Annotated in this window: 54 protein-coding genes, 1 pseudogene and 1 riboswitch (1 of these 56 running past the window's edge); of the genes and pseudogenes, 34 read left to right on the forward strand and 21 right to left on the reverse strand. The window is 66.8% G+C overall.

From position 1 onward, the window contains the following. Window positions 1-182: 182 nt before the first annotated feature. The 10 genes and pseudogenes from QJR12_RS14205 to QJR12_RS14250 form a co-directional block, all read left to right on the forward strand. A pseudogene (locus QJR12_RS14205) lies at window positions 183-319 on the forward strand (hypothetical protein); the annotation flags it as partial. A 188-nt stretch (window positions 320-507) separates the two neighbouring features. Further along, entirely contained in the window at window positions 508-1653 is a 1146-nt protein-coding gene (locus tag QJR12_RS14210) for a thiolase family protein (protein WP_300583494.1), read from the forward strand. Between the two features lie 378 nt (window positions 1654-2031). Next, window positions 2032-2841: an ABC transporter permease gene (locus QJR12_RS14215; RefSeq protein WP_300583497.1), complete on the forward strand. Its 810-nt coding sequence runs from the start codon at window positions 2032-2034 to the stop codon at window positions 2839-2841. 4 nt (window positions 2842-2845) lie between these two features. Further along, entirely contained in the window at window positions 2846-3703 is an 858-nt protein-coding gene (locus tag QJR12_RS14220; protein ID WP_300583500.1) for an ABC transporter permease, read from the forward strand. A gap of 107 nt (window positions 3704-3810) precedes the next feature. Beyond that, complete coding sequence (locus QJR12_RS14225; protein ID WP_300583752.1) at window positions 3811-5010, forward strand: MCE family protein; 1200 nt, start codon at window positions 3811-3813, stop codon at window positions 5008-5010. Between the two features lie 8 nt (window positions 5011-5018). Next, window positions 5019-6035, forward strand: coding sequence for an MCE family protein (locus tag QJR12_RS14230; RefSeq protein ID WP_300583503.1), 1017 nt, complete (start codon window positions 5019-5021; stop codon window positions 6033-6035). After that, window positions 6035-7153, forward strand: a complete 1119-nt coding sequence (locus tag QJR12_RS14235; protein ID WP_300583755.1) for an MCE family protein — start codon at window positions 6035-6037, stop codon at window positions 7151-7153. The genes QJR12_RS14230 and QJR12_RS14235 overlap by 1 nt, the downstream gene beginning before the upstream one ends. Beyond that, the gene (locus QJR12_RS14240; RefSeq protein WP_300583506.1) at window positions 7150-8556 is read left to right on the forward strand and encodes an MCE family protein; all 1407 of its coding nucleotides are present in this window, start codon (window positions 7150-7152) and stop codon (window positions 8554-8556) included. Before QJR12_RS14235 ends, QJR12_RS14240 begins: the two co-directional genes overlap by 4 nt. Next, a complete protein-coding gene (locus tag QJR12_RS14245) occupies window positions 8556-9788 on the forward strand; it encodes an MCE family protein (protein WP_300583758.1) in 1233 nt (410 codons plus the stop codon). The genes QJR12_RS14240 and QJR12_RS14245 overlap by 1 nt, the downstream gene beginning before the upstream one ends. Next, window positions 9789-11504: an MlaD family protein gene (locus tag QJR12_RS14250; RefSeq protein ID WP_300583509.1), complete on the forward strand. Its 1716-nt coding sequence runs from the start codon at window positions 9789-9791 to the stop codon at window positions 11502-11504. A 51-nt stretch (window positions 11505-11555) separates the two neighbouring features. On the opposite strand, the gene QJR12_RS14255 is transcribed toward QJR12_RS14250, so the two are convergent. From QJR12_RS14255 to QJR12_RS14265, 3 genes are all read right to left on the reverse strand, one after another. Further along, window positions 11556-12044: a hypothetical protein gene (locus tag QJR12_RS14255; RefSeq protein ID WP_300583761.1), complete on the reverse strand. Its 489-nt coding sequence runs from the start codon at window positions 12042-12044 to the stop codon at window positions 11556-11558. 164 nt (window positions 12045-12208) lie between these two features. Then, a complete protein-coding gene (locus tag QJR12_RS14260) occupies window positions 12209-12733 on the reverse strand; it encodes a twin-arginine translocation pathway signal (RefSeq protein ID WP_300583764.1) in 525 nt (174 codons plus the stop codon). 59 nt (window positions 12734-12792) lie between these two features. Then, window positions 12793-13587, reverse strand: a complete 795-nt coding sequence (locus QJR12_RS14265) for a hypothetical protein (protein ID WP_300583512.1) — start codon at window positions 13585-13587, stop codon at window positions 12793-12795. A 258-nt stretch (window positions 13588-13845) separates the two neighbouring features. Here QJR12_RS14265 and QJR12_RS14270 point away from each other — a divergent pair, with 258 nt between their 5' ends. Next, on the forward strand, window positions 13846-14214 hold the full coding sequence (locus QJR12_RS14270) for a hypothetical protein (RefSeq protein ID WP_300583515.1): 369 nt from the start codon (window positions 13846-13848) through the stop codon (window positions 14212-14214). Window positions 14215-14326: 112 nt separating this feature from the next. On the opposite strand, the gene QJR12_RS14275 is transcribed toward QJR12_RS14270, so the two are convergent. Further along, entirely contained in the window at window positions 14327-14680 is a 354-nt protein-coding gene (locus QJR12_RS14275; protein WP_300583767.1) for a hypothetical protein, read from the reverse strand. Between the two features lie 274 nt (window positions 14681-14954). Between QJR12_RS14275 and QJR12_RS14280 the strand changes: the two genes are divergently transcribed. Then, window positions 14955-15581, forward strand: coding sequence for a fatty-acid--CoA ligase (locus QJR12_RS14280; RefSeq protein ID WP_300583770.1), 627 nt, complete (start codon window positions 14955-14957; stop codon window positions 15579-15581). 84 nt (window positions 15582-15665) lie between these two features. On the opposite strand, the gene QJR12_RS14285 is transcribed toward QJR12_RS14280, so the two are convergent. Beyond that, complete coding sequence (locus QJR12_RS14285) at window positions 15666-17348, reverse strand: alpha-keto acid decarboxylase family protein (protein ID WP_300583518.1); 1683 nt, start codon at window positions 17346-17348, stop codon at window positions 15666-15668. A gap of 67 nt (window positions 17349-17415) precedes the next feature. On the opposite strand from QJR12_RS14285, the gene QJR12_RS14290 reads away from it, so the two are divergent. Beyond that, the gene (locus tag QJR12_RS14290) at window positions 17416-17859 is read left to right on the forward strand and encodes an SRPBCC family protein (protein ID WP_300583521.1); all 444 of its coding nucleotides are present in this window, start codon (window positions 17416-17418) and stop codon (window positions 17857-17859) included. Window positions 17860-17928: 69 nt separating this feature from the next. Here QJR12_RS14290 and QJR12_RS14295 read toward each other — a convergent pair whose 3' ends face one another. Then, a complete protein-coding gene (locus QJR12_RS14295; RefSeq protein WP_300583524.1) occupies window positions 17929-19404 on the reverse strand; it encodes a HAMP domain-containing sensor histidine kinase in 1476 nt (491 codons plus the stop codon). Beyond that, window positions 19401-20219, reverse strand: coding sequence for a response regulator transcription factor (locus QJR12_RS14300; protein ID WP_300583526.1), 819 nt, complete (start codon window positions 20217-20219; stop codon window positions 19401-19403). The genes QJR12_RS14295 and QJR12_RS14300 overlap by 4 nt, the downstream gene beginning before the upstream one ends. A gap of 52 nt (window positions 20220-20271) precedes the next feature. Between QJR12_RS14300 and QJR12_RS14305 the strand changes: the two genes are divergently transcribed. From QJR12_RS14305 to QJR12_RS14320, 4 genes are all read left to right on the forward strand, one after another. Next, window positions 20272-20571, forward strand: coding sequence for a PE family protein (locus QJR12_RS14305; protein WP_300583529.1), 300 nt, complete (start codon window positions 20272-20274; stop codon window positions 20569-20571). A gap of 20 nt (window positions 20572-20591) precedes the next feature. Beyond that, window positions 20592-21911 (forward strand): PPE family protein, encoded by a 1320-nt coding sequence (locus QJR12_RS14310; RefSeq protein WP_300583531.1) that lies wholly within the window; start codon window positions 20592-20594, stop codon window positions 21909-21911. A 132-nt stretch (window positions 21912-22043) separates the two neighbouring features. After that, the gene (locus QJR12_RS14315; RefSeq protein ID WP_300582516.1) at window positions 22044-22340 is read left to right on the forward strand and encodes a WXG100 family type VII secretion target; all 297 of its coding nucleotides are present in this window, start codon (window positions 22044-22046) and stop codon (window positions 22338-22340) included. Window positions 22341-22390: 50 nt separating this feature from the next. Then, entirely contained in the window at window positions 22391-22675 is a 285-nt protein-coding gene (locus QJR12_RS14320) for a WXG100 family type VII secretion target (protein WP_300582395.1), read from the forward strand. 18 nt (window positions 22676-22693) lie between these two features. On the opposite strand, the gene QJR12_RS14325 is transcribed toward QJR12_RS14320, so the two are convergent. Then, window positions 22694-23893, reverse strand: coding sequence for a pyridoxal phosphate-dependent aminotransferase (locus tag QJR12_RS14325; protein WP_300583534.1), 1200 nt, complete (start codon window positions 23891-23893; stop codon window positions 22694-22696). Window positions 23894-24066: 173 nt separating this feature from the next. Between QJR12_RS14325 and QJR12_RS14330 the strand changes: the two genes are divergently transcribed. Together QJR12_RS14330 and QJR12_RS14335 are read left to right on the forward strand one after the other, a co-directional pair. Next, window positions 24067-25278: an acetyl-CoA C-acetyltransferase gene (locus QJR12_RS14330; protein ID WP_300583537.1), complete on the forward strand. Its 1212-nt coding sequence runs from the start codon at window positions 24067-24069 to the stop codon at window positions 25276-25278. A gap of 116 nt (window positions 25279-25394) precedes the next feature. Next, entirely contained in the window at window positions 25395-27530 is a 2136-nt protein-coding gene (locus QJR12_RS14335; RefSeq protein WP_300583539.1) for a 3-hydroxyacyl-CoA dehydrogenase NAD-binding domain-containing protein, read from the forward strand. 64 nt (window positions 27531-27594) lie between these two features. Here QJR12_RS14335 and QJR12_RS14340 read toward each other — a convergent pair whose 3' ends face one another. Then, on the reverse strand, window positions 27595-28215 hold the full coding sequence (locus QJR12_RS14340) for a class I SAM-dependent methyltransferase (protein ID WP_300583541.1): 621 nt from the start codon (window positions 28213-28215) through the stop codon (window positions 27595-27597). Between the two features lie 334 nt (window positions 28216-28549). Here QJR12_RS14340 and QJR12_RS14345 point away from each other — a divergent pair, with 334 nt between their 5' ends. Continuing rightward, the gene (locus QJR12_RS14345) at window positions 28550-29536 is read left to right on the forward strand and encodes an LLM class F420-dependent oxidoreductase (RefSeq protein WP_300583543.1); all 987 of its coding nucleotides are present in this window, start codon (window positions 28550-28552) and stop codon (window positions 29534-29536) included. Between the two features lie 104 nt (window positions 29537-29640). On the opposite strand, the gene QJR12_RS14350 is transcribed toward QJR12_RS14345, so the two are convergent. Together QJR12_RS14350 and QJR12_RS14355 are read right to left on the reverse strand one after the other, a co-directional pair. Beyond that, the gene (locus tag QJR12_RS14350) at window positions 29641-31293 is read right to left on the reverse strand and encodes a DNA repair helicase XPB (RefSeq protein ID WP_300583545.1); all 1653 of its coding nucleotides are present in this window, start codon (window positions 31291-31293) and stop codon (window positions 29641-29643) included. After that, a complete protein-coding gene (locus QJR12_RS14355; RefSeq protein WP_300583547.1) occupies window positions 31290-33584 on the reverse strand; it encodes a helicase C-terminal domain-containing protein in 2295 nt (764 codons plus the stop codon). The genes QJR12_RS14350 and QJR12_RS14355 overlap by 4 nt, the downstream gene beginning before the upstream one ends. A 119-nt stretch (window positions 33585-33703) precedes the next feature. Here QJR12_RS14355 and QJR12_RS14360 point away from each other — a divergent pair, with 119 nt between their 5' ends. Genes QJR12_RS14360 through QJR12_RS14375 form a run of 4 tightly spaced genes read left to right on the forward strand, consistent with a single transcriptional unit; the run spans window position 33704 to window position 35319 of the window. Beyond that, on the forward strand, window positions 33704-33904 hold the full coding sequence (locus QJR12_RS14360) for a hypothetical protein (protein ID WP_300583549.1): 201 nt from the start codon (window positions 33704-33706) through the stop codon (window positions 33902-33904). A 10-nt stretch (window positions 33905-33914) separates the two neighbouring features. Further along, window positions 33915-34418, forward strand: coding sequence for a cyclic pyranopterin monophosphate synthase MoaC (gene moaC, locus QJR12_RS14365; RefSeq protein WP_300583552.1), 504 nt, complete (start codon window positions 33915-33917; stop codon window positions 34416-34418). After that, window positions 34415-34897: a MogA/MoaB family molybdenum cofactor biosynthesis protein gene (locus QJR12_RS14370; protein ID WP_300583555.1), complete on the forward strand. Its 483-nt coding sequence runs from the start codon at window positions 34415-34417 to the stop codon at window positions 34895-34897. The genes moaC and QJR12_RS14370 overlap by 4 nt, the downstream gene beginning before the upstream one ends. Further along, window positions 34894-35319: a molybdenum cofactor biosynthesis protein MoaE gene (locus QJR12_RS14375; RefSeq protein ID WP_300583557.1), complete on the forward strand. Its 426-nt coding sequence runs from the start codon at window positions 34894-34896 to the stop codon at window positions 35317-35319. The genes QJR12_RS14370 and QJR12_RS14375 overlap by 4 nt, the downstream gene beginning before the upstream one ends. Window positions 35320-35362: 43 nt before the next feature. On the opposite strand, the gene QJR12_RS14380 is transcribed toward QJR12_RS14375, so the two are convergent. The 3 genes from QJR12_RS14380 to moaA all read right to left on the reverse strand — a co-directional run bounded on the left by QJR12_RS14380 (window position 35363) and on the right by moaA (window position 37810). Next, complete coding sequence (locus QJR12_RS14380; protein WP_300583560.1) at window positions 35363-36205, reverse strand: transglycosylase family protein; 843 nt, start codon at window positions 36203-36205, stop codon at window positions 35363-35365. 272 nt (window positions 36206-36477) lie between these two features. Next, window positions 36478-36738 carry a MoaD/ThiS family protein gene (locus QJR12_RS14385; RefSeq protein ID WP_300583563.1) on the reverse strand — a complete coding sequence of 87 codons (261 nt, stop codon included), beginning with the start codon at window positions 36736-36738 and terminating at the stop codon, window positions 36478-36480. Window position 36739: 1 nt separating this feature from the next. Next, on the reverse strand, window positions 36740-37810 hold the full coding sequence (gene moaA, locus QJR12_RS14390; RefSeq protein WP_300583566.1) for a GTP 3',8-cyclase MoaA: 1071 nt from the start codon (window positions 37808-37810) through the stop codon (window positions 36740-36742). Window positions 37811-38193: 383 nt separating this feature from the next. Between moaA and QJR12_RS14395 the strand changes: the two genes are divergently transcribed. From QJR12_RS14395 to QJR12_RS14405, 3 genes are all read left to right on the forward strand, one after another. Then, window positions 38194-38601 (forward strand): cold-shock protein, encoded by a 408-nt coding sequence (locus QJR12_RS14395; RefSeq protein WP_300583569.1) that lies wholly within the window; start codon window positions 38194-38196, stop codon window positions 38599-38601. Window positions 38602-38734: 133 nt separating this feature from the next. Then, the gene (locus QJR12_RS14400; protein WP_300583572.1) at window positions 38735-40678 is read left to right on the forward strand and encodes an acyl-CoA dehydrogenase family protein; all 1944 of its coding nucleotides are present in this window, start codon (window positions 38735-38737) and stop codon (window positions 40676-40678) included. Window positions 40679-40793: 115 nt separating this feature from the next. Then, entirely contained in the window at window positions 40794-41816 is a 1023-nt protein-coding gene (locus tag QJR12_RS14405) for a glutathione S-transferase C-terminal domain-containing protein (RefSeq protein WP_300583575.1), read from the forward strand. Between the two features lie 9 nt (window positions 41817-41825). Here QJR12_RS14405 and QJR12_RS14410 read toward each other — a convergent pair whose 3' ends face one another. Then, the gene (locus QJR12_RS14410) at window positions 41826-42956 is read right to left on the reverse strand and encodes a HoxN/HupN/NixA family nickel/cobalt transporter (RefSeq protein WP_300583577.1); all 1131 of its coding nucleotides are present in this window, start codon (window positions 42954-42956) and stop codon (window positions 41826-41828) included. A 54-nt stretch (window positions 42957-43010) separates the two neighbouring features. Then, a riboswitch (cobalamin riboswitch) is annotated at window positions 43011-43092 on the reverse strand. A 173-nt stretch (window positions 43093-43265) separates the two neighbouring features. Between QJR12_RS14410 and QJR12_RS14415 the strand changes: the two genes are divergently transcribed. Continuing rightward, a complete protein-coding gene (locus QJR12_RS14415; RefSeq protein ID WP_300583580.1) occupies window positions 43266-44507 on the forward strand; it encodes a transposase family protein in 1242 nt (413 codons plus the stop codon). 37 nt (window positions 44508-44544) lie between these two features. Here the strand turns inward: QJR12_RS14415 and QJR12_RS14420 are convergent, their stop codons facing one another. Together QJR12_RS14420 and QJR12_RS14425 are read right to left on the reverse strand one after the other, a co-directional pair. Continuing rightward, on the reverse strand, window positions 44545-47112 hold the full coding sequence (locus QJR12_RS14420; RefSeq protein ID WP_300583583.1) for an SEC-C domain-containing protein: 2568 nt from the start codon (window positions 47110-47112) through the stop codon (window positions 44545-44547). Window positions 47113-47169: 57 nt separating this feature from the next. Then, a complete protein-coding gene (locus tag QJR12_RS14425) occupies window positions 47170-48771 on the reverse strand; it encodes an MFS transporter (protein ID WP_300583772.1) in 1602 nt (533 codons plus the stop codon). 198 nt (window positions 48772-48969) lie between these two features. Between QJR12_RS14425 and QJR12_RS14430 the strand changes: the two genes are divergently transcribed. Then, a complete protein-coding gene (locus QJR12_RS14430; RefSeq protein ID WP_300583587.1) occupies window positions 48970-49746 on the forward strand; it encodes a DUF3027 domain-containing protein in 777 nt (258 codons plus the stop codon). A gap of 144 nt (window positions 49747-49890) precedes the next feature. Here the strand turns inward: QJR12_RS14430 and QJR12_RS14435 are convergent, their stop codons facing one another. Next, window positions 49891-50190 carry a DUF2530 domain-containing protein gene (locus tag QJR12_RS14435; RefSeq protein ID WP_300583775.1) on the reverse strand — a complete coding sequence of 100 codons (300 nt, stop codon included), beginning with the start codon at window positions 50188-50190 and terminating at the stop codon, window positions 49891-49893. 39 nt (window positions 50191-50229) lie between these two features. Here QJR12_RS14435 and QJR12_RS14440 point away from each other — a divergent pair, with 39 nt between their 5' ends. The 3 genes from QJR12_RS14440 to QJR12_RS14450 are packed head-to-tail and all read left to right on the forward strand — an operon-like array spanning window position 50230 to window position 51848. Continuing rightward, window positions 50230-50661: a MarR family transcriptional regulator gene (locus tag QJR12_RS14440; RefSeq protein WP_300583590.1), complete on the forward strand. Its 432-nt coding sequence runs from the start codon at window positions 50230-50232 to the stop codon at window positions 50659-50661. A gap of 32 nt (window positions 50662-50693) precedes the next feature. Then, window positions 50694-51545: an RNA methyltransferase gene (locus QJR12_RS14445; RefSeq protein WP_300583593.1), complete on the forward strand. Its 852-nt coding sequence runs from the start codon at window positions 50694-50696 to the stop codon at window positions 51543-51545. A gap of 9 nt (window positions 51546-51554) precedes the next feature. Beyond that, complete coding sequence (locus QJR12_RS14450) at window positions 51555-51848, forward strand: DUF2537 domain-containing protein (RefSeq protein WP_300583596.1); 294 nt, start codon at window positions 51555-51557, stop codon at window positions 51846-51848. A 12-nt stretch (window positions 51849-51860) separates the two neighbouring features. Here the strand turns inward: QJR12_RS14450 and sepH are convergent, their stop codons facing one another. Both sepH and serC read right to left on the reverse strand, forming a co-directional pair. Further along, complete coding sequence (sepH, locus tag QJR12_RS14455) at window positions 51861-52673, reverse strand: septation protein SepH (protein ID WP_300583599.1); 813 nt, start codon at window positions 52671-52673, stop codon at window positions 51861-51863. Between the two features lie 106 nt (window positions 52674-52779). After that, window positions 52780-53910, reverse strand: a complete 1131-nt coding sequence (gene serC / locus QJR12_RS14460; protein WP_300583602.1) for a phosphoserine transaminase — start codon at window positions 53908-53910, stop codon at window positions 52780-52782. A 222-nt stretch (window positions 53911-54132) separates the two neighbouring features. Between serC and QJR12_RS14465 the strand changes: the two genes are divergently transcribed. Together QJR12_RS14465 and QJR12_RS14470 are read left to right on the forward strand one after the other, a co-directional pair. After that, complete coding sequence (locus tag QJR12_RS14465) at window positions 54133-55167, forward strand: diiron oxygenase (RefSeq protein WP_300583605.1); 1035 nt, start codon at window positions 54133-54135, stop codon at window positions 55165-55167. A gap of 16 nt (window positions 55168-55183) precedes the next feature. Continuing rightward, a complete protein-coding gene (locus QJR12_RS14470) occupies window positions 55184-56872 on the forward strand; it encodes an FAD-dependent oxidoreductase (protein ID WP_300583607.1) in 1689 nt (562 codons plus the stop codon). Window positions 56873-57112: 240 nt separating this feature from the next. Here the strand turns inward: QJR12_RS14470 and QJR12_RS14475 are convergent, their stop codons facing one another. Continuing rightward, window positions 57113-57185, reverse strand: the final stretch of a protein-coding gene (locus QJR12_RS14475; protein WP_300583610.1) for a citrate synthase 2. Its footprint extends 1046 nt past the window's final position; only the last 73 of its 1119 coding nucleotides appear in the window; its start codon lies off the right edge, out of view — the gene reads right to left on this strand; it ends in the stop codon at window positions 57113-57115.

The following is a 57185-nucleotide window of genomic DNA, read 5'->3' on the forward strand; positions in this document are numbered from 1 at the left end:
ACGCCACCGACACCGGCCCCGCCGGTGCCTGGGCCGGTTACCCGGCCCCGGGGGCACCCGAGACGCGTGGCGCCCGTCCCACATGAATGTGGATGCTTATCGGTGCCACCGTCCCGGTGATCCTCGCCGTCATCGGGGCAACCGGCTACCTGGTTACCCACCGCCCGGGCGTAACGACGCCGGCGTCCGGGCAAACCGTGGTGTCGTTCAGCGGATCGACTTCCGCCTGTCCCCGGGCGGGGTGGCGCTAGACGGCGCCGGCAACGTCTATGTCGCCAGCGAGACCATGTACGACCGAGTGGTCAAACTGGCGACGGGCTAACCATGGTCGCCGCTGCGACGGCGGTGCTGCAGACAAGCGGATTAAGGCGTGCGACGGTGGAATGGTTCCCGAACGGGCGAGGCCGGCTTATGACGGCGACACGGAAGCGTTTCCCGGCCATTCGGTGTCCTGCCGGCGAGCGGCTGCCCTGGCCGATGGGCGCTAACTGAGATCGGAGCGGACAGATGCGTGAAACGGTCATCGTGGAGGCGCTGCGCACCCCGATCGGCAGGCGTAACGGGGCGCTCGCGGCCGTTCACCCCGCCGACCTGTCGGCGGTCGTCCTGAACGAGTTGGTGGAACGCACCGGTATCGACCCGAAAATCATCGACGACGTGATTTGGGGCTGTGTGTCCCAGGTCGGTGACCAATCGGGCAACATCGGCCGCTTCTCGGTGCTCGCCGCCGGATGGCCCGAGACCGTTCCCGGCACCACGGTCAACCGGGCGGGCGGCTCGGGTCAACAGGCCGTCGATTTCGCGGTGCACGCGGTGATGTCGGGTCAGCAGGATGTCGTCGTCGCCGGGGGAGTCGAGGTGATGAGCCGGGTCCCGCTCGGCGCAGCCCGAACCACCGGAATGCCCTATGGCCCGAAAGTCCTTGCCCGCTATGGCGATTTCTCCTTCAATCAAGGAGTCTCCGCTGAACTGGTCGCCAAGAAGTGGGGATTCTCACGCACCCGGCTCGACGAATACGCGGTGCTATCGCACGAACGCGCCGCCGCCGCGCAGGACAGCGGGGCCTTCGAGGCCCAGATCGTGCCGGTGTGGGTTGCCGATCGGTGTGTCACCGCCGACGAGGGCGTGCGACGCGGAATCACCGTCGAGAAGCTCTCCGCACTCCAGCCCGCGTTCGTCGACAACGGCGTAATCCACGCCGGTAATTCCGCCCAGATCTCCGACGGCGCCGCGGCCGTGCTGGTGACGACCACCGCCATGGCGATCGAGCTGGGGTTGACACCGATTGTGCGCTACCGCGCCGGTGTGGTCACCGGTGCAGACCCGGTGCTCATGCTCACCGGGCCGATCCCGGCCACCGCGAAGGTGCTCGCTAAGACCGGGGTCTCGTTGTCGGAGGTCGGTGTCATCGAGGTGAACGAGGCCTTCGCGCCGGTACCGCTGGCGTGGTTGGCTGAAACCGGCGCTGACCCCCAGCTACTCAACCCGCTGGGCGGGGCGATCGCACTCGGCCATCCCCTGGGCGCGTCGGGGGCGGTGATGATGACCCGTATGGTGCATCACATGCGCGACAACGGAATTCGTTATGGCCTGCAGGTCATGTGCGAGGACGGCGGCACTGCCAATGCCACCCTGGTCGAGCTGGTCGGCTAGCAAAACTGCGATCACATTCCGCATTGTTGATTCCGTTGCGCCGTGTCGTCAGCCACCGATCTTGCGGCGGGACCAGCACCGCGATCATCCGCGGCAGCCCCGGTGTGGCCCGCGGCACTGCAGCGGCTTCGGCTGAACATGGACGGAACGCCCGGACCGGCTCGTGGTCGGCGGATCGACGATACAACGGTAGAGTGCAGAACTGCCGCATGACCGGCGACGACGTGCCGCCTAATTCGAGACTTGGTGTCTCATAAGGGGCATTGGATTCCGTTGTCGTAGTCGATGCGGTTAAGCTGCGCGAAGCGAGATTGAAAAATCTGCTGCGGGGTTGGGAGGCGACGGCCGTCGTCAGGAATCTGGGGAGGCGTGATAGCGATGGCGAGCAGAGGGGCCGACCGCTGGTCTGCGGGCATCACGCTCGGGCGAGATTTCGTCGGCTCGATGCAGGCTGTCGGGGGGCTATTCGCTATGTCATTTGACGCGATACGCTTCGTATTTCGCCGGCCGTTTTATTGGCGAGAGTTGCTCGAGCAAGCCTGGTTTGTCGCTCGTGTCTCGCTGGTGCCGACCTTGCTCGTGGCGATTCCGTTTACCGTGTTGGTCAGCTTTACGCTCAACATTTTGTTGCGTGAGCTGGGCGCCGCTGACTTGTCGGGTGCCGGAGCCGCATTCGGTGCGGTCACCCAGGTCGGCCCGTTGGTGACCGTGTTGATTGTGGCGGGTGCCGGGGCGACCGCGATGTGCGCGGATTTGGGTGCGCGCGCGATCCGTGAAGAAATCGACGCCATGGAGGTGTTGGGCATCAACCCGGTGCAACGGCTGGTGACACCGCGAATGCTGGCCTCCGCCCTGGTGGCCCTGCTGCTGAACAGCTTGGTGGTCATCGTCGGGATCGTGGGTGGTTATGCCTTTTCGGTGTTCATCCAGGATGTCAACCCGGGTGCGTTCGCAGCGAGCACCACCCTGCTGACCGGCGTGCCCGAGGTGATTATTTCATGCGTTAAGGCGGCACTTTTCGGGATGATCGCCGGATTGGTGGCCTGTTATCGCGGCCTGATAATTAGCGGCGGGGGCGCTAAAGCCGTCGGCAATGCGGTGAACGAAACGGTGGTATATGCATTCATGTCGCTGTTCGTGGTCAACGTGGTGGTAACCGCTATCGGGATTCAGTTGACGGCGAAATAGTGCTATGACGTTGCGAGCTACTTCTCTACGACTATCGTCCGAACTTGAGAAACCGGTCAGCGCCATAGTGATCGCGCTGAGCCGACTAGGCGATCGTACGCTGTTTTATGGCAAGGCGCTTGCTTTGACGCCCTTCGCGACCACTCACTACCGGCATGAGGTCGTGCGCCTGATTGCTGAAATTAGCATGGGTGCAGGCACTTTGGCAATGATCGGTGGTACGGTGGTGATCATCGGATTTCTCACGTTCGCTGCCGGCGGCACGCTTGCGGTGCAGGGATACAGTTCATTGGGCAACATCGGAATTGAGGCGTTGACCGGTTTTTTGGCAGCTTTCATCAACGTGCGTATCTCGGCTCCGGTGGTAGCCGGGATCGGGCTGGCCGCTACCTTCGGCGCAGGCGTCACCGCACAGCTGGGTGCGATGCGGATCAATGAGGAGATCGACGCGCTGGAATCCATGGCGATCCGGCCAATTTCGTATCTGGTGTCAACCCGGTTGGTTGCCGGGATGGTCGCGATCACCCCGCTGTACTCGATCGCGGTGATTTTGTCGTTCATCGCCAGCCGAGGCGTCACGGTGTTCCTGTTCGGGCAGTCAAGCGGGCTTTACGATCACTACTTCACCACGTTTTTAAACCCAATCGACCTGCTGTGGTCATTCCTGCAAGCCGTTCTGATGGCGCTGACGATTCTGTTGATCCACACCTATTACGGCTATTTCGCCTCCGGCGGGCCGTCCGGTGTGGGCGTGGCCGTCGGTAACGCGGTACGCACGTCGCTGGTGGTGGTGGTGTCGGTGACGCTGCTCGTGTCGCTGTCCATCTACGGTTCCAACGGCAACTTCAACCTGTCCGGATGAGGGAGGGCTGGGTGACCGGGAATATCGGGCCGTACCCGGGCCCAGCCGGTGGACCGCTGCGGGGCGGATTCCCCGGTGTGGGAGGCCAACACCACCGCCGTCGGGCGGTGGGCCGGCGCCGGGAGCACCAATATGCGCGTCCTTTGGCGGGCCTGGTGACGGTTGCGGTGATCGCCGGGGCATTCGTGTTGGCGGCCCTGCTGTATCAGGGCGATTTCACCCAGACCGTTCCGGTGACCGTGGTATCGCCGCGCGCGGGCCTGGTGATGAACCCGGAGGCCAAGGTGAAGATGCGTGGCGTGCAGGTGGGTAAAGTCGCCTCGATCGAATCCCTCCCCAACGGCCAGGCGGCTCTCCGGCTGGCGATGTATCCGTCACAGCTGCACTTCATTCCGGCCAACGTGCTCGTTGAGATCACTTCATCGACGGTGTTCGGCGCCAAGTTCGTCGAGTTGGTGCCACCAGCGGAGCCCTCCCCGCGACACCTGCGTGCCGGAGAGGTGCTTGATGCCGAACATGTCGTGGTCGAAATAAACACGGTATTCCAACAACTGACCGCGGTGCTGTCGAAGATCAATCCAGCCAAGCTGAATGAGACGTTGGGCGCCTTGGCACGGGCGCTCAGCGGCCGCGGGGCCAAGCTCGGCCAGGCGCTTGCCGATTTGGATGCTTTTTTGGCGAAAGTGGATCCGAGCCTTGCCGCATTCAGCCACGACGTCCAGGCCGGGCCCGAAGTGTTTAATGCCTACGCCGACGCGGCGCCGGGCTTGGTCAGAACCGCAGATAATGCGGCCAAGATCAGCCAGACAATCATCGACGAGCAACGGAACTTGGATGCCCTGTTGGTCAGCGCGATCGGCCTGGCCGACATCGGTAGCGACGTCCTGAGCACTAACCGTAAAACTCTCGCCGATGTCGTGCACCTACTGCTGCCCACAACCGATCTGACCAATCAATACCATAAGGCTCTCAACTGCGGTTTGGGTGGACTCGTCCCGATCGCCCATTTTCCGCCGTTGCCGGAACCGGGAGTCTTCTTATCTGCCAGCCTGACGTGGGGTGTCGAGCGTTATCGGTATCCGACACATCTGCCCAAGGTTGCCGCGACGGGTGGACCGCAGTGCCTGGATCTTCCGAACGTTCCCTTCAACACCAATGAGCCGTTCCTTGTCACCGATATCGGTGCCAACCCCTGGGAGTACGGAAACCAACAACTGCTGATCAACTCCGATCTGCTCAAGCAACTGTTATACGGGCCGATCGCCGGTCCACCCCGTAACTCCGCTCAGATCGGACAACCCGGGTGAGGGATGAAATGCGTTCGACGCTCATCAAATTCGGTATCTTCGCCATGGTGATGACGGTGTTGACCGCATTTTTGTTCGTTATCTTCGGGCAGTATCGCACCGGCGCGACGACCAGGTATTCCGCGGTATTTGCCGACGCATCACGGCTTAAAGCGGGACAATCGGTGCGGGTCGCCGGCATTCGCGTGGGAACGGTCAGCAGTGTGTCCTTGCGTGCCGACAAAAAGGTTGTGGTGAAATTCGACGCCGATCGCGACATCGTGCTCACCGAGGGCACCAGAGCGGCCGTTCGCTACCTCAACCTGGTCGGTGATCGCTACCTTGAGCTCTCGGCAGGACCGGGTTCGACCAAACGGCTGCCGCCCGGTGCGCAGATTCCGGTCGACCACACCTCGCCGGCACTTGATCTCGATCTGCTCCTTGGTGGGCTGAAACCCGTTATCCGGGGCCTGAACGCTCATGATGTCAACGCGCTGTCGTCGGCGTTGCTGCAGGTTTTCCAAGGCCAGGGCGGCACCCTCGGGTCGCTTCTCTCCAAGGCGACGTCGTTCGCCAATGCCTTGGCCGACAACGATCAAACGATTCAGCAACTGATCGACAATCTGAATGTCGTGGTGGCCTCCCTGGCCAAAGACGGTGATAAATTCTCCGCCGCCATCGACCGCCTCGAGCAACTCGTCAGTGGGCTTTCGGACGATCGCAACACTATCGGCGCCGCCATCGACTCGCTGACCACGGGAACCGCGTCACTGGCGGACCTGCTGACCCGGGCGAGGCCACCGTTGGCAGGGACGGTCGAACAACTGAATCGGTTGGCACCATTGCTCGATCAGGATAAAGACCGTCTGGACGTAGCGATCCAGAAGGCGCCGAAGAACTACCGCAAACTCGCCCGCCTCGGAACCATGGGCAGCACCATTCCGTTCTATGTCTGCGGCTTGTGGATCCGTGGCACCGACCTTCAGGGCCATACGGTGGTTGCGCCGTGGTTCAGATCGGACGCCGGGAGGTGCACAGAACCCTGATGCTCAAGTATCGTGGAGCGGGCCTCGTCCGGTTCGGATTCATCGGCTCCGCCTTGGTGGTGCTGGTTATCCTGGTTGGATTATCGCCGCAGCAACTGATTTCGCTAGCGACCGAAGTTCGTTACCGGGCGCTGTTCTCGGAGGCCGGCGGAATCGCGGCCGGCAATGACGTGACGGTCTCCGGAATCAAAGTCGGCACCGTGTCGGAGGTATCGCTGCACGACGGTGATGCCCTGGTGACATTCACCATGAAAGGCGGGGTTCGGCTGGGGTTGGAGACCACGGCGCACATTCGGACCGGAACGCTACTGGGCGAGCGGGTGCTGACCGTGGAGTCGGCCGGCGGCGGGGTGATGCATCCGATGGACGTCATACCGGTGTCGCGCACCTCCTCTCCCTACTCGTTGACTGATGCAGTCAGCGACTTCACGTCCAACGCCGCCGCAACCAACACCGAGACGCTGAACCAATCACTGGATGCGCTGTCGGCGACGTTGAACCAGATTGCGCCGCAATTGGGCCCGTCTTTCGATGCGCTGACCCGGTTGTCGCGAACCCTTAACGGCCGCAACAAAGCCCTGAGCGATCTGTTCAAGAGCGCCGCCGAGCTCACCACGGTGCTCTCAGAGCGCAGTCAACAGGTCGATAAACTCATCCTCAATGCCGATGATCTGCTCCAAGTCGTGGTTGCTCGAAGACAGGAGATCGTCGATCTGCTTGCGAGCACGTCAGCGGTGGCCAAGCAGCTGTCGGGATTGGTGCACGACAACGAAAAAACGTTGGCTCCGGCATTAGACAAACTGAACTCGGTGGTCGCGATGCTGGAGAAAAACCGCGATAACATCAGCGAAGCGCTGCCTCGGCTCGCGAAATATGAAATTACCCTGGGTGAGGCTGTTTCCAGCATGTTTGCTTACTCGGCATTCGTGCCGAACATCTTTCTGGGACAGTTCTTCCAGCCGTTCCTCGACTATCTGTGGGGGTTTCGCACCTTTGACACGGCTCACGGTCCGGGATTGCCTTCAACGGTACCGCGGTCGCTGGTTCCCTGGCCCTACAACGGCATTCCACCGTGCCCCGGCTGTACTTTGGGAGCACGGATCGGAGGATCCCAATGATCCCGCGCTCGAGGCTGGTGGCCGTGACGGCAGTCGTTTTGACCGGGCTCGTCGTTGCGGGTGCAACATTGATCGTGCGGGACACGTTTTTCCGGCCAAAGACCATAACCGCCTACTTCACCGCCGCCACCGCGATCTACCCGGGCGACGAGGTACGGGTGTCCGGAGTCAAGGTCGGCAAGATCACCTCGATTCAACCTGAAGGCACTCGGGCCAAGATCACCATGAATGTCGATCGCCGCGTGCGCATTCCCGCTGAGGCAAAGGCTGTTATCGTGGCCCGGAATCTGGTTGCCGCCCGCTACGTTCAGCTCACCCCCGCCTACCGGGCCAGCGGTCCGGTGATGCCCGACGGTGCGGTGATACCGGAAGAACGCACCGCCGTACCCGTGGAGTGGGATGAGGTCAAGGCGCAATTGATGCGACTGGCAACGGATTTGGGCCCCAATGGGCGGGTAGCCATGCCGTCGGCAGCGCGGTTCATCGACAGCGCCGCCGACGCGCTGGAGGGCAACGGTGAGAAGCTGCGCCAGGCGCTGACCGAGCTGTCCGGGGCGGGACGCATCCTTGCCAACGGCAGCGGGAATATCGTCGACATCATCAAAAATCTGCAAACCTTCGTTACCGCGCTGCGGGACAGCAACGTTCAGATCGTGCAGTTCAACAATCGCCTGGCGACACTGACCGGCGTGGTCAACGACAGCAGGTCCGAACTGGACGCGGCGCTGACCGACCTGTCGTCGGCGGTCGGGGAGGTGCAGCGATTCATCGCAGGCACGCGTGATCGGGCGAGCGAGCAGATTCACCGGCTGGCCGATCTCACCCAGATTCTCGTCGACAAGCGGATGGCGCTGGAAAACGTGCTCCATGTCGCGCCGAACGCGCTCGGTAACTTCTTCAACAACTACAACCCCGATACCGGAACCATTGTCGGCGGGTTCGGGCTGATAAACGAAGCGAACCCGGTGTTTTCGGGCAGTATCTTTCCTCCCGTGCCGGGCTGCACGATAACCGGCAGCATCGAGAACGTCACCGCCGTCGAATCGGCCAAGTTGTGCTCGTTATTCATCGGCCCCGGGTTGCGGCTGCTCAACTACAACAACCTTCCGGTTCCCATCAACCCGTTTTTGCAGCCGTCCGCGCGCCCGGAAAACATCATCTACAGCGAGCAGCGACTGGCTCCCGGCGGCGAGGGCCCCAAGCCCGGTCCGCCCGAAATCCCGCCCGCGGTGTCCGCCTACACCGGCTTGCCGGGTGATCCCGTGGGTCCGCCGGGGGCGGTGCCGCCGGCACGGATACCGGGGGCGGCAATGCCGCTGCCACCGGCGCCGACCACCCCCGCGGCCCCACCGCCACCGGGGTTGCCCGGCATGCTGCTGCCCGAGCCAGGACCGCAACCGTGATGGCTTCGCTGCGCAGGGTGCTCGTGATCGGCTTCTGCATCATGTTGACGGTGACCGGGTGCAGCTTCCATGGCTTGAACTCGTTACCGTTGCCCGGGGCGGTCGGGCGTGGACCGGGAGGCGACATCTACCATGTCGAGATCCCGAATGTCGGTACGATGGAGGCGAATTCGCCGGTAATGATCGACGACGTCGTGGTCGGCAGCATCCGCGCTATGCGGGTGAAAGGCTGGCACGCCGACGTCGAGATCTCGGTAAAGCGCGATGTCGTCATCCCGGCCAACGTGGTCGCCAGCGTCGGTCAGACCAGCCTGTTGGGATCCATGCACCTGGAGCTCAATCCGCCGCCCGGCCGGCCGGGTACCGGGCGGCTGCAACCTGGGGCCACTATCCCGCTGAACCGATCCTCGACCTACCCGTCGACAGAGGAGACGCTGTCGTCGCTGGCGGCGATCGTCAACGGCGGGGGGCTGGGGCAGATCGCTGAGATCGTCCACAATTTGACCGCAGCCCTCTCCGGGCGCGAGGACGCTGTGCGCGATCTGCTGACCCGTCTGGATACGTTCGTGGGCACGCTGGACCGGCAGCGGGGCAATATCATCGCGTCCATCCAGGCGCTGAACCGGCTGTCGGCGACATTCGCCGGACAGCGCGACGTCATCTCCCGGGCGTTGCGCACGCTACCACCGGCGTTGCAAGTGCTGATCCAAGAACGTCCGCGTCTGATGACGGCCCTGGACAAACTGCGCACCTTCAGCGACGTCGCCACCACGCTGGTCAACGACACCCAGGCGGATCTGGTCACGAACCTGCGGAACCTGGAGCCGACGATCCGGGCGCTCGCCGACGTGGGACCCGATATCGACACCGCGCTCGCAATGGCCCTGACTTTCCCGTTCCCGCAGAATCTGATCGACCGGGGTGTTCGTGGGGACTACTTCAATCTGTGGGCCCATTTGGATCTGACGGTTCCGCGGCTCAAGCGGGGACTGCTGCTGGGGACTCACTGGGGACAAATCCACGCCGAGGAACCACCCGCACCCGGGGACCCGTATTACCTGAATTACACGCTCGACCCGCTTGGCGCCGGGGTGGCGCCGGGGCCACCCGGTCCGCCGCCGACCGGGGCAGTGCCGCCGCCCGGCGGGGACCCCGCCGGGGTGGCCGTGCCGGCGACGGATCCCGGCTCGTCACCCACTGCGCCGGCGACCCCGCCGAAGGAAGGCGAATAGATGTTGTCGCGGTTCGTCCGCATCCAGCTGGCGATTTTCGCGGTTGCCGGGATCGTCGGTGTGATCGCGATGATCCTGTTTTACCTCCAAGTGCCGACCCTGTTGGGAATCGGGCGGATCACGGTCACGCTGGAGCTGCCGGCCACCGGTGGTCTGTACCGGTTTTCCAACGTGACCTACCGCGGTGTGCAAGTCGGCAAGGTCACCTCGGTAGGGTTGACGCCCACCGGCGTGACAGCGACGCTGTCGCTAAATACCTCGCCGAAAATCCCGGCGGACCTGAAAGCGGAGGTGCGCAGCATCTCCGCGGTCGGGGAACAATATGTGGACCTGCGGCCCCGAACCGACTCACCGCCCTACTTACACAACGGCTCGGTGATCGCCATGCGAGACACCACCATCCCGCAGGCGGTCGGCCCGATGCTCGATCAGGTCAGCGCGTTGATCAACAGCATTCCCAAAAACAAACTCGGCCAATTGCTCGACGAGTCTTTTCAGGGATTCAACGGATCCGGCTACGATCTGGGATCGTTGCTCGACTCGTCAGCGCAGCTGTCCCACGACGCGAACGGTGTTGCTGAGCGGACCCGCGCCCTCACCGAAGATGTTGGGCCGCTCTTGGATTCACAAGCGCACACGGCCGATGCGATCAGAACGTGGGCGCGCAGCCTCGCCGGGATCTCCGATACGTTGGTAGCCGACGATGCCCGGGTGCGGACCCTGCTGCACCATGGGCCTGAAGCCGCCAACGAGGCGTCTCGCCTGCTCACCCAGATCAAACCGACGCTGCCGGTATTGCTGGCCAACCTCAGTACCGTCGGCCAGGTCGCGATCACCTACCACCCCTCGCTGGAGCAACTGCTGGTGCTGTTGCCGCCGGCGGTTGCGATCATTCAAACATCTGGAAACACAAATCATCCCGATGGTTTGCCCGTCGGCGACTTTTCAATCACCATCGATGATCCGCCTATTTGCACGGTCGGTTTCATCCCCCCCAGCCAATGGCGTTCCCCGGACGACACCACTGACATCGACGCCCCGGACGGGGTGTACTGCAAACTGCCACAGGATTCACCGCTTGCGGTTCGCGGCGCCCGTAACTATCCCTGCATGGGACACCCCGGAAAGCGCGCGCCGACGGTCGAAATCTGCAACAGCGACAAACCTTACGAGCCGCTGGCAATGCGTCAACATGTTCTCGGCCCCTACCCGCTGGATCCGAACCTGCTGTCCCAGGGCATCCCGCCCGATGATCGGGTCACCTTTAACGACAGGATCTATGCCCCGATCCAGGGCACGCCGCTGCCGCCCGGTGCGGTTCCGCGGGGAACACCCCCCGGCCCGCGGGGCGAGCCCGCACCACCGGGCACGCTTGGAGCGGCCGTGCCGCCGGTACCGTCCACGGCGATCACCCACTCGCCCACCGCCGATCTTGCCCCGATAGCGCCGCTTGACGTTCCCGCGCCGGGCGAGATCCCTGCACCGCCGCCGGTGTCCCCGCCACCCGCCGCACCTTCATCAGGCGCAGCTCGCGACGCACGACCACGGGGCGCTGCAAGCTCGTTTGGGGCCAAGACATCTCGATCACCGGTTGCGATCGCCCGATACGATCCACGTACCGGGCGGTATGTCGGCCCGGACGGTCGGCTCTATCAACAGTCCGACCTGGTCAATCCGACCACGCCCAAGAAATGGCAGGACTTGCTTCCCACCTGAAGCCGGGCGGCGCCGCCCCAGCCGAGCCGGTCGTCACGCGCGATCGGCTCATCAGCCTATCTTGTCCAGCCGGAACGGCATCTCGACGGCAAGGGCGGTGTTTTGCCCGCAGGCGCCGCTCGGACCGACGGTACGGTCCTTGCCGGCCAGTGTCGGTGATCCGATCTGCTCTAGACCATCGGAGTTCACCGGATAGAAATAAAATGTCTGCCGGCCCGGGTAACTGGTGCCGTCGGGGCATGTTTCCCAATTGGGCACATCGCGTTTGACGTACCATATCGCCCCGTCGTGCATGAAGAGCGGCGCACTCCACCCCTGATCGCTGATGACCGTGCCAGTGCAGTCCTGGGAGGTGGCACAGCTGGAGTTGATCGTCCATATGCTGGTGACCGTCGCCTCGTCGTGATATTGCTCATTTGTCTTGGCCCAGTCGCCGATCGAGGTGGCCCGGTATGTGCCGTTGATGGCGACGTCCTCCTTGGATGCGCGGGCCGGCGCCACACCCCCCAACAGGGCGGATAGGGCGGCAGCCACCAACATTGCGATGTTCGTCGCTCCGCGGGAGCGAATCGGGTTCTCCGTGGGGCGCATCCGGTTCAGGATACCGATAACGCCGGTCGGCGTCGGTGGCGATATTCTCCGGTGCGCAGAACAGCGCCGGCTACGGGGGTCGGGCGCCGGTTGGCACCCGAGATTCGGGGTGCTCATCCGACCGGGTCGAACCGCGAGATCAGCCATAAACCCCTGACCTTCGTCAGCGCTACCCGCACGCTGCTCGCCGTGACAACCGGTGTGGGGTTTTCCTTGCTGGTGGTGGTCTGGTCGACAAACACCAGCACGACAGCTGAATCCGGGTGCAACTCCGACACGGCGGCCCGCACCACCCTGGCGGTGGTAGCGATGCGTTTTTCCCGTGCCGCCGGCGCGACGACTTGTTCGCTGAATTTGTTGTAGTAGGCCAGAAATCCGCCGGTGAGGTGCGATTTCGCCGCGGCGAAATCACGCTCCAGATTCTCGGGGGAGTAGGACAGCAGCGCCACAGCGCCGTCCGACGCCGCTTTGATCGCCCGGCGGCCGGCCGCGTCGCCGAGCTGCTGATCCGGACGAAACTGAAAGAAAAACAAGCCGACGGTAACTGCCATGGCGCCAACCGTCAGCGCCGCCACCAGGATTACCCGCCACCCCGCCAGGCACCGACGGCACCAGCGTCGCGGTCCGGTGCCGCGCACTGATCTCGCGCCGCCGGACGGCGGTTGTGCGCCGTTGCGTGGCGACTGCTGTCCGATTGTCACGGCACGAACTCGACTTTCGACATCTTGAGCCGACCGCCGTCGCGAGTGACACTGATGCTGAGCCGCCACAAAGCCGGTGGCCGTTTGGTGTTATCGGGATTGGTGGTGTCGGATTTCGCGGCGATCAGCACAACCGCCGAGTCATCGGTCATCGATTCGACGGCCACCGCCTCCACGGTGGCCTTGGTGCTGACCTTCGAATCCGCAACACCTTTGGCCAGGTAGAGCGCGGTGACTTCCAGCTGGTTTTTCAGCTCGCCGGTGGAGTTGTCGATGATCCGTTGGAAGTCCTCCTTGGCATGCGCGGCGTCAATTGACATCAGTGTCAGCGCGCCGGCGCGGGCCGCGGCGGCGAATTGCGCGGCCCGCTCCCGGTTGTGGACCAGGGTGCGGTGGTGCCACACCATGGCGGCGCTGGCCCCCAGCGAGGCGCACATCAGCACCAGCGCGACGCCGACGGGCACTGCTGTGCGCCCCGGCAGACGAAGCCGCGGTCGTTGTGGCCCAAATCGAGGCGAGCGAGACTCGTCGACGGCGGTGTCGGCGGCCCCATCCCTGCCAGCGGCACCCCGCCGGTGTCGCAGGCTCGCCTCGGCGTGCTCGCGCAGCCGGAGCGCACGCGCCCGGGCTGCCGCGGCACGGGCTTCGGCGCGGGCGGCCTCTTGCTCCGCTGCGGCTATCGCAACGGCCGCCTCGCCGTCGGGATGCGGCGCGTGGGCATCGGCCGCCGCTTCCGCCGTGTCACCCGTGTCGACGCCACGCGCCTCCAATGGACGCTGCCGCGGCGGCATGGTGGCCTCCTGGTCGCTGCGGGTCGTGCGCGGAGCACCACATTATCATCCGGGCGCGGGCGGCCGGGCCGTCGTCCCGGCGCTCCCCGGTGGGCCGTAGGCTGGGGGAACACTCTGTTGGCCGGCGACACGGTGGGGTTGTCTTTCGTGAGGGCTTCGGGCGCGGTGGCTGTTGGCGTACGCGGTGTGCCGCAAAAAGGTGTGTCGCAGAATCGCGGAGTGAACTCGAGGCGCCGGCACCGGGGTCGAGCGGGCCGCGTGGCGGCACTGATCGCCGCGCTGATCGGTGTCGGCATCGCACCGGTGCCACCCGCCGGTGCCGGTCCGACGGTCTGTGACTACCCGGCCTGTACCCCGGGCATCGCTGCGGGTGTAGTGCTCGGCGCGCCGTGTGAGAACACCACCTATTACGTCTTCGGGGTCACCGACTGGGGGCGGCTGGTGTTTTGCGGCTCACCGCGCCGGTATCAGCCCAGATGGTTCCGGTCGCCGCCGATGGCGGGAGTCAAGGAGGAAAACGCCGACTGCACCCGGTGGTCGAACTACGTCGCCCAGGCACCCGATGGGCTGTTCCTCACCTGCATAGCCCAAAATGGCCGTACCTTTTGGACTCGCGCGGACACCTAACGGGTTTCCCTGGGACATCTTCTTGCTGATCGCCCTTGCTGATCGCCCTTGCTGATCGTCCTCGCCGAACGAGCCCGCCGAACGAGTGACTGTGAGAAGGCTTCCGGACGGCTCACCAGTGGCGTATCGAGCAGAGCACACCTTTGGGGCCGTCCTTTGCGACCACGACTTTCCCGTCCACCATGAGCTCACAGTGAAACATCGGCGTGCCCGGTTCGGTCCCGGTGCTGGCGGTGACCAGGGCCCACTGATCGGGGTTTGCCAGGTCCAGTTCGTAGCTCCACGGTTTGTTCGGGGTGATGTCGGTTTTCACGTTCGGCACGAACTGGTACGGGTTGTGGCTGTACTCGGCGAAGATCGCCGGCTCCTGAGCCAGGTAATAGATGTCGGCGTAGATCGGGCTCTGTGCGCTGACACGGTATATGACGTGATGCTTGACCGGGTCGTCGGCGTGCGCGCTCGCCATCGCGCGGATTGTCGCCGCCAGCCCGACCGCCGCACCCAGCACGAGCCGCCGGGCGCTCATCACGGCACCGCTCCGCTGGCTTCCGGGGTTGGAAGCACGGTGTGATCTCCGCCGGAGGACATGGTTTCCCGGGTAGTCTCGGATATTCTCGGTGAATCGCGATTATGAAGACTAACAGCGGCAACGCGCGCTTTGCCGAAGCACCCCGAGGCGGGGAATCTCTCGAGGGGCCACCGTGGTATGGCGGTGGCGCGATGAGGAACGGTCGACCACGGTGATCACCGGCGGGCTGCATTCGATGGTGATCGCCTCGGACTGCCGCGTCCCCGATCCGGACCGGGTATGCCCGCTGCTTCGACGGCGCATGCCCGGTCTCGCCGGCATCGGCGCCCACCACGTCCTGGTTTACCGGTCAACCCACGACGACGGGCGCGTCCTGGTGCTGATAGGAGTGCGCAGCCGGCAACCGGTCGTGGAGTTGCTGCGATCGCGTGTCTTCTTCGACTGGTTCGACGCGATCGGCGTCGACGACATCCCCGCGGTCTTCGCCGGCGAGATCGTCGAAAGGTTCGATTCGACGCCCGCTCGCGTACCGACAGCGCATGGCGTGATAGTGGCTGCGGTCGCGTCGGTCGACGACGTGGCCGCTTTGGCCGCCGAGATCCGCGGTGCGATCGGCAGATTCCAGGCGGCCGGCATTAGAAAAACATGGATATTCCAGGCTTTCGACGACACGCACGAAGTCTTGATCCTGCAGGACATTGGCGACGAGAAGGGTGCGATGCGCTGGATCGAACATCCCGATGTGGTGGCGCAGTGGATGACCCGGGTTGGCGGCATCGGCGCATACCCACCGCTGTTCGCCGGCACATTCATGGACATGGTGTCTATCGAGCAGTGACGGGATCGCCGGAAAGCGCCGCTTGGGCCGATCCGACAGGGACCGAACCGCATACACCGCAGCTCAGCCCCGAGCACGGCTCTTTCACCGCCGCACGGTGCCGTCCTGCGACGTTGGTTGCGTCAATTCGGTTAACAGGTCTGGAATATCGAGTCGCGGTACGACTGCCTCGACCAGAATCAATCGGTCCTGATGCCGGCCGGCCGCGGTGAGGGCGTCGTCGAGTTCCCCGTAGGTCTGCGCCCGAAAGGTCATATGATTGCTAACCCCGAGCACGTCGGGGATGTCGACCCATTTCCAGCTCACAATGTCGTTGTATGGGGCCGTCTTCCCGCGGATCATCCGTTCGATGGTATAGCCCGCGTTGTTGACGACCACGATGACCGGTGAGAGCCCTTCGCGAGAAAACGCGCCGAGTTCTTGCACCGTCAGCTGCGCGGCGCCGTCCCCGATCAGCAACACGGTTCTGCGGTCCGGGTGGGCTAACGCTGCCCCGAGCGCCGCGGGCAACGTGTAACCGATTGAGCCCCAGAGCGGTTGTCCGATAAAGGTCACGCCGCGCGGAAGCCGGTGCGCTGCCATGCCGTAGAAGGAGGTTCCTTGATCGGCGAGCACCACGTTGCCGGGGGTCAGTGCCTCGGCCAGCCTGTCCCAGAGGATCTGCTGGGTGAGCGGTTGGTCGCGCGCGGGCCGGGCCGGGCGCGGATCATCCGATGTCACCGAGACCGGCGGCGACGTCCGCCCGCGCTGTTTGAGGATGCCGGCCAGGGCATTTAGCGCGGCGGCCATCTCCAGCGGAGCGAACACCCGGCCGGCCACGGTGCTTTGGTACTGGCCGACGTCGATGGTGCGCGCCGGGTCGATGCGCTGGGTGAAGAAACCGCTGACCATGTCGGTGAACATCACTCCCGCCGTCACCAGAACCGGAGCCTGTTCGATCGCGCGGCGCACCGGTTCGGCGCTGGACGCTCCCGCATAAATGCCCAAAAAGTTGGGCGCACTCTCATCGACCAGGCTTTTGCCCCACATCAACGTGGCATACGGAACCACGTCGGCCGCCAGCAACGTCTCGAGCTCTTTGACCGCGTGCAGTCGATGGACCAGGAAATCGGCCAGCACCGTCACCTGGTGGTCGGCGATGAGCTCGGCTGCGGCGTCGATGAACGACGACAGCGCCCGCGGGCTGGTGCCGCCGGTATAACGGGGAAGCGGGGTGCTCGGCGGCTCGACCGGAAAACGTGCGACATCGGTGGCGATCAGCAGGTAACCGGGGCGCTTTTGTTCACGCACTTCACTGAGCACCCGGTCGATCTCTCTGGTAGCGGTGGCCGGCATGAGATTCGCTTGGGCACAGGTTATTTCACGACTTATCCGCAGGAAATGATCGAAATCTCCATCGCCGAGTGAATGGTGCAGGGCACGGCGCGTGGCCTGAGCGTCCTTGGAGGGGCCGCCGACGATGTGGACCACCGGCACGTGCTCGGCGTAGCTGCCCGCGATCGCGTTGGCCACCGACAGCTCACCCACCCCGAATGTTGTGACCACGGCTGAGATTCCGCGCAGCCGTCCATAACCGTCGGCGGCGTAGCCGGCATTCAGCTCGTTGACGTTGCCCACCCACCGGATGCGGGGGTGAGCGACGATGTGGTCAAGAAATTCCAGGTTGTAGTCGCCGGGAACGCCGAAGACCTCCGAAACGCCGAGTTCGGCGAGGCGGTCGAGCAGGTAGTCCCCGACGGTGTAGACGCATTCGTTGGCACCAATCACAAGGATGACGGTACCGTCGCGGCCGAAACCGCTCCGGGTGCTCCGCCGCCTCGCTATGGTGCGGGCCATGCCAATCAGCGAATCGCGCGAAGTCGTCATCGAAGCCAGCCCGGAGGAGGTCCTGGACGTCATCGCCGATCTCGAGTCGCTGCCCGAGTGGTCCCCGGCGCACCGGAGCTCTGAGGTGGTAGAGACCGGAGCCGACGGGCGGCCGACCGTGGCGAGGATGAAGGTCAAGATCGCCGGCATCACCGACGAGCAGGTAGTGGCCTACACCTGGGGCGACAACACCGTGAGCTGGACGCTGGTCAGCGCCACCCGGCAGCGTTCCCAGGACGCCGCCTACACCTTGACGCCCGAGGGCCAGACCACTCGGGTGAAGTTCGACATCACCGTCGACCCGTTGGTGCCGCTGCCCGGCTTCCTGCTCAAACGCGCCGTCAACGCGGTGCTGGACACCGCGACCGCGGGACTGCGCAACCGGGTGCTGAGCATGAAGTACGACCGCTAACGTAGTCGGTGACGCAGCGTTGGCGCCCGGCCCCGGCCGGCCCGGGGGACGAAGGCACCCGAGCGACGCTCACGAAGGCGGAGCCGGGCGGCAATCCGCGACGGGGGCCCGCCGAAACGGTTGACCCAGATCCGTGGCCGGAATCAACGGCAGGGTTAGCCGGAATTGCGCCCCGGCGCCCCGCGGAAGGCACTCCAGTGCGCCGTGGTGCGCTTGAGCCAATGCCCGGGCGATCGGCAGGCCGAGACCGGCGCCGCCGGAGTCGCGGCCCCGGGAGCCGTCGAGGCGGACCAGCCGGTCGAACACCCGCTCGCGGTCGCCGGGCGGAATACCGGGGCCGGTGTCGGTGATCACCACTTCGGCGTTGTGCCCGCGAACCGCGGTGCACACCGTGATCTCGCCGCCGGGCGGGGTGTATCGGCGGGCGTTGTCCAGCAGGTTGGACAGGATCTGGGAGATTCGGCTGGGGTCGGCGCGGATGGGCAACGGGTTGCCGTCCCCGATCAGCCGCACGGTCAGGGCGGGGGCGAGCACGGCGGCCCGGTCCACTTCGACCGCGACGATGTCCAACAGGTCGATATCCTCGTTGGGCTGCACCACGCCCGCATCGATACTGGCGATGTCGAGCATGTCGGACACCAGCCTGGTAGCCCGGCGCGCCTCACGGTCCAGCAGCGCCGCGTATCGGCGTCGCCGGACGGTCGTCGCGTCGTCGGCGTCACCGGTTGCTTCGGTGGTGGCGGTCAGTTGCTGCACCACCGCCTGGATGCCGGCCACCGGGCTGCGCAGCTCATGCGCCGCGTCGGAGAGGAACTGGCGGGTTTTCGCCTCGGCTCGCTGCGCGCTCTCGGCGGCCTGCCGGGCGTGGATCTCGGCGTCCTCCAGGGCGTCGAGCATGTTGTCGAAAGCGGCGGCGGCCTGACCGAGTTCCGTCGTCGGACGGTCCGGGCGGAGGCGGCGCCCCCGGTCACCGTAGGTGATCCGCTCCGCTATCGAGGTAATCCGTTGCAGCGGTGCCAGCGCACGCCCGACGGCGAGCCTGACCAACAGCGTGACCACCATCAGCGCGGCGGCGCCGCCGATGAGCAGATCCCGGCGCAGTTCGGCTCGGCGGGCATGGATCCCGCTGGTGGTTGCCACCATGGTGAGTGTCGAACCGTCCCGCAGCACGCGGGTCACCGTTTTGCTGTTCCGCTCGCCGCGGGACGGTGGCGGCGGGGGTCCCACCCGCGGCACCGGCGGTGATGAAGCGGGCACCAGCGTTCGGTCTCCGTAGCGGGTGCCGTCGCGGCCGATGACCTGGACACGGATTTGGTGGCCTTGCAACTGGGTGACGAGTTCGGACGGTCCGACCCCGGCCTTCACCAGGTTGGCCGCGCGGACGATGTTATCGCCCAGCCGGGCTTCCAGGTCACGGTTGAGCTGAACGCCAACCACCTGATCGATCGCCATACCGAGCGCGACCAGCAAGATCGCGATCACACCGACCGTCGCGACCGTCACCCGCCGCCGCAGCGACGGGGTGGGTGTGGTCGCAGCGGTCATCGCTGACCCGCCGATAGCTGATAGCCCAGTCCCCGCACCGTGTGCAGCATCCGTGACCCGTGGGCCTCCAGCTTGCGCCGCAGCGCGCTGATATAGACCTCGACGAGGTTGGCGTCGTAGGCGTCGTATCCCCAGACCGCGGCCAGGATCTGCTCCTTGCTCACCGTCCGCCCGCGCTGTTCGACCAGGTAACTGAGCAGCTTGAACTCGGTTCCGGTGAGATCCAAGACCGCGCCGGCGCGGCTCACCACGCCGGCCTCCACGTCCACGACCAGGTCACCGACCTGCATGGCCGACGGCACCCGTCCCCGCCGCCGCAGCACGGCGCCCACTCGGGAGATCAACTCGGCCACGTCGAACGGTTTGATCACATAGTCGTCCGCGCCGGCGTCTAACCCACGCACCCGATCGGGCAGCGCGTCTTTGGCGGTGAGCAAGACGATGCCCGCGTCACCGTAGCCGCGCACCACGTCGATGAGCGCGAAACCGTCACGGCCGGGCAGCATCACGTCCAGTACCACCAGATCCGGGCGAAACGCGGCCAGCACGTCCTCTAGCCCGCGCCCGTCCGCCCGTCCGCCGCTGACATACCCGGCATCGGCAAGCGCCTCGACCACCATCTCGCGGATGGCACCGTAGTCCTCAACCACCAGCACCCTCGGCGGGCGGGTTTCCGGGTTCGGCCGATGCCGGGCGCCATGCACACCGCTTATTGTGACGCCCCCTTCCTGAAGGGAGGCTGAGCAAAACCTGGCGTCTCGCACCTTTTTCAGCTCCCCTTCAGCTTCGCCGGGAAACGTCGGCGTCGAATCCATTACGGCGACCCCGACGCGGGCCGTCACCACGTTCGACAAGGGAGGAAAGCCCGTGACATTCCTGACCGTACAGCCCGAAATGCTGGCCTCCGCAGCTGGCGACCTGGAGACCATCGGCTCGGCGGTGAGCACCGCCAACGCGGCTGCGGCCTTCCCTACCACTGAGCTGGCGCCCGCCGCCGCCGACGAGGTCTCGGCGTTGACTGCGGCACAATTCGCCATGCACGCCGGCATCTACCAGGCGGTCAGCGCCCAGGCCGCGGCGATTCATCAGCAGTTCGTTACCGTCTTGGCGGCCAGTTCCCGGTCGTATGCCGCCACCGAGGCCGCCAACGCGATCGTGGCCGCCTGAGACCAAGAGGTGACGTGGCGATGGATTTCGGTATGCTCCCGCCGGAGATCAATTCCGCCCGAATGTATGCCGGCGCCGGTTCCGGGCCGCTTTTGACCGCCGCGGCCGCCTGGGAGGGGCTGGCCGCCGAATTGCACTCCGCTGCCGCGTCCTATAGCGCGGTGATCGCGGGGCTGACCGCGGAGTCGTGGCTGGGCCCGGCCTCGGTGTCGATGGCTGCCGCGGCAGCGCCGTACGTGGGGTGGATGAGCACCACCGCCGCCCAGGCCGAGCAGACCGCCGCACAAGCACGCGCGGCGGCGGCCGCCTATGAGGCGGCGTTTGCGATGACGGTACCGCCGGCGGTGGTCGCGGCCAATCGCAGTGTGTTGGCATCGTTGATCGCAACGAATTTCCTCGGGCAAAACACCGCGGCGATCGCGGCCACCGAAGCCCAGTACGCCCAGATGTGGGCGCAGGACGCGGCGGCCATGTATGGCTACGCTGCCGCGTCGGCAACCGCCTCGACGTTGGCTCCCTTTACGCCCCCGCACCAGGCCGCCAATCCGGCCGCGCTGAGCACCCAGGATGCGGCGGTCGCCCAGGCTACCGGCGCCTCGGCCGCGAACACGCCGCTGACGGTGTCCCAGGCGATGACGGCCTCCCAGGCGATGACGGCCTCCCAGGCGATGACCGCGGTACCGCAGACATTGCAGGGACTCTCCTCACCCCTCTCGGCAACGTCATCCATGTCGGCGACGTCGATGCCGCCCGGGTCGTCCTCGTCTTCCGCGCCGTCGTTGACGTCGTCGATGACCGATCTGAAGTCCGCTATGTTCCCGGTGTCGGAGCTGTCGATGATGCCGATGCGGGGCATGTCGATGGCCAACATGTTCAAGTCGATGCTGTCGACCGCCGGGGCCGCCAAGGGGATTCCGGCGATGGGATCGGCCATGGCGGGCGGGATAGGGCCGGGGGTCGGCGCGTTCGGGTCGGTCAGCGCGGCCGGCCCGGGTATCGGCGGCAGCGGTGCGGTGGTGGCCGCGGGACTGGGCCGGGCGACGTCGGTCGGTGCCCTCTCGGTACCGCAGGCATGGGGGGCGGCGGGCCGCGCGGTCAACCCCCTGACCGCCGAATTACCGTCCACCGGTCTCGGTCTCGCCCCATGGCTGGAGGCTGCCGCAGCGCCCGCAAGCCCGATCCGGAACCTGGGCGGGCAGGGAATGCTGGGCAGCCTGAACCAGCTGCCCGAGCAACTCCACCGGGTGTTGGCGAGTCTGGCCGGGCCGGGTATCGGCGGTATGGCTCCCCGATACGGGTTTCGTCCCGAAGTGATCGCCCGCCCGCCGGCCGCCGGATAACGAAAGGGAGGGATAACGAAAAGGAACTCCGTTCAGATCGTTGCACTTTGACCGGTTGGGCGCGGGGCGCCCGCCGATCACCGGGCGCCGACCGCGCCAGTTACCATCCAGAACTTCGGAAGGAGACACGCTATGACGACGCGTTTTATGACCGACCCGAATCAGATGCGGGCGATGGCGGGCCGTTTTGATGTGCACGCCCAAACGGTGGAGGATGAGGCCCGCAAGATGTGGGCGTCGAGTCAAAACATCGCCGGGGCGGGCTGGAGCGGGCCCGCGCAGGCCACCTCCTATGACACCATGGCCCAGATGCATCAGGCGTTTCGCAACATCGTGACCATGCTGCACGGGGTGCGTGACGGGCTGATCCGCGACGCCAACAACTACGAGGCCCAAGAGCAGGCCTCCCAGCACCTGCTGAGCAGCTAGCGCCGAAAGCACTGGCTGCGTAGGCTTTCTCACGTTAGGAGACCTTCAAGATGACGATCAATTACCAGTTCGCCGATGTGGACGCCCACGGGGCCACGATTCGCGCCCAGGCGATGGCGCTGGAGGCCGAGCATCAGGCCATCGTGCGCGATGTGCTTGCCGCCGGGGACTTTTGGGGTGGGGCGGGTTCGACGGCCTGCCAGCAGTTCATCACCGAGTTGGGCCGCAACTTCCAGGTGATCTACGAGCAGGCCAACGCCCACGGCGCCAAGGTGCAAACCGCCGGCTCCAACATGTTCGACACCGACTCCGCCGTGGGCTCCAGCTGGGCCTGACCGCAGGCCCGACAGGCGTCAGGTAGCGGCAGTCGTCAGGCCGTCGCGCAGCAGGCCAAGTCGTCTGATGGCCTCATCGAGGGTATCGTCACGCTTACAGAAGGTGAAGCGCACCAGGTGATTCCACACATCGGCATGTCGGTTCGCGGGATCGCAAAACGCCGCCATCGGGATCGCCGCCACGCCAACCTTTTCCGGCAGCATCGCGCAGAACGCCGTGCTGTCGTGGTAGCCCAGCGGCCTGGGGTCGGCGCATAGGAAATAGGTGCCGAAGCTGTCATGCACACCGAAGCCGATGTCGGCGAGCGCGGCCGCCAACCGATCGCGCCGGGCCTGCAGCAAGGTCCGCAGCGCAGCCACCCAGGCATCTTCGGTGTTTAGCGCCAACGCCACCGCGGGCTGGAACGGAGCGCCGCCGACGTAGCTCAGATACTGTTTGGCCGCGCGCACTGCGGCGATGAGTTGCGGTGGTCCGCAGGCCCATCCGATCTTCCAGCCGGTGCAGTTGAACATCTTGGACGCACTGGAGATGGTGATGGTGCGTTCGGCCATGCCCGGATAGGTGGCCAGCGGAATGTGGCGGTGCCCCGCCGGGGACGGGTACACCAGCTGCTCGTACACCTCATCGGTGATGACCACCAGATCCCCCGCCGTTGCGACCTCGGCGATAACCGCCAGCTCCGCCGGGCCGAGCACCGTGCCGGTCGGGTTGTGCGGCGAGTTGACGATCAACGCCCTGGTTCGGGGTGTCACCGAACGCCGCAGTGCATCGGTGTCCAGGGCGAAACCCCGCCCGTCGGGCACCAGCGGCACCGCTATCCGCTGAGCCCCCGCCAGCACCACCACCGGTGAGTAGGAGTCGTAGAACGGCTCGATCAGCAGCACCTCCGAACCCGGCTCGACCACGCCGAGCACCGCCGCCGCGATGGCTTCGGTGGCCCCGACGGTCACCAGCACCTCGGTGTCCGGGTCGTACTCGACGCCGAAATGCCGTTTGCGGTGGGCGGCGATGGCCTGTCGGAGCGCCGGGATGCCGATGCCGGGCGGATACTGGTTGACGCCCGCGGCGATGGCGTCTTGGGCGGCTTTCAGCATCGCCGCCGGTCCATCCTCGTCGGGAAAGCCCTGTCCGAGGTTCACCGCGCCGAGACGCTCCGCCAGCGCCGACATTTCGGCGAACACCGTGGTCGCGTACGGCTGCAATCGCGACACCGTCATAGTCGTCGAGCGTAGGGCGTTTCGGTTCGTGACCATGCTCGCAGGACGCACAGCACCCGGGGTGACCAGGGTAGCCCAGCTCGGGCGGCCACCGAGCTCCCAACCAACAGGTTGATCGGGCGTGCTGTTAGGGTGGCGGGTACGAAATGCCACACGCCGAAGAGGGGTCAGCCATGTCACCTGAAGCCTTCATCTACGAAGCCATCCGCACCCCGCGCGGCAAGCAGAAAAACGGGTCGTTGCATGAGGTCAAGCCGCTGAGCCTGGTGGTCGGCCTGATCAACGAGCTGCGCAGACGCTTTCCCGATCTCGACGAGAACCTGATCAGCGACGTCATCCTCGGCGTGGTGTCGCCGGTCGGTGACCAGGGTGGTGACATCGCCCGGGCCGCCGTGCTGGCCGCCGGATTGCCCGACACCACCGGTGGTGTGCAGCTCAACCGGTTCTGCGCATCGGGTTTGGAGGCCGTGAATATCGCCGCGCAGAAGGTGCGTTCCGGGTGGGACGACCTGGTGCTGGCCGGCGGCGTCGAGTCGATGAGCCGGGTGCCGATGGGCTCCGACGGGGGCGCGATGGCGCTGGACCCGGCCACCAACTACGACATCGGGTTCGTGCCGCAGGGCATCAGCGCCGACCTGATCGCCACCCTCGAGGGTTTCTCCCGCGAGGACGTGGACGCCTATGCGCTGCGCTCTCAGCAACGGGCGGCTGCGGCGTGGTCGGGCGGCTACTTCGCCAAATCCGTGGTGCCGGTGCGCGACCAAAATGGCCTGGTCATCCTCGACCACGACGAGCATATGCGGCCCGACACCACGATGGAGGGCCTGGCCAAGCTGAAGCCCGCCTTCGACACTATCGGCGCGATGGGCGGTTTCGACGATGTCGCGCTGCAAAAGTACCACTGGGTGGAAAAGATCAACCACGTGCACACCGGCGGTAACAGCTCCGGGATCGTCGACGGCGCGGCGCTGGTGCTGGTCGGTTCCGAGGCCGCCGGCACGTCACAGGGCTTGACACCGCGTGCGCGTATCGTCGCCACCGCAACCAGCGGCGCCGAGCCGACGATCATGCTGACCGGTCCGCAACCGGCCACCCGCAAGGTGCTCGACCGGGCCGGCCTGACGCTGGATGACATCGATCTGATCGAGCTCAACGAGGCGTTCGCCTCGGTGGTGTTGAAGTACCAAAAAGACCTGGGCATCCCCGACGAGAAGCTCAACGTCAACGGCGGGGCGATCGCGATGGGCCACCCGCTGGGGGCCACCGGCGCGATGATCCTGGGCACCATGGTCGACGAACTCGAGCGCCGCAACGCCAGGCGTGCGCTGGTCACGTTGTGCATCGGCGGCGGCATGGGGGTGGCCACCATCATCGAACGGGTCTAGACGGGTCTAGGAAGCACCGGCGAGGTGGCTGCAGAACTCGACATTGCCGCCAAAAGTATCGGCCAAAAGTATCCGCCAAAAGTATCGAATAGCCGCGAAAGGGAAACTAAAAGCCCATGCCCGACAACACTATTCGGTGGGACAAGGACACCGACGGGATCGTCACGCTGACCATGGACGATCCGTCCGGGTCGGCCAACGTGATGAACGAGGCCTACATCGAGTCGATGGGCAAAGCCGTCGATCGCCTTGTTGCCGAAAAGGATTCGATCACCGGAGTGGTGGTCACCAGCGCGAAGAAGACGTTCTTCGCCGGGGGCGACCTCACCGCCATGGTGCGGGCCCGGCCCGAGGACGCCGGACAGTTCTTCGACACCGTGGAGACGGTCAAGAAGCAGTTACGCACGCTGGAGACCTTCGGCAGACCGGTCGTGGCAGCCATCAACGGCGCCGCGCTGGGCGGCGGACTGGAGATCGCGCTGGCGTGCCATCACCGTATTGCGGCCGACGTCAAGGGCAGCCGGATCGGCCTGCCGGAGGTGACGTTGGGCCTGCTTCCCGGCGGTGGGGGTGTCACCCGCACGGTGCGGATGTTTGGCATCCAGAACGCCGTTGTCAACGTGCTCGCCAGCGGCACCCGGTTCACGCCGCTCGAGGCCAAGGACATCGGGTTGGTCGACGAGGTGCTGCCCACCGTCGAGGAACTGGTGCCCGCCGCCAAGGCGTGGATCAAAACCCATCCCGAGGACCACGTGCAGCCTTGGGACAAGCCGGGCTACAAGATACCCGGCGGCACACCCAGTTCACCGTCGCTGGCGGCCATCCTGCCGTCGTTCCCGGCAAATCTGCGCAAGCAACTCAAGGGGGCGCCGATGCCGGCGCCGCGCGCCATCCTGGCCGCCGCGGTCGAGGGCTCGCAGGTCGACTTCGACACCGCCACCCGCATCGAAAGCCGCTATTTCGCCCAACTGGTCACCGGCCAGGTCGCCAAGAACATGATCCAGGCATTCTTCTTCGACCTGCAGCACATCAACTCCGGGGGTTCGCGGCCATCCGGCTACGGGAAGACCACGTTTAAGAAGGTCGCGGTGCTGGGCGCCGGGATGATGGGTGCCGCCATCGCCTACGTCTGCGCCAAGGCCGGCCTGGAGGTGATCCTCAAAGACGTCAGCCTGGAGGCCGCGCAGAAAGGCAAGGGGTACTCGGAGAAGCTGGAAGCTAAGGCGCTTTCGAAGGGCAAGACCACCCCGGAGAAGTCCGACGCGCTTCTCGGTCGCATCCACCCCACCGCCGACGTGAACGACGCCGCGGGCGCCGACCTGGTCATCGAAGCGGTATTCGAGTCGGTTGAGCTCAAGCACAAGGTGTTCGCCGAAATCGAGCCGCTGGTGGCGCCCGACGCGGTGCTGGGCTCCAACACCTCCACACTTCCGATCACCGAGTTGGCCACCGGGGTCAAGCGGGCCGGGGACTTCATCGGCCTGCACTTCTTCTCCCCCGCGGACAAGATGCCGTTGCTGGAGATCATCAAGGGGCACAAGACGTCCGACGCGACGCTGGCGAAGGCGATCGACTTGGCGTTACAGATCGGCAAGACCCCGATTGTGGTCAATGACAGCCGCGGTTTTTACACCTCCCGGGTGATCGGCACGTTTCTCAACGAGGCGATCGCGATGCTCGGCGAAGGGGTGGAGCCGGCCAGCATCGAACACGCCGGCGGGCAAGCCGGCTACCCGGCGGCGCCGCTGCAACTCTCCGACGAGCTCAACCTGGAGCTGATGGCCAAGATCGCCAAGGCCACCCGGGACGGTGTCGAGGCCGCGGGGGGAACCTACACCCCGCATCCGGCGGAAGCCGTCATCAACAAGATGCTCGAGCTCGGGCGGCCCGGCAAGCTCAAAGGCGCCGGCTTCTACGACTACGTCGACGGCAAGCGGAGTCGGCTGTGGCCCGGCCTGCGGGAGACGTTCCACTCGGGTGTGTCGAAGCCGCCGCTGCAAGACATGATCGATCGGATGCTCTTTATCGAGGCACTGGAAACCCAGAAGTGCCTCGACGAGGGGGTGCTGACCTCCACCGCCGACGCCAACATCGGATCGATCATGGGGATCGGGTTCCCGCCCTGGACCGGCGGCACCGCCCAGTTCATCGTCGGCTACCCCGGCGGTAGGGACGGGTTCGTCGCGCGGGCCCGCGAGCTGGCGACCAAATACGGCGACCGCTTTTTGCCCCCGGAGTCGCTGACTTCTTAGCGTGAGCAGGCGCAAAAGCCCGCGGAACAGTGAGGTTTAGGGGGCTTTTACGTCTGGTGGCCTGCTACCCGTTGCGCTGCAGCAGATACGAGCGTGCCTGAAATCGCGCCGTAAATCGCGCCGTAAACCCGTTTCCATTTGTCCCCCGCGGTTCATCGGTCGTCGACAGTAGCGCCCATTTGGGCGTGAACCGGCGCTCAATCTCGGATTGCTCGACTCCCGCCGGTCCGAAGCCACCACTGGGTTTGAAGGCGACTATGAAAAGCCGTGCCTCTGGGGCGGCCGCCGCGGTGACCTCCCGGACGTAAAGATCACGATCGTCGGCACTCATGCCGTGGAAGCAACCGTTGTCCACGATCAACTGGAAAAACCCGCCGACACCGGCCTGACTCAAATGTGTGACGTCGGCGCGAACAAAGTTGACCGTGACGCCAGCGGCGCGGGCCTTGGCGCGCGCCTTGTCGAGCGCCTTGGGCGTGAAGTCAACCCCGGTGACTTGCCAGCCGTGTTGGGCGAGATAGACCGACGCGTCTCCGGTGCCGCATCCGACATCAAGCGCCGATCCCGACGGCAGCGCATTGGTTCCCTCGATGAGTTCCCGCAGCGTCGCTGATTGCGGATGACCGTCCCAGGGAGTAAACCCGAGCCCGTAGAAGATCCGAAACAATGTCTGTCGAGAAGCCATAACTTCACGGTATTCCGTGACCGCAAATGTGGGCGGGGCAATAAGTGGGCATCTTGCCCTCGACGCCGACCCGCGACGCGCCTGCCGGCGCGCACCGCGGAAACGCGCCGCCACCGGCAGCCGGGAGCTGCGCTCCACGGCTTTTGGAGCACCCGCCAGTTCCCGGGGGATTGCCCGGGACGGATGCTTCCCGCAACGCCGTTGTCGACCCGGGGTCGTCCGGCGCTGATCGGAAAGGTGCGGAAGCGGCGTGGCCGGTTCGGCAAGCCGGCCGACGCCCTGAGAGCCCCCGAAATCTGACACCGCCGGGCGGCACGTTCTAGAGTCGCAAGCTATGCGCTTCGGACTGTATATCCCGCAAGGCTGGCGATTGGATCTGGTCGGGATTGAACCCGCGAAGCACTGGGACGTCATGCGTGGTCTGGCCGGCTACGCCGACGCCGGGGTGTGGGATTCGTTGTGGGTGTATGACCACTTTCACACGGTGCCGATGCCGACCGGTCAGGCAACGCATGAAGCGTGGTCACTGATGGCGGCGTATGCGGCGATAACGTCACGGATCAAGTTGGGCCAGATGTGTACCGCGATGAGTTATCGCAATCCGGTCTATCTGGCCAAGGTGGCAGCCACCGTCGACATTATCTCGGGCGGCCGCATCCAAATGGGCATCGGCGGTGGCTGGTACGAACATGAGTGGCGGGCATACGGTTACGGTTTCCCTTCGGCGCGGGTGCGTCTCGAGCGGTTGGATGAGGGTGTGCAGATCATGCGCGACGCCTGGCGCGACGGCAAAGTCAGCTTCGCCGGTGAGCATTATCGAGTCGATGGCGCTCTCGTGGAACCGAAGCCACTGCAGGACAAAGGTATTCCTTTGTGGATCGCCGGCGGTGGGGAAAAGCTGACGTTGCGTATTGCGGCGAGATATGCGCAGTATACGAACTTTTCCTGCGAGCCGGACGCTTTCGCGCACAAATCCGAGATCCTCGCTGTACACTGCCGCGACGTCGGCACCGACTTCGATGCGATTGTCCGCTCGGCCAACTTCAACGTCGTCATCGGTTCATCGAACACCGACGTCCAATCCCGCCTGCGGCGGGTGCGCGACCGGATTGCTCGCCATGTTCCTGCTGCGGCAGATTCGGTGGTGGCCGGCGTCAGCGGGCGGCAGTCGGCTACGGGCACACCGGCGCAGGTGATCGAGCGGCTGACGCGCATGCGTGAACTCGGGTGCGGCTACGCGATCTGCTATTTCCCAGAGGCCGCCTATGACCGGTCCGGTATTGAGTTGTTCGAACGGGAGGTGATTCCCGAGTTGAGTTAGCAGGTTGCTGACGATATTTTCCGACGAACGGGCTAGCGCCCCAGCAGACGCAAAAGCCCCCGAAACGCGGAGTTTCGGGGGCTTTTGCGTCTGCTCGCCACAATCTAAACCGCGGGCCCCAGCAGGTCCTCAGCGTCACGAATGATATAGCCGTAGCCCTGCTCGGCCAGGAACCGCTGGCGGTGTGCGGCGTATTCGGCATCCTGGCTGTCGCGGGCGACCACGGAATAGAAGATGGCACCGCCACCGTTGGCCTTAGGCCGCAGCAGCCGGCCCAGCCGTTGGGCTTCCTCTTGGCGTGAGCCGAACGTTCCCGAAACCTGCACCGCTACGGAGGCTTCGGGCAAGTCGATAGCGAAGTTCGCTACCTTGGACACCACCAGTGTAGACAGCTCACCACGGCGAAAGGCGTCGAACAGCGCTTCGCGTTCAGCGGTTTTGGTAGCACCCTGGATCACGGGGGCGCCCAGCACGGCGCCTAATTCGTCGAGCTGGTCGAGGTAGGCCCCGATCACCAGCCGCTGATCATCGGGATGCTTCTCCAGAATCGCTTTCACCACCGCGATTTTGGTGTGTGCCGTCGAGCACACCCGGTAGCGTTCCTCTGGTTCGGCGGTGGCGTACTTCATCCGCTCACCGTCGGTCATCGTCACGCGCACTTCGACGCATTCCGCTGGCGCGATCCAGCCCTGGGCCTCGATGTCTTTCCAGGGCGCGTCATAGCGTTTGGGGCCGATAAGTGAGAACACGTCACCCTCGCGGCCGTCCTCGCGGATTAGCGTCGCCGTCAGCCCGAGCCGGCGCCGCGACTGCAGCTCGGCGGTCAGCCGGAACACCGGCGCCGGAAGCAGATGCACCTCGTCGTAGATGATCAATCCCCAATCGCGGCTGTCGAACAGCTCCAGGTGGTGATAATCGCCCTTTCTGGAGCGCCGGGTCATCATCTGATACGTGGAGATGGTGACCGGCCGGATCTCCTTGCGTTCGCCGGAGTATTCGCCGATTTCGTCCTCTGTCAGTGATGTCCGCCTGACGAGCTCGCGTTTCCACTGCCGCGCCGCAACGGTGTTGGTGACCAAGATCAGCGTCGTCGCACTGGCCTTTGCCATCGCCGCCGCTCCGACCAACGTCTTACCGGCGCCGCACGGCAGCACCACCACCCCGGATCCGCCCGACCAGAACGACTCGACCGCCATCTGCTGGTAGTCGCGGAGGTGCCAGCCGTTTTGCCGAAGGCTTATCGGGTGCGCCTCACCGTCGACATAGCCAGCGAGATCTTCTGCAGGCCAACCGATTTTGAGCAGCATCTGCTTGACTCGACCACGTTCGCTGGGGTGCACGACAACGGTGTTGTCATCGATGCGCGCGCCGAGCATCGGCGTGATCTTCTTGTTGCGCAGCACTTCTTCAAGCACCGGACGATCGAGGCTGACCAGCGTTAGGCCGTGTGCCGGATGCTTGACCAGCTGTAGCCGGCCGTAGCGGGCCATGGTGTCGACGATGTCGACCAGCAGTGGCTGCGGTACCGCGTAACGCGAGTAACTGACCAGCGCGTCGACGACCTGCTCGGCGTCATGCCCGGCGGCACGGGCGTTCCACAGGGCAAGCGGGGTGATGCGATAGGTGTGCACGTGCTCGGGAGCGCGTTCCAACTCGGCGAACGGCGCGATGGCGGCGCGCGCCTCACCGGCCAACTCGTGGTCCACCTCGAGCAGCACGGTCTTATCGGACTGCACGATCAGCGGGCGGTCATTCATTGGCGCTGCTCCTCCTCCTCGGCGCGCTGTGCATCGTCGTCGGCGCGTACCACCGAAGTGATGCGGTGAATGGCGAAATCCCGCGGCCGTCCGGAGGTCAAATCGAAGGCCACCAACTGGCCACCGCGCAGGGCGATCGGTGCGACCACCCGCCGGGTGGGCACACCCGCGCTATCCACGTAGCCGATCACCACCGCGGCCTTCTGACGCACGGCCTGCGCCAACTGCGACATCGCATCCGGTGACTCCCCGTTGCTGGCGGTGAATGGCGCGGTGGACACCCTGCGCAGTACCGTGACGATGGCGTTCAGGGTTTCCCGACCGGGGCGTGGCGTCGTGCGGGGGGTGCGACGGCGCCGCGGTGTGGCGATCCGGGCCCCCCGGCTCCGGACATTGACGACGGCTCCGGAGGAGTCCTCGGCGACGGGGGCAAAACCCGCTCCGCGCAAGGCGGCGAGCACCTCGGCGATCGGGGCGGAAGACACCGCCACCGTCGGGGCCAGGGCACGTAACTGCAGGTGTTCGGCCAGCGAGGTGACCGCGGCGGCCAACAGCGCCGGGTCGTCACATCGCACAAATGATGCGGCCGCACCGACCCGAAGCCGCCCATGGCGACGCGCAACGTCATCGATAAGGTACGTGAGTCCCTGCGGCACCGGTGTTGTGGAATGCCTCTCGAATAGCGCGTGCAGGGAGTCGGCGGTCTTGCCGATATCCAAAGCGTGCCGGATCGACCGTTCGCTGATGCGGTAGACCATTGCGGTGCCGGCTGATTCGACGGTGGCGACGGCGGCCAACTCCTCGGCGACCCGGCGCTCCAACGGACCGGGCACCACGACCGTCAGGTCGGCCTGCACCACAAAGTGGGTGATCGGCTGGGGCAGTGCGTGGGCCATCGCCGCGACGGCAGCATCACCGGTGGCGTCGGTCAGCAGCGCGCGCCCGGCCGTGCTGATAGCCCCGCGCCCCACCAATCCCAGCTGATGCGCCTCGTCCAGCAGTTCGGCCACCGGGCCCGGCTGCAGCCGCCCGGCCCAGCGCGGTCGCCGCCAGACCAGCGCCTTCGATGCCGAGATGTTGTCGACACCGACCCCCGCCGGCAGGTCGGCCAGCATGCCTAAAAGCAGCCGGCGGTCTAATGGGGCCGCCGTCGAATATATCGAATCTGACAGCGCACCATAGGGTTTGGCGTCAGGACCGCGGGTGCCGATCAACCCCGGACGGGCCGGTAGGTCCAGCCAGGCGCGGGCCAGCAGATGCCAGCGCTCGGCGGTGGGTGCCTCGGCGAACCGGTCGGCGACCACCGTCGGCGCCCAATGGGGCTCCTCAACGTGTCGGCCGTCAAGTGGTCGCGGATCGGGTATGCCGCTGGCGATCAGGCCGGCGGCGGCCGCCACCTCCAGGATGAGGCCCAGCCGCGCGTCGTCGATCCCGGTCGCCTTCGCCAGCCGCCTGACCTCTCGTACCCCCAGCCCGCCGTTTCGCAGCGTGACGACCGGCGCGGCGCCCAGGGTGTCAAGCACCACATCGAGCTCCCGCAGCAGATCGATGACCGCCCCGGCCGCTGCGGCATCGACGTCGGCTTGCGTGGTGCTGGCGACCGCCGGATCGGGTGCGCTGAGCTGCGTCGGACCGGGTTCCTGGCCGTACAGCACGTGCCCAACCAGGCGGGGCAAAATCACGGTCTCGGCATCGATTCGCCGTAGCAGCCCTTTGGCCAGCAACCGCGGCACCGGGCGCTCCGAAGGCGCCCCCGGCGCGGCGTCGCGGGTGCGTCCCAGTGGGGACCCTTCCCGCAGTTTGTCAAGCACGGCGAGTTCTTGATCGTCAAGCTCCGCGATCAGCTTGCCGATCTGTTCGCCGGTCTGAGAGTCGTCCTCCAGGGTGACCTGCCCCGGATGCCACGGTAGCGCCACGGCTGCGTCGGCGGCCACCCGAAGCTGGGGGTCTCCCCACACCAGGGCGCGGTCCCTGAGGTCATTCAGTGCGCCAAGGATCTCGCTTTCCGGGGCGCGTCGGCCGATCAGCGCGAGCAGCTTAGCGACCGGCACCGGGGTGGTGTCGGCGTGCAGCACCAGCAGCGCGTCGAGCAGCGCCAGCCGCAGGAAGTCGAGGTCATCGGTGGCCGCCCTGATCGACTGACGGGCCTGCGCCCGGGCGGCGAGCGCGGCGATACTGACCGGCGGCGGCTGGGCGAGGTCGGGGCGCAACTCCAGCAGACGCACCAGCTGCGCGTCGGGCAACCCCGCCAGCCAGGATCCCAGCGGGATGTCCGGGGTGTGTTCGGTCATCGCCGACCAGCGTACGAGCACGAAGCCGGGCAACGAACCCGAAGCCGACGGCCAGCAAGCGGAGCGTACCAGCCCGCAGCCGAGCCACACGCCCGCCCGTGACCTGTCAGAATGGAGCCGTGGCTGACAACGCTGAGAACACATCACGCAACACCAGGTACGTCGACAATGGCTGGCCGACGACCGATCCCAGCGATCATGCGGTGAGCGAACTGAAAACCGACCGGACCGGTGCGCTGTCGCCATACGGTGACCTGGTGTTCCCGCTGCCGGCAGACGAATTGCCCTACGTACACCCGGTCACCGTCGTGAATCGATAGGTTTAACGGAATGCCCAAGGCTCCGGTGACATCGCAACCCGATGCGGGCGCGCTATCGCACCTCGATGAGCGGGGTGCAGCGCACATGGTCGATGTCACCGGGAAAGAAGCCACCAAGCGCACCGCCGTCGCCGCCGGGGTCTTCCGGACGTCGGCGCGCGTCGTGTCGCTGATCTCGGCCGCCGGTCTGCCCAAGGGCGATGCGCTGGCCACCGCCCGGGTGGCGGGGATCGTGGCCGCTAAACGCACCAGCGAGCTGATCCCGTTGTGCCACCAGCTCGCACTTACCGGTGTCGACGTCGATTTCACCGTCGGTGAGACGGATATCGAGATCACGGCGACGGTGCGCGGCACCGACCGCACCGGTGTGGAGATGGAGGCCCTGACCGCGGTCAGCGTCGCCGGGCTCACGCTCTACGACATGGTCAAAGCGGTTGACCCGGCGGCTCGTATCGACGACGTCCGGGTGCTGCGCAAGGAAGGCGGGCGCAGCGGTACCTGGGTGCGGCCATGAGCGCCCGCTCGGCTCGGGTGGTGATCGCCTCCACTCGCGCGTCGACCGGAGTGTACGCCGACCGATGCGGGCCGATTATCGTGGAATGGCTTGGGCAGCGCGGGTTTTCACCTGTGCAACCGGAGGTGGTTGCCGACGGGGAGCCGGTGGGCCGGGCGTTGCGCGATGCCGTCGCCGACGGAGTCGACCTGGTGATCACTTCCGGCGGCACCGGCATCTCACCCAGCGACCACACTCCCGCCCAGACCATGGCGGTGCTCGATTACGAGATCCCCGGTCTGGCCGACGCCATCCGGCGTGCGGGCTTGCCGAAGGTCCCCACCGCGGTGCTCTCGCGCGGGGTGTGCGGCGTCGCCGGCCGGACCCTGATCGTCAACCTGCCCGGTTCGCCCGGCGGGGTGCGCGACGGCCTCGCGGTCCTCGCCGACGTGCTGGACCACGCGCTGGACCAACTCGCCGGCGAAGATCACCACCGATGACCCGGGTCCTGCGTGCGACGCTAACCGACCAGCCGATCGTGCTCGCCGAGCACGAGGAACTGGTGAGCCAGCGGGCCGCCGGGGCTGTCGTCGGCTTCGCCGGCGTGGTTCGCGACCACGACGGCGGGCGGCGGGTGGTGCGGCTGGAGTATTGCGCGCATCCGTCGGCCGAGCAGGTCATGGCCGATGTGCTGGCGGAGATAGCCGAGCGGTGTTGCGGTGTGCGGGCGATCGCGGCAAGTCACCGGATCGGCACCCTGGAGGTCGGCGACGCGGCCCTGGTGGCCGCGGTCGCCGCCGACCATCGCCGGGCGGCGTTTGACACCTGCGCGCGTTTGGTGGACGCCATCAAGGCCCGGCTTCCGGTGTGGAAGCAGCAGTTTTTCGCCGACGGAACCAACGAATGGGTGAACTCGGCCTGACACGCCGGTGCGCGAACACCCCGGCGCGGCGAGATCGGCGTGGCTAACGCACCGCTGCGGCAGTCACCGCGGGCGCACCCGACGGTTGTGGGGCCAGTGCGGCGAGCGTGTCGTTGCCGCTGACACCCTGGGCCCGAATCGCCTGCCACAGCTGCTCCAGATAGCCGGGGGCATCCGACGGGCCGGGGTCACCGGCGGTGGCCCAGCTCACTTCTTCGGCGACGGCCCCGCGATCACTCGCCGGCTCCGGGTCGGAAGCGGCCTCCCCGAGGACGGGTCCCTCGGCGGCCGGTTCGAAGGGTGCCGCTTCCTCGGCCGCGACGGGTTCGGCGGGCGCCGATTCGTCGTCGACGGCCAGTTCCACCGGCAGCGCCTCCGCGGTGGGGGGCGCGGGCTGCGCGGCGGCAACCACCGGCTTGTCATCGGATGCGGCGGCGTCCCACGTCCCCGGCTCGCCGGTGGCGGGGGGATCATCCACCGGGACGTCCGCGGGCGGTGGGTCGGCGAGGAGCCTGCGCGGCGTCGGGCCCGACAGCACGCCCCCGCAGGCCGGCCACGCGCCGCGCCCCTGGGTCGCCAAAACCCGCTCGGCAACGATAATCTGCTGTTCGCGGCTGGCCATATTCGCCGCCGGCGCAAACTCCCCGCCGCCGTGGGCCGCCCAGGTGCCTCGGGTGAACTGCAGTCCACCCTGATAGCCGTTGCCGGTGTTGATCGACCAGTTCCCCCCGGATTCGCAGCGGGCCACTTGATCCCATTCGCCGTCGGTCGCGGCCGATGCCTGGCCCGCCAGGGCGATACTGCCGCCTCCGATCATCGCACCGGTGACGGCGGCCTTGGCGACACGGACAGAGGATTTGGTGGGCTTGCGATGCCGTCCGGTCATACGTCGGAAAGTCCTCTCGGTCGGCGCCTGCGAGGAGAGCCATCGGCTCCGGCTAGGTAGGCGCGGGCGGCCGGCCACTCGATAGGTGTGGCGGGCCGGGCATGAGGCTAGCGGGTCGACACGCTTTCCGTCATGTCGTGGCGGGTTCGGCGTGGCGGTCGCCCTCGTCCGCCAAAAAGGCCAGGAAAGGCTGTCATCGCCGCAGGTCACAATCCTTCGCAGAGATCGTGGCCGATCCGTGATCATTCCGTTATGTGATGAAGATCACGTCATCAGCCCCCGGCGAAGGGCGGCAGAACATCGATGGTGTCGTCGGAGCGCAACGCGGCGGCGTCGTCACGCACGGCGACGCCGTCGCGGAGATAGGAAGATCGGGTGAGCACCGTCGCCAGCCGGGCGTTGCGGCGGCCGAGGGCGTCGATCAGCTCGGCCACCGTGGCCCCGGGCCGCAGCGTCACCGTTTCGGACTCGGTGCCGGCGGCCGCCCGCGCGGCCGCGAAGTAGCGGACGGTGACCCGGATGTCGTCGGCCACCTCAACCGCCGATCGCGCTCATCGGGCGGTCGGGCTGGACAAAGTGGGGGTCGTTGATGCCGTGCCCGGCGGGTTTGCCCCACATCGCGGCACGCCATGCCGCTTCGATCGCGTTGTCGTCGGCGCCGGCGCGCAACAGCCCGCGAAGGTCGGTTTCTTCGGTGGCGAACAGGCAGCTGCGGATCTGGCCATCGGCCGTCAACCGGGTGCGGTCACAGGCCGAGCAGAACGCCTGCGACACCGACGCGACGACACCGACTTTCCCGGCCGGCCCATCCGGGCCCGGATCGACCAGCCAGAGCTGGGCGGGAGCCGAGCCGCGCGGCGCGGGGTCCGGCTCGAGGCGGAAATGGCCGCGCAGCGCCGCCAGCACCTCATCGGCGGTCAGCACCGCGGCCCGGCGCCACTGGTGACCGGCGTCCAGCGGCATCTGCTCGATGATCCGCAACTGGTAGCCGTGCTCAAGGCAGAACCGCAACAGCGGCACGACGTCCTCCCGACCGGTGACGGGGTCGAGCACCGCGTTCACCTTGACCGGTTCCAGGCCGGCGGCCTTGGCGGCCGCCAAACCCGCCAGCACATCGGAAAGCCGGTCTCGGCGGGTGATGGCCGCGAAGTGCTCGCGGCTCACGGTGTCCAGCGACACGTTGACCCGGTCCAGGCCCGCCTCGGCCAGGGCGGCTGCCCGGCGCTCCAGCCCCAGGCCGTTGGTGGTCAGCGAGATTTCCGGACGCGGCCGCAGGCTCGCGGCTACCGCGACCAGTTCTTCGAGGTGGCGGGCCAGCAACGGCTCACCGCCGGTGAACCGCACGCTGGTGATGCCGAGCCGGCTGACGGCGATGTGTAACAGCCGGGCCAGCTCGTCAGGCCGCAGCAGCTGGTCGCCGGGCAGCCACGCCAGGCCTTCCGCGGGCATGCAGTAGCGGCATCGCAGGTTGCACCGGTCGGTCAGCGACACCCGCAGGTCGGTGGCGATCCGTCCGAAGGTGTCTACCAGCGGCCCGGCGCCGGGCGCGGCGGCGTCGTCGTGGCGGCGGCGTATCGTCGGCAGGCCCAGGGCAATCGGTGTCATGGGCGCATCCATTCGCAGGGGGAAGGGGGGGTACCGCGGGCGATGCGCGTTGCCCGGGGCGTCGGCCGGGCTGCCCATCGCGCGGATCGCGCCGGGCGCAAGGCACCGGCCCCGGCCGGGACGGTGATGGCGAGCCGGGAGCAGACCCGCGCCCTGCGCTGGCAGCCGATGACCACCCCGGGACCGCCGCAAACCCGCCGACCGGCGTTTAGGATCAGGCGCATATCTCCTCCAGCAGTATTGTCAGCCTAGCGACTCCACAGAACGGTGCTCGGCGGGCCGCCATCCGGGTAGGATCAGCGGTATCGCGTCCTGACAGGTGGGGCGCGTCCTTCTTGTGTTGTCCGCCCCAGTGGTCCGTCAGACAAGCAGGTGAGAGACCAGTGCCGACCGGCAAGGTGAAGTGGTACGACCCGGAGAAGGGGTTTGGCTTCCTATCCCAAGAGGACGGCGAAGACGTCTACATCCGGTCTTCGGCGTTACCGCCAGGCGTGGAGGGGCTGAAAGCGGGGCAGCGCGTCGAATTCGGCGTGGCTACCGGTCGCCGCGGCCCGCAGGCGTTGAGTGTCAAGCTGATCGAGCCGCCGCCCAGCCTTGCCCGGGCGCGTCGTGAGGGCCACGCCGAACACCGGCACACCCCCGATGAGCTGCACGGCATGGTCGAGGACATGATCAAGCTCTTAGAGAGCGCGGTGCAGCCCGAACTGCGCAAGGGCCGCTACCCCGATCGAAAAACGGCCAGGCGGGTTTCCGAGGTGGTCAGGGCGGTCGCCCGTGAGCTTGATGGCTGACGGCCCGCGTGCCGCCCAACGGCCGGTCCGCCACTCGATCATCCCGCTGCGCCGGGGCGTCCACAGCGAGCAGACTGGGAGCTGAAGCCTCGGCTAAGAGGCACCGGGTCGGCTAACACCAGGGAGTGTCCCGATGGCACAACACGCACACGTCACCGCGGAGCAGGCGAGGGCGCTAGCCGAGGAATCACGCGAAGCCGGTTGGGACAAGCCTTCCTTCGCCAAGGAGCTGTTTCTGGGTCGTTTTCGGCTGGAGTTAATTCACCCGTTTCCCCGGCCGTCTGATCACGAGGCCGCCCGTACCAGGGAGTTTCTGGGCAAGCTGCGGGAATTCCTCGAGACGCTCGACGGCGGTGTCATCGAGCGTGATGCCCGGATTCCCGACGAATACGTCAAAGGCTTTGCCGAACTGGGGTGCTTCGGGCTGAAAATTCCCGCCGAGTACGGCGGCCTGAACATGTCGCAAGTCGCCTACAACCGCGCGCTGATGATGGTTTCGACCGTGCATCCCAGCCTCGGTGCCCTGCTGTCGGCGCACCAGTCGATCGGGGTGCCGGAGCCGCTCAAACTTGCGGGAACCGAAGAGCAGAAGCGGAAATTCTTGCCGCGATGCGCTGCCGGGGCGATCTCGGCGTTTTTGCTCACCGAACCGGACGTGGGTTCGGATCCGGCGCGCCTGGCGTCGACGGCGACACCGGTGGACGACGGGGCTGCCTATGAACTCGACGGCGTGAAGTTGTGGACCACCAACGGTGTGGTCGCCGACCTGCTGGTGGTCATGGCCCGGGTGCCCAGCGGGGCTGGGCACCGGGGCGGCATCAGCGCTTTTGTCGTCGAAGCGGATTCACCCGGGATCACCGTGGAGCGGCGCAACCAGTTCATGGGACTGCGCGGGATCGAAAACGGCGTGACGCGGCTGCATAAGGTTCGCGTTCCCCGGGAAAACCTGATCGGCCGGGAAGGCGACGGTCTCAAGATCGCGCTGACCACACTCAACGCCGGCCGGCTGGCCATTCCCGCGATGGCCGCCGGAGCGGGCAAGTGGTCGCTGAAAATAGCTCGGGAATGGTCTCGAGAACGGGTCCAGTGGGGAAAGCCGATCGGCGAACACGCCGCGATCGCCGGCAAGATTGCGTTTATCGCCGCCACCTGTTACGCGCTGGAAGCGGTGCTGGAGCTCTCCGGCCAGATGGCCGACGAGGGCCGCAACGACATTCGCATCGAAGCGGCCCTGGCGAAATTGTGGTCCAGCGAGATGGCCTGCGTCATCGCGGACGAGCTGGTGCAGATCCGCGGCGGCCGCGGGTATGAGACCGCCGCGTCGCTGGCCGCACGCGGGGAGCGGGCCGTGCCGGCCGAGCAGGCGGTGCGCGACTTGCGCATCAACCGCATCTTCGAAGGCTCCAGCGAGATCATGCGGTTGCTGATCGCGCGTGAGGCGGTCGATGCCCACCTGAGTGCCGCGGGGGAACTCGCCAACCCCAAAGCCGACTTGCGGCGCAAGGCCAAAGCGGCGGTGGGCGCCAGCGGGTTCTATGCAAAATGGTTGCCGCAGCTGGCCTTTGGCGAAGGACAACGGCCCACCTCCTACCGTGAGTTCGGCAGATTGGCGAGCCATCTGCGGTTTGTCGAACGCTCCGCACGCAAGCTGGCGCGTAACACCTTCTACGGGATGGCCCGCTGGCAGGCCGGGCTGGAGCAAAAGCAGGGGTTCCTCGGGCGCATCGTGGACATCGGTGCGGAGCTGTTTGCCATGTCAGCGGTGTGCGTGCGGGCCGAGGCCCAACGGGCAGCGGATCCGGTTGAGGGTGAACAGGCCTACGACCTGGCCGACGCGTTCTGTCGGCAGGCCAGCTTGCGGGTCGAGGCACTGTTTCATGCGTTGTGGGCCAACACCGACAGCACCGACGCGCGGCTGGCACACGGTGTGCTGGCGGGTCGCTACACCTGGCTGGAAGAGGGGATACTCGATCAGTCCGAGGGCACCGGGCCCTGGATCGCGTCGTGGGAACCGGGGCCTTCCACCCAAGCCAATGTGGCGCGGCGGTTCCTGGGGGTGCCGCAAGCACAGCCCTGATCCGTCGGCGCGGCTCAATCAATCCCACCGGTTGCGCCGAAAGGCGCTCGGGTGTGCGGCGCGCCCGTGCGATCGCCGCATCCTCAACCGGGCACTATCAGGGCACCATAACGGCATGGGAACCTATGTCTCCGAGGCGGGCGAGTTCACCCGCGACACCGACTACATCACCACCCGCATCACCGCAGACGGGCGGGACGGCTATCCCGTCGAGCCCGGTCGCTACCGGCTCGTCGTCGCCCGGGCCTGCCCGTGGGCCAATCGCGCGATCATCGTGCGGCGCTTGCTGGGGCTGGAGGACGTGCTGTCCATCGGGTTTTGCGGCCCGACCCACGACGAGCGCAGCTGGACCTTCGATCTCGATCCGGGTGGTGTCGACCCGGTCCTGAAGATCCCGCGGCTGCAAGACGCCTATTTCAAACGTTTTCCGGGCTATCCGAAAGGAATCACCGTCCCGGCGATCGTGGACATTCCCACCGGCGAGGTGGTCACGAACGACTTTGCCCAGATGACGCTGGACTTCTCCACGCAATGGACCGCCTATCATCGCGACGGCGCTCCGCAGTTGTATCCCGAGCCGCTGCGCGCGGAGATCGACGCGGTGAACAACCGGGTCTACACCGATATCAACAACGGCGTATACCGCTGCGGCTTCGCCGGTTCGCAGCAGGCCTATGACGCCGCCTACGACCGGTTGTTCGCCGCGCTGGACTGGGTGAGCGATCGCCTGTCGGACCGGCGATATCTGGTGGGCGACACCATCACTGAAGCCGATGTCCGGCTGTTCACCACACTGGTCCGTTTCGACGCGGTGTATCACGGCCATTTCAAGTGCAATCGATTCAAGCTCACCGAGATGCCGGTGCTGTGGGCCTACGCCCGCGACCTGTTCCAGACGCCCGGATTCGGCGACACCGTCGATTTTGTCCAGATCAAGCAGCATTACTACATCGTGCACGCCGACATCAATCCCACCCGGATCGTGCCGAAGGGCCCGGAGCTTGGTGGCTGGTTCACCCCACACGGCCGGGAGGTGTTGGGCGGCAGGCCTTTCGGCGACGGATCGCCTCCCGGACCACCACTTGAGGCCGAACGGGTGCCCGCCGGTCACCGCGGGTGGCCGCCAGCGTGCAACTAGCGACCCGCTTTATTGGCCGGTTTCCCCGGATGGGTTTGTCTGCCAGCGGTGCTGGGAATCGGTAAGTCGCCAGTAGGCGATGGCGCACGCCCAGGTTGCGACGAACAGACCGACGACGATAAACCCGACGTTATTGAGGCTGAGCGCGCTGATCCAGTCGGTTGCCGGATTGACCCAGCCCAAGTTGTCGTGCAGCACGCTGACCAGTTCGATAGTGCCGATGAGCAGTGCGATTGCGACCGATAAGCCGGTGATGGCCAGGTTGTAGAAGATCTTGCGGGCCGGGTGGGCGAACGCCCAGTCGTAAGCCAGAGTCATCAACAGCCCGTCGGCGGTGTCCATCAGGCTCATCCCCGCGGCGAACACAATCGGCAGGGTGAGCACGGCGTACCAGGGCAGGCCGGCGGCGGCTCCGGTGCCGGCCAAGGCGAACAGCGCCACCTCGGTGGCAGTATCAAAGCCCAGGCCGAACAGCGCGCCGACCGGAAACATCTGCACCGGGCGGGTGATGCGTTTCATGATGGGCCGCAAGATACGGCCCAGAAACCCACGGTTGTTCAGGTGGTCTTCCAACTCTCGCTCGTCGAATTGGCCGCGGCGCATCGCGTGCAAGACGCGCCAGATCCCGATCAGCGAAACGGCATTGATGATGCCGATCAGATACAGAAAGCCGCCCGACGCCAGCGTGCCGGCCACTCCCAGAGTGCGGCGGGCAGACGAGTCGTCAGTGAGCAGCACGCCGGCGGCTTTCGTTCCGGCGGACACCAGCACCGCCAGCGCCAGCACCATCATCGAGTGGCCCATGGCAAACCAAAAGCCCACGGCCTTCGGCTTTTTGGCATCGGCAGTCAGCTTTCGGGTGGTATTGTCGATGGCGGCGATGTGATCGACGTCGATAGCGTGCCGCAATCCGAACGTGTAGGCGGTAACACCCAGCCCGATTCCGAACACCTGCGTACCCACCTGATAGCGATGCGGCGCGACGATCAACACCAACGCCCCGAACCCCACCAGGTGCAGCAGCCCGATCGCTGCTGCCAGCACCGCGACGTCCAGGAGGTCACGCCGGTTCCAGGATCTGATATGACGGCAGAACACTCCCGCCGGGGACAGGTCAACCGAATGCGATTCGGGCGTCACCCGCACCGTCCCTTCGGGGATGACGCGTCCCCATCGTGGGTGGTGTGAGCTCGGGTCTGGCTCCCGACGACCGTCGAGATCGTATCGGCGGTGCCGGACACAGTGGCGCGACCGCACCGGAATCTCACCGGTTTCCGCATCGCTCACAATGGACGGAGCGGGATGCTACACCGCGAACCTTACCGAGCGCCACCCGGCGCGTTGACTCATCAAAGATGCGCGCGTAGAGGGGATCGTTGCCTCATCTGAGAATGCGCGCGTGCGGCGCGCCTACCCGGCAGCTGATGCCTCGCTGGTTAGGCCCGGGTGATGGGGCTGACAATGAGTCAACGCAAGGCAGTGACGAGGACGATCGCGGCCCGCTACGCGCGGGCGGACAAGGCCGGCAAGGGCCGGATTCTTGACGAGCTGTGCGCCACCACTGGGTGGCATCGCAACCACGCCCGCAAAGCACTCAAGGACGCGCTGCGCCCAAAAGTGGTCAAGACCCGGGCGCCTCGCCCGCCGAAGTACGGTCCGAAAGTCATTGCGGCACTGATCTTCTGCTGGGCAACACTGGGCATGCCGGCTGGCAAGCGGTTGGCGCCGATCCTGGCCGAGTTGGTGGATCGGCTGCGCCGGTTCGGTGAGTTGGTCATAGATGACGACACCGCGACACTGCTGGTGGCGATGTCGGCGGCCACCATCGACCGCCGGCTGGCCCCCGAACGCAAAAAACATCAACTCAAGGGCCGCAGCCGCACCAAGCCCGGGTCGTTGCTCAAGTCCCAGATCCCGATCCGGACCTGGGCAGACTGGGACGATGCGGTGCCCGGGTTCGTTGAGATCGACCTGGTCGCCCACGATGGCGGCAATGCCGCTGGTGAGCACGCCTGGACACTGACGGTCACCGACATCGCCACCGGCTGGACCGAGCAGCGCAGCGTGCGCAACAAGGCCCGCAAATGGGTGCTGGAAGCCTTGGACGACGTCGCGAAGGCGATGCCGTTCCCGATCCTGGGCGTAGACAGTGACAACGGGTCTGAGTTCATCAATTACCACCTGCTGGACTGGTGCGAGCAGCGCAAGATCACGTTCACCCGGTCGCGGCCGGGCAACTCCAACGACGGCTGCCACGTCGAGCAGAAGAACTGGGCGATTGTGCGCATTGTGGTCGGCTACCATCGCTACGACACACCGGCAGAACTGTTGCTGCTCAACAAGATCTGGGTATTGCAGTCACAGTTGACCAACTACTTCTACCCGCAGCAAAAGCTCGTGTCCAAGGTCCGTCACGGCGCCAAGGTCACGAAGAAATACGACACCGCGACCACCCCGCACCGCCGCGCCGAACACCACGCAGCCGTCTCAGTCGAGGACAAGGCGATCCTGGCCGACACCTACGCCGGGATCAACCCCGCCGCTGTGCAGCGCCACATCCAGGCCCTGACAACCGAGCTGTTGGCGATCACCACCAGCAAGGCCGGACCCAAGGCGAAGGCGCCTGTGAACACCCTCCCTACGCGCGCATCCGCAGATGAGGCAACGAATCAGACCTCGCGCGCATCTTGACGTGATTCAACAGTCCCGGGTGGTTGCCCGATCGGTGTTACCGCAGGCCGAGCGCGTCCCGCAGCCGGTCGGCGTCCATGCCGCCGCGGGCGGCCTCACCGGCGGGAAAGGTGTCCAGGAGCCTGATCAGGTCGGCGCGGCGGGTGGGGTCGTCGGCGGCCTGTCGCGGGGTGTGCCCGGCCAGCGCGGGGATGGGCTCGTCGAGCCATTTGGCCTCGTAGTCGCGGATGAATTCGTCGAGGGCCGCGGCTATCTCGGGGTCCTCCGGGTCGAGGGCCTGCCCGCCGGTGATCGGCAGCTGCCGTGCCAGCTCAGCGGCCTCGCGGGTGTTGCGCAGCGGGTGGCGGGTATCGGCGAGCACCGTCATCGCGGGGTCTAGCCGTGCCAGTGTGCTCAGCACCCGGTCCATGCGCTTCTCACTGTTGGTCTCCACCCGCAGCGTGTCGCCGTCGAGCACCAGGGTCGCCCGGATACGCTGCATGCCCTGGGTGGTGACGTGCTCGAACCAGCACGGCGGCTCCTCGCCCTCGACACGGTCGTAGGTGTCGTCCAGGACGGCCGTAATCCCCTCCGGGTCGCCGGGACGCACTCTGGCCTCGCAGATCGTCAGCGGGTCGCCCTCGGTGTTGGCAAGCCCCGGTGGTGCGAACCGCCGGCTCAGCTGCGCTACCAGCGTCACCGCGTCAGCTCCGGTGTCGAGCAGCTCGATCAGCGGATCGCGCTCGTGCAGCGCGACCGGTTCCAGCCCGCCGAAGAACTGCTTGCCGTCCCCGACGGGCAGCACGCGGGTGCAGATCAGCTGCCGCGGGCGAAGATGACGGCTGCCCACCCGTTCCCGCACCTCGTGCCGGTCGCCGGTGCGCACGTCACGCACCGTGACCCCCTGACCGGGCTGCACCCGCTCGACCTCGAACACCGAGCGCTCCACCAGTAGCCACTGCTCGGCCAGCAGCCGCTCGTCGTCGGGCAACAGCGACCCGCGGGCCGCCACGAACTCCGCGAACGCCCCGCCCTCGAACAACACCGTGTCGATCACCAGCGGGTCACCCAGCGCCGTCGCCAACGCGTCGGGGCTATCGTCGGTGTACCGGCAGCGCTCGTAGCCCGCCTCGAGCAGCAGGCCGTTGCGATCGCCGAGCAGCGCGTGCTGGATGGCCTTGCCGTACAACCAGCCCGCGCGCTCGGCCAGCGGCAACCGCTCGCGCCCGAGATGGCACTTTTTGTATTTGCGACCAGAGCCGCACCAGCAGGGCTGGTTTCGGCCGAGGTCGTGGCGCGGCTCGCTGCGGTGCCGCGCCAGCAACTCCGCGAGCGGATGGTCCGGCTCGGCGCCGGCGCGGCGCAGCAAGGCCAGCCCCCGCTCGGCGTCGCCGCGGTCGGAGGCGATGCGGGCCAGGTCGAGCAACGGCAGCGGCCAGCCCGGATCCATCGACTCGGCCGCCAGCAGGTCGCGTTCGGCCGCCTCGAGATCGCCGACCCGCTCCAGGGCCACCGCCCGCAGCCAGCGACACGCCACCCGCGCCGGGCGCGGCACCCGGGGTTCCAGCGCCTCGGCCAAGAGGCCCAGCGCGCCCGCCCCCGCGCGGCCGGCGCCGACGGTCTCGGCGACCAGCAGCTCAGCCAGTCGCGGATCGGCGAGCACGGCCCCCAACGTGCCCACCAGATCGAGGAGGCTGTCGGTCGCTCGTGGTTCCGCGGGCTCGGCAGTCGTGGTCGGGTCCTCCGGCGGCTCCTGCGCGTCGGCCGCCGCCATCAGCAGCAGCGACATCTGGTCATACACTTTGAGCAGCGTGTACAGCGCGAACGCGTCGTCGGGCCGCAGAGCGTGGCGCTCGGCGAGTGTGGCGCACCCGCGCTCGAAACGCCAACGGGCGAAATCGAAACCACCGGGCGCGAGCCACTCGCCGTAATGCGCCAGACCGTGCTCGTCGACGAGCTCGCTCAGCGGCGCCAGCGGCTCGGTGAACACCGCCGGGTCCTCGGCGCACGCCGTCCACACCGCCGCGTCGAAGTGCACCGGCTCCTCGGCGGCGCATATCGCGCCCAGCCGCGCGCCCAGCGTGGGAGTTTGCGCGGTCGCGGTGACCCGATCGATCGACAGTCCCAGATCGGTCGGCCGCACCCCGACCAGATCCCCCTCGACCGCCCCCAACGCGGCCAGCGTTCCCGGCGCCAAAAGCAGCGCCCCGTTCAGTCCGACCACCTCCGCCGGGACACCCCGCCGCTCGAGGAGCTCGGCGTCGAAGCCGCCCAGCACGACCAGCGCGGGCGACCCGTCGGCGAGCCGCCGGTACCGCTCGTGCCCGCAGAGCGCGATGATGGGCTCCAGGTCCGGGGTCACGGTGAGCAGGTCGTGCGTGACCTCGTCGGCGCTAAGCCGGTGGGTGAACACCCGCCCGGCCAGCACCGCCGGCAGCCATACCCACCGGTCATCAACCAACTGGCTTGCCGGACAACCGATTTCGTCGAGAAGCTGGTCCAGTATGGCATCCGGGTTGTGGACACCGCGCTCCTGTAGCCGATGCACGAGATCGTCCTCGTGCAACGGGCCGTGCTCGGTCAGAACGTCTGCGAGGATCGCCCCGGCATCCAGAGTCTCAGCCACGGCGATCACCTTACGCGGCATACGGGTCTAACGGGGCGCGCCACGCGAACACCCGGCTCACTGCCATGTCGGCGCCGAGCCGGTGCCCCGGGGTCCCCCTTGCCGTTCGACGAGAACCGGTCGGTTGCCGCCCAAGCCCGGAATCAACGAGTCGCCGTGGAAGCTGACGATCGTCTGCGCCAGGCCCAGGATCAACAGCGCGGTGACCACGGTGAAGCCGATCCACAGCTCGGTGTACACCAGCACGCCCAGCGCGCCGCCAAGCACCCAGGCCAGCTGCAAGGTCGACTCCGACCGCCCGAACGCCGACGCACGTGACCGCTCGGGCAGATCATCCTGCAGCGTGGCGTCCAACGAGGCCTTCGCGATGGCGCTCGACCCGGAGGTGACCAGCGTGGCGGCAGCGGCCACCAACCAGCTCCCGGTCACCGCGACCGCCAGCGCGGCCGCGGTGACCGCGACGGTGCAGCGCACCACCAGCACCGTGGGTCTGCCCAGCCGCAGCCGTGCGCTGGTGAAATTGCCGGCGAAATTACCGATCGCCGCGGCGGCGCCAATGAGGCTCAGCATGCCGAGCTGCACCCATCCGCTGCTGTCGTGTGCCTTGGCGACGAACGCCGGGTACAAAAACAGGAAACCGACCATTACTTTGATGGTCGCGTTTCCCCACAATGCGGTAATGATGTTGCGGCCCAGCGGTTGTCGAACTCCCGTTACCCGCTTGACGTCTTCCGGCCAACTGCGGCGCGGCCGGTCGGTGCGCCGCCGATAGCTCAAAGTGGTCGGCACCTCGCCCGCGGTCACCTCAACCCAGCGGGGAATCCGCATCGACAGCCAGGCCCCGGCGATGCTGACCACCACGATGACCAACAGGGCCCCGGGCAGCGCGAACAAATGGGTGCCCACGAACTCCACCCCGGAGGCCAGCGCACCGCCGACGACGGTGCCGCCGAGCAGTCCGAACACCGTCAGTCGAGAGTTGACGCGTACCAAGTCGATCGTTGGCGGCATCACCCGCGGTGTCACCGCGCTGCGCAGCACCGAAAACGACTTCGAGAGCACCATCATGGCCAGCGCGCACGGGTAGAGCACCCACGGCGGAAAGCTGCCGCTGGCCCCGTCGTAGTTCACAATCAGCGTCAGCGCCAGCACGGTTCGCAGCCCGAACGACATCGCCAGCGCCACCCGGCGACCGTGCTGCAGCCGGTCCAGAGCCGGCCCGATCAACGGGGCGATCACCGCGAACGGCGCGATCGTGATCGCGAGGTACAACGCGACCCGGTCTTTGCTCTCTGCGGTGGCTGCAGCAAAGAATAGCGTGTTGGCCAGCGCCACCGCCATCGCCGAGTCCACCGCAAAATTTGCCACCACCGGCCAGGTCAGCGCCGTCAGCCCGGATTTGTCGGCACCGTCGGCGGTGGCGGCCTTCTGGACCAGCCAGTACATCCGCGACCCCATTTCGCGGCCGCGCTGCGCGGCGGCCCGGGCGACGGTGCTGCGCTCGGCGGGGCCGGAAGGCGGCGGCTGCCGGCGGTCGGCCGGTTCGGCCCGGCGGTGCAACGGGGGAAGGTAGCGATTGGCGCTGGGCATCGGCGGCGGGCGGCGCAATCGCGGATAGCCCGCGGGATCCTCGGCGACGGTGGGCGGGTCGTTGACCATACCCGGGTGCTCGCCGAGCGGTTGGCCGCCGCCGCGGCGCCCCGATGGGGACGCCAGCCGGCCCCGGGAATCACGGCGCCGCCCAGTCACGCGTTCATTCTCCCCCATGTCGACCGCCCGGGTCCGCAGGCGCCAGGGTGTGGCTCGCCGGCTTGGTCATCCGGCAGTATTGACGTTGACGCGGAAAGAAGGAACGTCGTGACCAGTCCCACCGAACAATCCCCTGCGCCGACTGCCGCGGAGTGGCCGGAGGGGCTTGCGGCAGTGCTCACCGGCGCGGTCGCCCAGGCCAGGGCGGCCGTCGAGGAGTTCAGCGGCCCCGAGACGGTCGGTGACTATCTGGGGGTCAGCTACGAAGATCCGGTCGCCGCCACCCACCGGTTCCTGGCCCATCTGCCGGGCTATCGGGGATGGCAGTGGGCGGTGGTGGTGGCGGCCTATCCGGGTGCCGACCACGCCACGATCAGCGAAGTGGTCTTGCTGCCCGGTCCCACCGCACTGTTGGCCCCGGATTGGGTGCCGTGGGAGCGGCGGGTCCGGCCGGGGGATTTGGGCCCCGGAGACCTGCTCGCGCCGCCACCCGAGGATCCCCGGCTGGTTCCGGGTTACACCGCCAGCGGGGATCCCCAGGTTGATGACACCGCCGCCGAGATCGGGCTGGGGCGGCGCCGGGTGATGAGCGCCTGGGGCCGCGCGCAGGCGGCCCAACGCTGGCACAACGGTGAGTACGGTCCACGGTCGCCGATGGCGCAGGCCTCCATGCGGGTCTGCCGCACCTGCGGGTTTTTCTTGCCGCTGGCCGGATCGCTGGGGGCGATGTTCGGGGTCTGCGGCAACGAGATGGCGGCCGACGGGCACGTCGTCGATATCGAGTACGGCTGCGGGGCGCACTCCGATACCCCGGCCCCCGCGGGCGGTGGCTCGCCGATGTACGAGCCGTACGACGACGGTGTCCTCGACATCGTGGACCGCTAAGACCTGCCGACAGCTGCCTTCGACCGCCCGGCTTTCCTGGCCGGTCGGCCCCAGCTCATAGCTTCAGGTCGGGCCGTCGGCGGCACCGTGCAGGCCAGCTTTTTGCGGCACCGGCTGGCAACGGGCCAACCTCCCGGGCGGTGTTTAGGGCCGGCAATCGGTCGCTATTCCCTTTCGGTTGCGACGGGATTCCAGTCCGGTTTGCGCTCCCCGCACGCCCCGGCGGGCCGCGTCGCGCTGCCACAGGAAGATACCCGTGCCCAGCAACCCGACACCGAGCCCGGCCAGCGTCACCGGACGCCAACTCCCAAAGGCGGGGATGGTGAACGCGACCACGGCGGCCGCCAACCAGGCCAGCGCGCCGACCGCAATGACCGGCCACACCTCCAGCAGCGCCGCGGGCAGTGGCGGCGGTTGGGGACTGCTATTGCGGTTCACCGGCATCGCGATCACCCTACCGTTGTACGTTGTACCCTTCGCGCTGTGACGGATGCGGACACGCGGCTGGCCAGTGACTTATCGCTGGCGGTCATGCGGCTGGCCCGCCAGCTGCGGTTTCGCCGCTCCCAGTCGCCGGTGTCGTTGTCGCAGCTGTCGGCGTTGGCGACCCTGGGCACCGAGGGTCCGATGACACCCGGCGCGCTGGCGGTTCGGGAACGGGTGCGTCCGCCGTCCATGACCCGGGTGGTCGCCTCGTTGGTCGAACTGGGTTTGGTCCATCGCACCGCCCACCCGATCGACGGGCGTCAAGTCCTGGTCTCGGTGTCGGCCGCCGGAGCTCAGCTGCTGGAGGCGGAACGCCGTGCCGGCCGCGAGTGGCTGGCCCAGCGCCTTGCCTCCCTGGACAGCGCCCAACGCGACACGCTGCGCGATGCGGCCCGGCTGATCTTGGCTTTGGTTGACGAAAGCCCGTGAGCGCAGGCGGTTTCGCACAGCATACCGGCCGGGTGGCGAGCGGGGATAGCGTGCAGGTGGTCGACGTGGACGACCCGGCCGATCCGCGGCTCGATGATTTCCGCGATTTGAACAGCGTTGACCGCCGACCCGATCTGCCGACCGGCAGGGGTCTGGTGATCGCCGAGGGTGTGCTGGTGGTACGGCGGATGCTCTCGTCTCGGTTCAGGCCGCTGGCGCTGCTCGGTACCGACCGCAGGCTCACCGAGCTCACGGATGATCTGAAGGGCAGCGGTGCACCGTATTACCGGGTGTCCGCCGAGGTCATGGCAAAGGTGGTCGGCTTTCACCTCAACCGCGGGGTGCTGGCGGCGGCACGGCGGGTGCCCGAGCCCGGTGTCGCGCAGGTGGTCTATCAAGCGCGCACCGTCGCGGTGCTCGAGGGTGTCAACGACCACGAGAATCTGGGCTCGATTTTCCGTAACGCGGCCGGGCTGGGCGTCGACGCGGTGGTGCTGGGCAGGGGCTGCGCTGATCCGCTGTACCGCCGGGCTGTCCGGGTTTCAATGGGCCACGCCCTGCTCGTGCCGTACGCTCGCGCACGTGACTGGCCTTCGGGCCTAATTGCGCTGCGCCAGAGCGGTTTTGATTTACTGGCGATGACGCCACACGCTGCCGCCCGCCCGTTGCCGGAGGTCATGGCGACGCGGCGGGACCAACGGATCGCGGTGCTGCTGGGCGCCGAAGGCGCGGGCCTGACGCCGGCCACCATGCGGATCTGCGACGAGCGGGTGCGCATCCCGATGTCGCGGGGTACCGACTCCCTCAACGTCGCCACCGCGGCCGCGGTGGCGTTCTACGAGCGCGCTCTGGCAGCCCCGGGACGAGCCGGCCGTCCGGGATAAGCTCGCGGGGTGACCGACGAGCCCACGCCGTGGGGGACCGGGCTGACGGTGGCCGGGTTCGTCGCCGCAGTGACCGGGGCGGCGGTCGTGGTGTTGAGTCTGGGGGTGATTCGGGTGCACCCGCTGTTGGCCGTCGGCCTGAACATCATCGCGGCCGCGGGGCTGGCGCCGACCCTGTGGGGTTGGCGGCGCATCCCGGTACTGCGCTGGTTTGTGCTGGGAGCGGCCGCCGGTGTGGCCGGCGCCTGGCTCACGCTGGTGACCCTCGCGGTGTCCAGAGCGGGTTGGCCGGCGCCGGGGTGAGGGCCGACGGGTTTACCGTGGCCCCCCCGAGCGCACCCCCAACAGCACGTCCTCCCATGCCGGAACCGCCGGCTTGCGGCGCCGCGCGGGTGTCGAGCCGGCCTTGCCGCCGGGTGCGGCCTCGGGGGCCGGTGGCGGGTCGGGCTGGTCGAAGTCGAGTTGGGCAACGGTGGCCAGCGGACGCAGCGGACGGTCGAAATCCGGGTCGATGAGCTCGCTGGCCGCGTCGTCGAGGGCGATGATCGTTCCCCCGTGGGCACCGGGGGTGAAACGGAAATGCGCGAGGTTGTCCGAGCGGCCGGCTTTCCAGGCCACCTGCACCGTCCAGCACCCGTCTTCGTTGCGCCACGCGTCCCAACCGGTGGTGTCGGCGTTCAGGCCACGTGCCACCAGTGCGGCGGTGACGGTCTCCAGCAGCGTCATCACCGCGGGGCCGTCGGCGAGCACCGGGTGTGCGGCCATTGCCAGTTCGGCAGCGCGGGACCGTTCAAGCAGTACCGGGTGGGCAAACCGCGCGACCCGGTCGACATCCGCCCCGGTTGCCTCGGCCACCTGCTCGACGGAGGCACCTGCCCGGATACGCGCTTGAATCTCCTTGGGACTCAGCGTATTGGGCGTATTGGGCGTATTGGGCGTATTGGGCGTATTGGGCATATTGGAGGCCTCGATGCCGATCTGGGTTTGTCGTGGCCCCAGTCCATCACCGCACACGGCCGCGCGCAGCCGATCGTCTGCGCGCAGCCGGAACTTCTCGGCCGGGTCATCACCCTCGCAGATGATGTGTTTGCCGTCGACATCCAGGCCGACGACTTTGAGTTCCCGCATCGCTTCTCCTCGGGAGGCTCGTGGCAGACCAGCGCCGGGCCTGTCAGCGCACTGTAACGCAACCGCCGGCGTTAGCCGCGCTGACACGCGGACCGGCAGAGTGCCGTTAAAGCCGCTCGACGACCCAGTCGACACACTCGGTCAGCGCGCTGACGTCATCGGGGTCGACCGCGGGGAACATGCCAACCCGCAACTGATTGCGGCCAAGCTTGCGGTATGGCTCGGTGTCGACGATGCCGTTGGCGCGCAGCACCTTGGCGACCGCGGCGGCGTCGACGTCGTCGACGAAGTCGATGGTGCCCACCACCTGGGAGCGCAGCTGGGGGTCGGCAACGAACGGCGTGGTGTAAGGGCGCGCCTGAGCCCAGGAGTAGAGCCGTTGCGAAGAGTCCGCGGTGCGCTTGACCGCCCACTCGAGTCCACCGTTTTCGATCAACCAGTCGATCTGTTCGGCGAGAAGCACCAGCGTCCCGATCGCCGGGGTGTTGTATGTCTGATTTTTCCGGCTGTTCTCCACCGCGATCGGCAGCGATAGGAAGTCGGGCACCCAGCGCCCGCCGGCGGCGATGGTCTCGATCCGGCCCAGCGCCGCCGGGCTCAGGATGGCGATCCACAATCCGCCGTCGCTGGCGAAGTTCTTCTGCGGCGAAAAGTAGTAGGCGTCGGCTTCGGAGATGTCGACCGGCAGGCCACCGGCGCCCGAGGTGGCGTCGATGACCACCAGCGCATCGCCGGAGTCGGCGGGCCGACGTATCGGGACCGCCACTCCGGTGGATGTCTCGTTGTGCGCCCACGCGATGACGTCCACCGACGGATCACTTCGCGGTTCGGGGGCGCTGCCGGGTTCGGACTCGATGATGATCGGGTCGCCGACGAACGGATTCTTGGCGACCGCCTTGGCGAACTTCGAGCTGAATTCGCCGTAAGCCAGGTGCAGGGAGCGCTGGTCGATCAACCCGAACGCCGCCGCGTCCCAAAACGCGGTCGCCCCGCCGTTGCCCAGGACGACCTCGTAGCCGTCGGGCAGGGAGAAGAATGCGGCGAGCCCCGACCGCACCCGGCCGACCAGATCCTTGACCGGCGGTTGGCGGTGCGACGTGCCAAACAGCCCGGCCGCGGCCCCAGCCAGGGCCTGCAATTGTTCGGGCCGGACCTTTGACGGGCCGCAACCGAAGCGGCCGTCGCGGGGTTTGATGGTCTCCGGAATTTGGAGGGGAATCGTCAGCGGGTCAGCCATGACCCCAGGGTAGTGTGGGGCCCCCAGCCGGCGACGACGCGGGCCGGGACAGCCGGGGATCGGCTGGTGGGCGGCCCCGCCGCAGGGTGAGCCGACTCACACCGATGGCCCGTTGAGCCGATTGCGTCACAGTCGACGGCGGGATCTGGCTAATTCCCGGTACCGGCGGTACCGTGTCGCTACAACACGCCCTATTGTCAACGTCTCCTGGGGATTGCTCATATGGCTCGGACGAAAACGGTGCAGCGTTGGCGCCGCAACATGGAGGTGCGGGACGACGCCGAGTACGTGGACCTGTTGACCACCCTGTCCGAGGGGTCGGTGCGGCGCAGCTTCAACCCGTACACCGACATTGACTGGACATCGCCCGATTTCGTGGTCACCGAAAACGATCCGCGCTGGATTCTGCCGCACACCGACCCGCTGGGCCGTCATCCCTGGTATCTGGCGCAGTCGCAGCAACGCCAGATCATGATCGGCAGATATCGGCAGGCCAACGTCGCCAAGGTCGGCCTGCAGTTCGAGAACATCCTGATCCGGGGGCTGATGCAGTACTCGTTTTGGGTGCCCAACGGCTCACCGGAGTACCGGTATTGCCTGCACGAGGCGGTCGAAGAATGCAACCACACCCTGATGTTTCAAGAGTTGGTGAACCACATCGGCGCCGACGTGCCGGGCATGCCCCGGCTGCTGCGCTGGGCCGCGCAGGTGATCCCGCTGGTCGCCGGTCCGCTGCCGGTCCCGTTTTTCTTCGGCGTGCTGGCCGGCGAGGAGCCCATCGACCACACCCAGAAAAGCGTGCTGCGCGAGGGTAAGACGCTGCCACCGGTCATCGAGCGGGTGATGGCCATCCACGTGGCCGAGGAGGCGCGGCATATCTCTTTTGCCCACGCCTATCTGCGCAAGCGGGTTCCGCGCCTGTCGCGGCGCAAGCGGTTTTGGCTGTCGCTTTACGTGCCGGTAGTGATGCGGATCTTGTGTTCGGCCATCCTGGTGCCGCCGAAGGCTTTCTGGCGGGAGTTTGATATCCCGCGCGAGGTGAAAAAGGAGCTGTTCTTCCGCGCACCCCAGTCGCGGCAGATGCTGCGCGACATGTTCGCCGATGTGCGCATGCTCTGCCACGACACCGGGCTGATGAACCCGATAGCCAAGATCGTGTGGCGGGTCTGCAAGATCAACGGCAAGCCGGCGCGTTATCGCAGCGAACCGCAGCGGCAACACCCGGTCGGGGCCGCCGGGGCATTCTCGGGAAGCTGACGGGACGCGCCGCTCCGTGCCGCACGTAATTACCCAGTCATGCTGTAACGACGGGTCCTGTGTCTTCGCCTGCCCGGTGAACTGCATTCACCCCACCCCCGACGAGCCGGGGTTTGCCACCGCCGAGATGCTCCACATCGACCCGGCTGCCTGCGTGGACTGCGGTGCCTGTGTCGGCGCCTGCCCGGTGGGAGCAATCGCCCCCGACACTCGCCTGTCGCCCGAACAACGGCGGTTCGTCGAACTCAACGCGTCGTTTTATCCGCCGCGCCCGGCCGGCGTGAAGCCACCGCCGACATCGACGCTGGCCCCGGTGATTCCGGCCGCCGAGGTGCGCCCCCGCCGCCGGCCGCTGACCGTGGCGATTGTGGGGTCCGGGCCCGCGGGGATGTATGCCGCCGACGAGTTGCTCACCCAGCGCGGCGTGCGGGTGAACGTCTTCGAAAAGCTGCCCGCGCCCTACGGGTTGCTGCGGTTCGGGGTGGCGCCCGATCACCAGGACACCAAGCGGATCACCCGGCTCTTCGACCGGATCGCCGGCCAGCGCGGCTTTCGTTTTTACCTCAACGTCGAGATCGGCAAGCACCTGAGTCACGCCGACCTGTTGGCCCACCATCACGCCGTGCTGTATGCGATCGGCGCGTCCGATGACCGGCGGCTAAACGTCGACGGGTTGGGCCTGCCGGGTACCGGCAGCGCCACCGAACTGGTCTCCTGGATCAATGGTCATCCCGAGTTCACTGACCTGCCAATCGGTTTCCACCATGAGCGTGTCGTCATCATCGGCAACGGCAACGTCGCTTTGGATGTGGCCCGGGTACTGACCGCCGACCCCGACCGGCTGGCCCGCACCGACATCGCCGATCACGCGCTGCAGGCATTGCGTACCTCGACGATCCGCGAGGTGGTGATCGCGGCGCGGCGCGGCCCTGCGCACTCGGCGTTCACCCTGCCCGAGCTGATCGGGCTGACGAGCGCCTCCGACGTCGTGCTCGACGCTGCCGACCACGAGCTGGTGCTAAACGATCTGGCCACCGTCTCCGACCCGTCGACCAGGGCCAAGCTGCAAATCCTCAGCACAGTTCCCGACGGCGCTACTCCCGTGCTCCGGCCACGAATCCGGCTGGCCTACCGGCTCACCCCCAGGCGGATCCTCGGCGAGCAGCGTGTCAGCGGCATAGAGTTCACCGTCACCGGCACCGACCGGGTGTGCCGCCTGGATGCGGGCCTGGTGCTGACGTCGATCGGCTACCGCGGCAGGCCCATTCCCGATCTGCCGTTCGACGGGGCCGCCGGCGTGGTTCCCAACGACGGCGGCCGGGTCATCGACCCGGGCGCCGGCCGGCCGGTGCCCGGCGCGTATGTGGCGGGCTGGATCAAACGCGGGCCCACCGGATTCATCGGCACCAACAAGTGCTGCTCGATGCAAACCGTGCGGACCCTGGTGGGCGACTTTAACGATGGCCTGTTGTCCGATCCCGTGGCCGGTCCGGGCGCACTGAGCACATTGGTGCGAAAACGGCAGCCCGACGTCGTGGACGCCGCGGGATGGCAGGCGATCGATGCCGCCGAGATCGCGCGCGGCAACCTGGCGGGCCGCCCCCGCAACAAGTTCACCGATATCGCCGGGATGCTGACGGCCGCAGCGGCCGCGCCGCGGCCGCTGCGGCACCGGTTGGCCGATAGGCTACGACAATTGGCTTAGCCACATCTGGCACCCGAGCCGCGCTCAGACGGGATCTGCGCTGTGCCCGCCTTCGAGCGAGTTCGCCGTGAAATCGCTCGAAGACGGGCAGATAGTGCATCTGCTGTCCGGCGACGCAGGTGGCCGATGTGGCCATCGCCATCGCGGGGGTTAAGACCCGCCGATCGCCGCGGTGATCTCCTCCATGCTGACCTCATCGCGGCGCGGCCCAGCCAACCACGGAGCACCGACAACCGCGCCTTAGGACGTGCGAATGTCGTTCCAGCCCTCGACGGATTCCAGGCTGCGCGGACCCGGCCCCACGTAGATCGCC

Source organism: Mycobacterium sp. (assembly GCF_029961025.1).
Classification (GTDB): Bacteria; Actinomycetota; Actinomycetes; order Mycobacteriales; family Mycobacteriaceae; genus Mycobacterium.

Coding starts and splice junctions, on each gene's coding strand:
- QJR12_RS14330 (WP_300583537.1), top strand. CDS start 24,067: ATGTCACCTGAAGCCTTCATCTACGAAGCCATCCGCACCCCGCGCGGC.
- QJR12_RS14315 (WP_300582516.1), top strand. CDS start 22,044: ATGACGACGCGTTTTATGACCGACCCGAATCAGATGCGGGCGATGGCG.
- QJR12_RS14220 (WP_300583500.1), top strand. CDS start 2,846: ATGACGTTGCGAGCTACTTCTCTACGACTATCGTCCGAACTTGAGAAA.
- QJR12_RS14255 (WP_300583761.1), bottom strand. CDS start 12,044: ATGTTGGTGGCTGCCGCCCTATCCGCCCTGTTGGGGGGTGTGGCGCCG.
- QJR12_RS14250 (WP_300583509.1), top strand. CDS start 9,789: ATGTTGTCGCGGTTCGTCCGCATCCAGCTGGCGATTTTCGCGGTTGCC.
- QJR12_RS14295 (WP_300583524.1), bottom strand. CDS start 19,404: ATGACCGCTGCGACCACACCCACCCCGTCGCTGCGGCGGCGGGTGACG.
- QJR12_RS14405 (WP_300583575.1), top strand. CDS start 40,794: ATGGGAACCTATGTCTCCGAGGCGGGCGAGTTCACCCGCGACACCGAC.
- QJR12_RS14435 (WP_300583775.1), bottom strand. CDS start 50,190: ATGCCGGTGAACCGCAATAGCAGTCCCCAACCGCCGCCACTGCCCGCG.
- moaC (WP_300583552.1), top strand. CDS start 33,915: ATGCCCAAGGCTCCGGTGACATCGCAACCCGATGCGGGCGCGCTATCG.
- QJR12_RS14335 (WP_300583539.1), top strand. CDS start 25,395: ATGCCCGACAACACTATTCGGTGGGACAAGGACACCGACGGGATCGTC.
- QJR12_RS14245 (WP_300583758.1), top strand. CDS start 8,556: ATGGCTTCGCTGCGCAGGGTGCTCGTGATCGGCTTCTGCATCATGTTG.
- QJR12_RS14215 (WP_300583497.1), top strand. CDS start 2,032: ATGGCGAGCAGAGGGGCCGACCGCTGGTCTGCGGGCATCACGCTCGGG.
- QJR12_RS14380 (WP_300583560.1), bottom strand. CDS start 36,205: ATGACCGGACGGCATCGCAAGCCCACCAAATCCTCTGTCCGTGTCGCC.
- QJR12_RS14465 (WP_300583605.1), top strand. CDS start 54,133: ATGGCTCGGACGAAAACGGTGCAGCGTTGGCGCCGCAACATGGAGGTG.
- QJR12_RS14235 (WP_300583755.1), top strand. CDS start 6,035: ATGCTCAAGTATCGTGGAGCGGGCCTCGTCCGGTTCGGATTCATCGGC.
- QJR12_RS14320 (WP_300582395.1), top strand. CDS start 22,391: ATGACGATCAATTACCAGTTCGCCGATGTGGACGCCCACGGGGCCACG.
- QJR12_RS14275 (WP_300583767.1), bottom strand. CDS start 14,680: ATGGCGAGCGCGCACGCCGACGACCCGGTCAAGCATCACGTCATATAC.
- sepH (WP_300583599.1), bottom strand. CDS start 52,673: ATGCGGGAACTCAAAGTCGTCGGCCTGGATGTCGACGGCAAACACATC.
- QJR12_RS14400 (WP_300583572.1), top strand. CDS start 38,735: ATGGCACAACACGCACACGTCACCGCGGAGCAGGCGAGGGCGCTAGCC.
- QJR12_RS14355 (WP_300583547.1), bottom strand. CDS start 33,584: ATGACCGAACACACCCCGGACATCCCGCTGGGATCCTGGCTGGCGGGG.
- QJR12_RS14290 (WP_300583521.1), top strand. CDS start 17,416: ATGCCAATCAGCGAATCGCGCGAAGTCGTCATCGAAGCCAGCCCGGAG.
- QJR12_RS14370 (WP_300583555.1), top strand. CDS start 34,415: ATGAGCGCCCGCTCGGCTCGGGTGGTGATCGCCTCCACTCGCGCGTCG.
- serC (WP_300583602.1), bottom strand. CDS start 53,910: ATGGCTGACCCGCTGACGATTCCCCTCCAAATTCCGGAGACCATCAAA.
- QJR12_RS14230 (WP_300583503.1), top strand. CDS start 5,019: ATGCGTTCGACGCTCATCAAATTCGGTATCTTCGCCATGGTGATGACG.
- QJR12_RS14325 (WP_300583534.1), bottom strand. CDS start 23,893: ATGACGGTGTCGCGATTGCAGCCGTACGCGACCACGGTGTTCGCCGAA.
- moaA (WP_300583566.1), bottom strand. CDS start 37,810: ATGACACCGATTGCCCTGGGCCTGCCGACGATACGCCGCCGCCACGAC.
- QJR12_RS14425 (WP_300583772.1), bottom strand. CDS start 48,771: ATGGTCAACGACCCGCCCACCGTCGCCGAGGATCCCGCGGGCTATCCG.
- QJR12_RS14345 (WP_300583543.1), top strand. CDS start 28,550: ATGCGCTTCGGACTGTATATCCCGCAAGGCTGGCGATTGGATCTGGTC.
- QJR12_RS14265 (WP_300583512.1), bottom strand. CDS start 13,587: ATGCCGCCGCGGCAGCGTCCATTGGAGGCGCGTGGCGTCGACACGGGT.
- QJR12_RS14340 (WP_300583541.1), bottom strand. CDS start 28,215: ATGGCTTCTCGACAGACATTGTTTCGGATCTTCTACGGGCTCGGGTTT.
- QJR12_RS14300 (WP_300583526.1), bottom strand. CDS start 20,219: ATGGATTCGACGCCGACGTTTCCCGGCGAAGCTGAAGGGGAGCTGAAA.
- QJR12_RS14240 (WP_300583506.1), top strand. CDS start 7,150: ATGATCCCGCGCTCGAGGCTGGTGGCCGTGACGGCAGTCGTTTTGACC.
- QJR12_RS14210 (WP_300583494.1), top strand. CDS start 508: ATGCGTGAAACGGTCATCGTGGAGGCGCTGCGCACCCCGATCGGCAGG.
- QJR12_RS14310 (WP_300583531.1), top strand. CDS start 20,592: ATGGATTTCGGTATGCTCCCGCCGGAGATCAATTCCGCCCGAATGTAT.
- QJR12_RS14415 (WP_300583580.1), top strand. CDS start 43,266: ATGGGGCTGACAATGAGTCAACGCAAGGCAGTGACGAGGACGATCGCG.
- QJR12_RS14375 (WP_300583557.1), top strand. CDS start 34,894: ATGACCCGGGTCCTGCGTGCGACGCTAACCGACCAGCCGATCGTGCTC.
- QJR12_RS14350 (WP_300583545.1), bottom strand. CDS start 31,293: ATGAATGACCGCCCGCTGATCGTGCAGTCCGATAAGACCGTGCTGCTC.